At 58.1% G+C, this 57,671-nt stretch carries 51 protein-coding genes and 2 pseudogenes (1 of these 53 running past the window's edge); 39 read left to right on the top strand and 14 right to left on the bottom strand.

Going from position 1 to position 57,671, the window contains the following annotated elements; all coding sequences use genetic code 11:
• From ELR57_RS25755 to ELR57_RS25775, 5 genes are all read left to right on the top strand, one after another.
• The coding region (locus ELR57_RS25755; RefSeq protein WP_148125563.1) for an IS3 family transposase at positions 1 to 343 on the top strand (343 nt) is incomplete at its 5' end.
• A gap of 430 nt (positions 344 to 773) precedes the next feature.
• On the top strand, positions 774 to 1,655 hold the full coding sequence (locus tag ELR57_RS25760; protein WP_126962449.1) for a carbohydrate ABC transporter permease: 882 nt from the start codon (positions 774 to 776) through the stop codon (positions 1,653 to 1,655).
• Between the two features lie 28 nt (positions 1,656 to 1,683).
• Positions 1,684 to 2,529 carry a carbohydrate ABC transporter permease gene (locus ELR57_RS25765; protein ID WP_238162696.1) on the top strand — a complete coding sequence of 282 codons (846 nt, stop codon included), beginning with the start codon at positions 1,684 to 1,686 and terminating at the stop codon, positions 2,527 to 2,529.
• Positions 2,530 to 2,534: 5 nt separating this feature from the next.
• Positions 2,535 to 4,784, top strand: coding sequence for an FAD-dependent oxidoreductase (locus tag ELR57_RS25770; RefSeq protein WP_126962451.1), 2,250 nt, complete (start codon positions 2,535 to 2,537; stop codon positions 4,782 to 4,784).
• Between the two features lie 87 nt (positions 4,785 to 4,871).
• Positions 4,872 to 5,354: a hypothetical protein gene (locus ELR57_RS25775; RefSeq protein WP_126962453.1), complete on the top strand. Its 483-nt coding sequence runs from the start codon at positions 4,872 to 4,874 to the stop codon at positions 5,352 to 5,354.
• Between the two features lie 154 nt (positions 5,355 to 5,508).
• On the opposite strand, the gene ELR57_RS25780 is transcribed toward ELR57_RS25775, so the two are convergent.
• Positions 5,509 to 6,699 (bottom strand): TetR/AcrR family transcriptional regulator, encoded by a 1,191-nt coding sequence (locus ELR57_RS25780; RefSeq protein ID WP_126962455.1) that lies wholly within the window; start codon positions 6,697 to 6,699, stop codon positions 5,509 to 5,511.
• 173 nt (positions 6,700 to 6,872) lie between these two features.
• Here ELR57_RS25780 and ELR57_RS25785 point away from each other — a divergent pair, with 173 nt between their 5' ends.
• The 8 genes from ELR57_RS25785 (at position 6,873) to ELR57_RS25820 (ending at position 14,116) form a co-directional block, all read left to right on the top strand.
• A complete protein-coding gene (locus ELR57_RS25785; RefSeq protein ID WP_126962457.1) occupies positions 6,873 to 7,952 on the top strand; it encodes an NAD(P)-dependent alcohol dehydrogenase in 1,080 nt (359 codons plus the stop codon).
• Between the two features lie 153 nt (positions 7,953 to 8,105).
• A complete protein-coding gene (locus ELR57_RS25790) occupies positions 8,106 to 9,194 on the top strand; it encodes a stalk domain-containing protein (protein ID WP_126962459.1) in 1,089 nt (362 codons plus the stop codon).
• 101 nt (positions 9,195 to 9,295) lie between these two features.
• Entirely contained in the window at positions 9,296 to 9,802 is a 507-nt protein-coding gene (locus ELR57_RS25795) for a hypothetical protein (RefSeq protein WP_126962460.1), read from the top strand.
• A gap of 22 nt (positions 9,803 to 9,824) precedes the next feature.
• Positions 9,825 to 10,061 carry a DUF6953 family protein gene (locus ELR57_RS25800; protein ID WP_126962462.1) on the top strand — a complete coding sequence of 79 codons (237 nt, stop codon included), beginning with the start codon at positions 9,825 to 9,827 and terminating at the stop codon, positions 10,059 to 10,061.
• Between the two features lie 72 nt (positions 10,062 to 10,133).
• Entirely contained in the window at positions 10,134 to 10,592 is a 459-nt protein-coding gene (locus ELR57_RS25805) for a DinB family protein (RefSeq protein WP_126962464.1), read from the top strand.
• 207 nt (positions 10,593 to 10,799) lie between these two features.
• Positions 10,800 to 12,128, top strand: a complete 1,329-nt coding sequence (locus ELR57_RS25810) for an LLM class flavin-dependent oxidoreductase (RefSeq protein WP_126962466.1) — start codon at positions 10,800 to 10,802, stop codon at positions 12,126 to 12,128.
• A gap of 138 nt (positions 12,129 to 12,266) precedes the next feature.
• Positions 12,267 to 13,298 carry an ATP-binding cassette domain-containing protein gene (locus ELR57_RS25815; protein ID WP_126962468.1) on the top strand — a complete coding sequence of 344 codons (1,032 nt, stop codon included), beginning with the start codon at positions 12,267 to 12,269 and terminating at the stop codon, positions 13,296 to 13,298.
• Positions 13,295 to 14,116 (top strand): ABC transporter permease, encoded by an 822-nt coding sequence (locus tag ELR57_RS25820; protein WP_126962470.1) that lies wholly within the window; start codon positions 13,295 to 13,297, stop codon positions 14,114 to 14,116. Before ELR57_RS25815 ends, ELR57_RS25820 begins: the two co-directional genes overlap by 4 nt.
• Here ELR57_RS25820 and ELR57_RS25825 read toward each other — a convergent pair.
• From ELR57_RS25825 to ELR57_RS25840, 4 genes are all read right to left on the bottom strand, one after another.
• Positions 14,113 to 14,829, bottom strand: a complete 717-nt coding sequence (locus ELR57_RS25825; protein WP_126962472.1) for an ATP-binding cassette domain-containing protein — start codon at positions 14,827 to 14,829, stop codon at positions 14,113 to 14,115. The two genes, ELR57_RS25820 and ELR57_RS25825, sit on opposite strands and share 4 nt — an antisense overlap.
• A gap of 24 nt (positions 14,830 to 14,853) precedes the next feature.
• Positions 14,854 to 16,134 carry a hypothetical protein gene (locus ELR57_RS25830; protein WP_126962474.1) on the bottom strand — a complete coding sequence of 427 codons (1,281 nt, stop codon included), beginning with the start codon at positions 16,132 to 16,134 and terminating at the stop codon, positions 14,854 to 14,856.
• Between the two features lie 16 nt (positions 16,135 to 16,150).
• Positions 16,151 to 16,909 (bottom strand): hypothetical protein, encoded by a 759-nt coding sequence (locus ELR57_RS25835; protein WP_126962476.1) that lies wholly within the window; start codon positions 16,907 to 16,909, stop codon positions 16,151 to 16,153.
• A 66-nt stretch (positions 16,910 to 16,975) separates the two neighbouring features.
• Positions 16,976 to 17,347 carry a GntR family transcriptional regulator gene (locus tag ELR57_RS25840; RefSeq protein WP_126962478.1) on the bottom strand — a complete coding sequence of 124 codons (372 nt, stop codon included), beginning with the start codon at positions 17,345 to 17,347 and terminating at the stop codon, positions 16,976 to 16,978.
• Between the two features lie 348 nt (positions 17,348 to 17,695).
• Here ELR57_RS25840 and ELR57_RS25845 point away from each other — a divergent pair, with 348 nt between their 5' ends.
• The 7 genes from ELR57_RS25845 to ELR57_RS25875 all read left to right on the top strand — a co-directional run bounded on the left by ELR57_RS25845 (position 17,696) and on the right by ELR57_RS25875 (position 23,987).
• Positions 17,696 to 18,802, top strand: a complete 1,107-nt coding sequence (locus ELR57_RS25845) for an iron-containing alcohol dehydrogenase family protein (RefSeq protein WP_126962480.1) — start codon at positions 17,696 to 17,698, stop codon at positions 18,800 to 18,802.
• A 21-nt stretch (positions 18,803 to 18,823) separates the two neighbouring features.
• Complete coding sequence (locus tag ELR57_RS25850; protein WP_126962482.1) at positions 18,824 to 19,927, top strand: ABC transporter substrate-binding protein; 1,104 nt, start codon at positions 18,824 to 18,826, stop codon at positions 19,925 to 19,927.
• Between the two features lie 45 nt (positions 19,928 to 19,972).
• Positions 19,973 to 20,758 carry an ABC transporter permease subunit gene (locus ELR57_RS25855; RefSeq protein WP_126962484.1) on the top strand — a complete coding sequence of 262 codons (786 nt, stop codon included), beginning with the start codon at positions 19,973 to 19,975 and terminating at the stop codon, positions 20,756 to 20,758.
• A 13-nt stretch (positions 20,759 to 20,771) separates the two neighbouring features.
• Positions 20,772 to 21,542: an ATP-binding cassette domain-containing protein gene (locus ELR57_RS25860; protein WP_126962486.1), complete on the top strand. Its 771-nt coding sequence runs from the start codon at positions 20,772 to 20,774 to the stop codon at positions 21,540 to 21,542.
• A gap of 33 nt (positions 21,543 to 21,575) precedes the next feature.
• Positions 21,576 to 22,052, top strand: coding sequence for a GNAT family N-acetyltransferase (locus ELR57_RS25865; protein WP_126962488.1), 477 nt, complete (start codon positions 21,576 to 21,578; stop codon positions 22,050 to 22,052).
• 29 nt (positions 22,053 to 22,081) lie between these two features.
• Positions 22,082 to 23,197 (top strand): histidinol-phosphate transaminase, encoded by a 1,116-nt coding sequence (gene hisC / locus ELR57_RS25870; protein WP_126962490.1) that lies wholly within the window; start codon positions 22,082 to 22,084, stop codon positions 23,195 to 23,197.
• Between the two features lie 364 nt (positions 23,198 to 23,561).
• Positions 23,562 to 23,987, top strand: coding sequence for a hypothetical protein (locus ELR57_RS25875; protein WP_126962492.1), 426 nt, complete (start codon positions 23,562 to 23,564; stop codon positions 23,985 to 23,987).
• 424 nt (positions 23,988 to 24,411) lie between these two features.
• Here ELR57_RS25875 and ELR57_RS25880 read toward each other — a convergent pair whose 3' ends face one another.
• Positions 24,412 to 25,290 (bottom strand): LysR family transcriptional regulator, encoded by an 879-nt coding sequence (locus ELR57_RS25880; RefSeq protein ID WP_126962597.1) that lies wholly within the window; start codon positions 25,288 to 25,290, stop codon positions 24,412 to 24,414.
• 117 nt (positions 25,291 to 25,407) lie between these two features.
• Between ELR57_RS25880 and zwf the strand changes: the two genes are divergently transcribed.
• The 5 genes from zwf (at position 25,408) to gndA (ending at position 32,541) form a co-directional block, all read left to right on the top strand.
• The gene (gene zwf / locus ELR57_RS25885; protein ID WP_126962494.1) at positions 25,408 to 26,925 is read left to right on the top strand and encodes a glucose-6-phosphate dehydrogenase; all 1,518 of its coding nucleotides are present in this window, start codon (positions 25,408 to 25,410) and stop codon (positions 26,923 to 26,925) included.
• Positions 26,918 to 28,912 (top strand): transketolase, encoded by a 1,995-nt coding sequence (gene tkt, locus ELR57_RS25890; RefSeq protein WP_126962496.1) that lies wholly within the window; start codon positions 26,918 to 26,920, stop codon positions 28,910 to 28,912. The genes zwf and tkt overlap by 8 nt, the downstream gene beginning before the upstream one ends.
• Positions 28,913 to 28,952: 40 nt before the next feature.
• Positions 28,953 to 29,618: a fructose-6-phosphate aldolase gene (fsa, locus tag ELR57_RS25895; RefSeq protein WP_126962498.1), complete on the top strand. Its 666-nt coding sequence runs from the start codon at positions 28,953 to 28,955 to the stop codon at positions 29,616 to 29,618.
• A 101-nt stretch (positions 29,619 to 29,719) separates the two neighbouring features.
• A complete protein-coding gene (locus ELR57_RS25900) occupies positions 29,720 to 31,057 on the top strand; it encodes a glucose-6-phosphate isomerase (protein ID WP_192896622.1) in 1,338 nt (445 codons plus the stop codon).
• A 68-nt stretch (positions 31,058 to 31,125) separates the two neighbouring features.
• A complete protein-coding gene (gene gndA, locus ELR57_RS25905; protein ID WP_126962502.1) occupies positions 31,126 to 32,541 on the top strand; it encodes an NADP-dependent phosphogluconate dehydrogenase in 1,416 nt (471 codons plus the stop codon).
• 73 nt (positions 32,542 to 32,614) lie between these two features.
• On the opposite strand, the gene ELR57_RS25910 is transcribed toward gndA, so the two are convergent.
• Positions 32,615 to 33,367, bottom strand: coding sequence for an SDR family NAD(P)-dependent oxidoreductase (locus ELR57_RS25910; RefSeq protein ID WP_126962504.1), 753 nt, complete (start codon positions 33,365 to 33,367; stop codon positions 32,615 to 32,617).
• 241 nt (positions 33,368 to 33,608) lie between these two features.
• Between ELR57_RS25910 and ELR57_RS25915 the strand changes: the two genes are divergently transcribed.
• A complete protein-coding gene (locus tag ELR57_RS25915) occupies positions 33,609 to 34,355 on the top strand; it encodes a CAP domain-containing protein (RefSeq protein WP_238162697.1) in 747 nt (248 codons plus the stop codon).
• Between the two features lie 56 nt (positions 34,356 to 34,411).
• On the opposite strand, the gene ELR57_RS25920 is transcribed toward ELR57_RS25915, so the two are convergent.
• Entirely contained in the window at positions 34,412 to 35,065 is a 654-nt protein-coding gene (locus tag ELR57_RS25920) for a CAP domain-containing protein (protein WP_238162698.1), read from the bottom strand.
• A 357-nt stretch (positions 35,066 to 35,422) separates the two neighbouring features.
• On the opposite strand from ELR57_RS25920, the gene ELR57_RS25925 reads away from it, so the two are divergent.
• From ELR57_RS25925 to ELR57_RS25935, 3 genes are all read left to right on the top strand, one after another.
• On the top strand, positions 35,423 to 37,213 hold the full coding sequence (locus tag ELR57_RS25925; RefSeq protein WP_126962508.1) for a sensor histidine kinase: 1,791 nt from the start codon (positions 35,423 to 35,425) through the stop codon (positions 37,211 to 37,213).
• A 47-nt stretch (positions 37,214 to 37,260) separates the two neighbouring features.
• Positions 37,261 to 38,751, top strand: coding sequence for a DHA2 family efflux MFS transporter permease subunit (locus ELR57_RS25930; RefSeq protein ID WP_126962510.1), 1,491 nt, complete (start codon positions 37,261 to 37,263; stop codon positions 38,749 to 38,751).
• Between the two features lie 321 nt (positions 38,752 to 39,072).
• On the top strand, positions 39,073 to 39,624 hold the full coding sequence (locus ELR57_RS25935; RefSeq protein WP_126962512.1) for a hypothetical protein: 552 nt from the start codon (positions 39,073 to 39,075) through the stop codon (positions 39,622 to 39,624).
• Between the two features lie 10 nt (positions 39,625 to 39,634).
• On the opposite strand, the gene ELR57_RS25940 is transcribed toward ELR57_RS25935, so the two are convergent.
• Entirely contained in the window at positions 39,635 to 40,168 is a 534-nt protein-coding gene (locus ELR57_RS25940) for a nucleoside 2-deoxyribosyltransferase (RefSeq protein ID WP_126962514.1), read from the bottom strand.
• A gap of 428 nt (positions 40,169 to 40,596) precedes the next feature.
• Between ELR57_RS25940 and ELR57_RS25945 the strand changes: the two genes are divergently transcribed.
• Positions 40,597 to 40,797: a cold-shock protein gene (locus ELR57_RS25945; RefSeq protein WP_126962516.1), complete on the top strand. Its 201-nt coding sequence runs from the start codon at positions 40,597 to 40,599 to the stop codon at positions 40,795 to 40,797.
• 81 nt (positions 40,798 to 40,878) lie between these two features.
• On the top strand, positions 40,879 to 41,103 hold the full coding sequence (locus ELR57_RS25950; RefSeq protein ID WP_126962518.1) for a cold-shock protein: 225 nt from the start codon (positions 40,879 to 40,881) through the stop codon (positions 41,101 to 41,103).
• 90 nt (positions 41,104 to 41,193) lie between these two features.
• Here ELR57_RS25950 and ELR57_RS25955 read toward each other — a convergent pair whose 3' ends face one another.
• Positions 41,194 to 42,270 (bottom strand): lactonase family protein, encoded by a 1,077-nt coding sequence (locus ELR57_RS25955; protein WP_126962520.1) that lies wholly within the window; start codon positions 42,268 to 42,270, stop codon positions 41,194 to 41,196.
• A gap of 216 nt (positions 42,271 to 42,486) precedes the next feature.
• Here ELR57_RS25955 and ELR57_RS25960 point away from each other — a divergent pair, with 216 nt between their 5' ends.
• From ELR57_RS25960 to cydC, 6 genes and pseudogenes are all read left to right on the top strand, one after another.
• On the top strand, positions 42,487 to 43,104 hold the full coding sequence (locus ELR57_RS25960) for a helix-turn-helix domain-containing protein (protein ID WP_126962522.1): 618 nt from the start codon (positions 42,487 to 42,489) through the stop codon (positions 43,102 to 43,104).
• 175 nt (positions 43,105 to 43,279) lie between these two features.
• Positions 43,280 to 43,768, top strand: coding sequence for a hypothetical protein (locus tag ELR57_RS25965; protein ID WP_126962524.1), 489 nt, complete (start codon positions 43,280 to 43,282; stop codon positions 43,766 to 43,768).
• Positions 43,769 to 44,063: 295 nt separating this feature from the next.
• A complete protein-coding gene (locus tag ELR57_RS25970; RefSeq protein WP_126962526.1) occupies positions 44,064 to 45,467 on the top strand; it encodes a cytochrome ubiquinol oxidase subunit I in 1,404 nt (467 codons plus the stop codon).
• Between the two features lie 19 nt (positions 45,468 to 45,486).
• Positions 45,487 to 46,497: a cytochrome d ubiquinol oxidase subunit II gene (gene cydB / locus ELR57_RS25975; RefSeq protein WP_126962528.1), complete on the top strand. Its 1,011-nt coding sequence runs from the start codon at positions 45,487 to 45,489 to the stop codon at positions 46,495 to 46,497.
• 1 nt (position 46,498) lies between these two features.
• Positions 46,499 to 48,112 (top strand): annotated as a pseudogene (gene cydD, locus ELR57_RS28745) (thiol reductant ABC exporter subunit CydD); the annotation flags it as partial.
• A gap of 300 nt (positions 48,113 to 48,412) precedes the next feature.
• Positions 48,413 to 50,203: pseudogene (cydC, locus tag ELR57_RS28750) on the top strand (thiol reductant ABC exporter subunit CydC); the annotation flags it as partial.
• Positions 50,204 to 50,571: 368 nt separating this feature from the next.
• Here cydC and ELR57_RS25985 read toward each other — a convergent pair.
• Entirely contained in the window at positions 50,572 to 51,174 is a 603-nt protein-coding gene (locus ELR57_RS25985) for a hypothetical protein (protein WP_126962531.1), read from the bottom strand.
• Between the two features lie 202 nt (positions 51,175 to 51,376).
• Between ELR57_RS25985 and ELR57_RS25990 the strand changes: the two genes are divergently transcribed.
• Entirely contained in the window at positions 51,377 to 52,768 is a 1,392-nt protein-coding gene (locus tag ELR57_RS25990) for an MDR family MFS transporter (RefSeq protein ID WP_126962533.1), read from the top strand.
• Between the two features lie 92 nt (positions 52,769 to 52,860).
• Here the strand turns inward: ELR57_RS25990 and uraA are convergent, their stop codons facing one another.
• Positions 52,861 to 54,153: a uracil permease gene (uraA, locus tag ELR57_RS25995; protein WP_126962535.1), complete on the bottom strand. Its 1,293-nt coding sequence runs from the start codon at positions 54,151 to 54,153 to the stop codon at positions 52,861 to 52,863.
• A gap of 199 nt (positions 54,154 to 54,352) precedes the next feature.
• The gene (locus ELR57_RS26000) at positions 54,353 to 55,705 is read right to left on the bottom strand and encodes a glycoside hydrolase family 30 protein (protein WP_126962537.1); all 1,353 of its coding nucleotides are present in this window, start codon (positions 55,703 to 55,705) and stop codon (positions 54,353 to 54,355) included.
• Between the two features lie 122 nt (positions 55,706 to 55,827).
• On the opposite strand from ELR57_RS26000, the gene ELR57_RS26005 reads away from it, so the two are divergent.
• Positions 55,828 to 56,637, top strand: a complete 810-nt coding sequence (locus tag ELR57_RS26005; protein ID WP_126962539.1) for a helix-turn-helix domain-containing protein — start codon at positions 55,828 to 55,830, stop codon at positions 56,635 to 56,637.
• A gap of 109 nt (positions 56,638 to 56,746) precedes the next feature.
• Here the strand turns inward: ELR57_RS26005 and pdxR are convergent, their stop codons facing one another.
• On the bottom strand, positions 56,747 to 57,671 hold the 3' portion of the coding sequence (gene pdxR / locus ELR57_RS26010; RefSeq protein WP_126962541.1) for a MocR-like pyridoxine biosynthesis transcription factor PdxR. Its footprint extends 488 nt past the window's final position; 925 of the gene's 1,413 nt are visible here — the last part of the coding sequence; its start codon lies beyond the right edge, outside the window — the gene reads right to left on this strand; its stop codon occupies positions 56,747 to 56,749.

Here is a 57,671-nt window from a genome sequence, read left to right on the forward strand (position 1 = left end):
CTGTGAGCGTCAAAAGCCAGCTGCAGGCCTTATCCACCCTTCGGATCGCGGCTCTCAGTATGCCTCAGCAGAGTACCGGGAACGGTTAACGAAAAACAACATGATAGGCAGCATGAGCCGAAAAGGGAATTGCTATGACAATGCCTGTATTGAGGCATTTCATAGTGTGATAAAGAAAGAGCTCATTTACCAAACCAAATTTAGAACTCGTAAACAAGCCTATGATGCCATTTACGAGTACATCGAGTTAGAGTACAACCGCATTCGCATCCACTCGACCATTAGCTACTTAACTCCACATGCTTGCGAGAAAAAGTACTACGAGCAACTCCAGGGAGCGTAAAGTTGTGTCCACTTTCTTGACAGAGGTACATAAAGCGCCGGGATGCGAGGGAGATAGTCGAGAAAATCGACTAACGGCCGTACAGTGCATTCGCCGCTTATGCCTCCAACCAACTGGGCTCCTGAGCGAAAGGGAGAGGCGGCGTAAGGGGGCGGGACCTGAGCGAAAGGGAGAGGCGGCGTAAGGGGAGCGGCAAGATAGTAGCGGAGAGGCAGGCGGGGGCAGGCCAACGGTGAGGTGCGGAAGAGCAGGGGCGCAAACAGACCTGGTCGCAATAGAACGATTTGATGCATTCTCCTCGAATGCCGCCGTCCGGGCGGCTTTTTTTACATGGATTTGTAGCATGAAGTCGATGGATTTGTTCCTTATTGGAACACGGTCCAGTTGATAGACTTGACGTATCCCATGAAGAAGCGAGGATGAAGCGTTTATGAGAAACAACTGGATGAGGAGACAGCGCCTGCTGGGATACGTGTTCATCGGACCGAGCATGCTTGGCATTCTAGTCTTCTTCTTGATCCCGGCGGCATACTCGTTCGGCCTGATGTTCACGAATTACAAGTTCATGAGTCCGAACGTGGATTTCGTCGGTTTCGATAACATCAAGCGGCTGCTGCACGACGAGCTGTTCTACAAGTCCCTGAAGAATACGGTGCTTTTCCTGCTTGCCGTACCGGTATCGGTCGCTCTCGGCTTCCTGGTCGCGGTCATCCTGAACGAGAAAATCTATCTGAAAAAGCTGCTTAGAGGGCTCTACTTCATGCCTTATATCACCAGCGGCGTCGCGGTCGCGTTCGTCTGGATGCTCTTGTTCCAGCCGAAGCAGGGACCGATCAACGGTTTGCTGAGAAGCATCGGCATCGACAACCCTCCGGGCTGGCTGTCGACGACGACTTCCTCGATGTACGCCATCGATATCATCTGGGTATGGTTCATGCTCGGCTACAACATGATCATCTACCTGGCGGCGCTCCAAGAGGTGTCTCCGGAGCTGATGGAAGCGGCGAAGATCGACGGGGCTCGCAGGGGACAAGTCCTTCGCAAGATCATCTGGCCGCTGGTCAGCCCGACCACCTTCCTGCTGCTCGTGACCGGCCTGATCATGACGATCAAGACGTTCGGCATCATTCAGGCGATCACCCAGGGCGGACCTGGCAACAGCACGACGATCCTGTCCTTGTACGTCTACCAGAACGCTTTCCGTTATTACGATATGGGGTACGCATCGACGATCTCGTGGGCGCTGTTCGCGATCATTCTGATCATTACGGCGGTGCAATGGATCGGACAGAAAAAGTGGGTTCACTATTAAAACGCCGCGACGAAAGGAGGAACCCCGCATGGAGCTTAAACGACGAATGAACATGGATGTGCCGAAGAGGATGCTGGTCACGCTGGTCATGCTGGCGCTCGCGGTCATCATGGTCATCCCCTTTATCTGGATGCTGACGACGTCCCTCAAGACGCCGACGGAAGTGTTCCAATACCCGATCAAGTGGCTTCCCGCCCATCCGACCTGGGATCACCACGTCAAGGTGTGGACGGGGACGAAGAGCTTCGGAACGTATTACCTCAACTCGCTCAAAATCTCGATTATCGGAACGGTAGGGGCGACCTTCATCTCCGCCTTCGCCGCTTACGGGTTCTCGCGAATCGAATTCAAGGGGCGCAACGCCCTGTTCATGATCTACCTGTCCATGATGATGATTCCGCCTCAAGTGCTGTTCGTGCCCAAGTTCATCATGTTCGAATGGGCCGGCATCTACAACACGCACCTGGCGCTTATTCTTCCGGGCTTGTTCACGATCTTCGGCGTGTTCATGATGCGCCAATTTTTCATGACGGTTCCGCATGAGATCTCCGAGTCGGCGTTTATCGACGGAGCGGGACACTTCCGGATTTTCCTCCGGTTGATTCTCCCGCTCGCGAAGCCCGCTCTCGCGACTCTGGCCATCATCGACTTCTCCTGGCAGTGGAACGACTACGAGAACGCCCTCGTCTTCCTGATCGACGAGAAGCTGTACACGGTGCCGCTCGGCCTGCAGAACTTCATTCTCGAGAACATGGTCGACTATAACGGCATGATGGCGGCCGCTTCCGCGGGCATCGTTCCGATGATTCTCGTCTTCGTGCTCGGCCAGCGCTTCATCATTCAAGGCTTAACCAATTCCGCGGTCAAAGGGTGATTCCAATGCGTACCGAAACGATACCATCCGACATCACGGTCGTCGGAGGAGGCTTGTCCGGCGTCTGCGCGGCCGTAGCGGCGGCGCGGCTCGGACGGAAGGTGGCGCTCGTGACCAATCGGCCCGTGCTCGGGGGCAACTCGAGCAGCGAGGTCCGGGTATGGGTGTGCGGGGCCACCGCTCACGGCACGAACCGATACGCCCGGGAGACGGGCATTATGGGCGAGATGTTCGTCGAGAACCAGTTCCGCAATCCGGAGGGCAATCCTTATCTCTGGGATCTGGTCGTGATGGAGACGGTGCGCGCGGAGCCGAACATTCGGCTGTTCCTCAACACCGACGTGCACGAGGTGGAAGCGGAGGGCGGCGAGGAGGATCGCCGCATTCTCTCGGTCACGGGCTGGATGATGGGCTCGGAGCGGCGAATCCGGTATGAGAGCCCGATCTTCCTCGATTGCACGGGCGACGGGCTGATCGGCTTCCTCGCGGGAGCGAAGTATCGGCTGGGGCGGGAAGCGGCCGGCGAGTACGGCGAGGAATGGGCGCCGGAAGTGCCGGACGACATCACGCTCGGCAGCACCTTGCTCTTCTACACGCAGGATGCCGGCAGGCCGGTCAAGTTCGTTCCTCCGAGCTTCGCGAAGGACATTGCGCAGACCCCGATTCCGATCAAGCGGGTCATCCGCAGCGGCGACTCCGGCTGCCATTATTGGTGGATCGAGTGGGGCGGCGAGCTGGACACCGTTCATGACAACGAGCGCATCCGCGACGAGCTGTGGTCCGTCATCTACGGAATCTGGGATTACATCAAGAACTCGGGCCAGTTCGAAGCGGAGACGATGACGCTGGAGTGGGTCGGTTCGATCCCCGGCAAAAGAGAGTACAGACGCTTCGTCGGGGATTACGTGCTGAACCAGAACGACATTATCGGGCAGAACCCGTTCCGCGACCGCATCGGCTTCGGCGGCTGGTCGATCGACCTCCATCCGCCTCAAGGGATGTACGCGGCCGAGAGCGGTTCTAAGCACATGCATGCGGACGGCATCTATCATATTCCGTACCGGTCGCTCTATTCGGCGAACGTCTCGAACCTGCTGTTCGCCGGCCGGAACGTGAGCGCTACGCACGTGGCGTTCGGAACGACGCGGGTCATGGCGACCTGCGCTGTCATGGGCGAAGCGGCGGGCACGGCGGCGGCGATCTGCTCGGAGCTGAGCATGACGCCGCGGCAGGTCTACGAGCGAAAGCTCGACCTCTTGCAGCAGACGATGCTGAAGCAGGACGCTTCGATCGTCGGCATTCGCAACGAGGATGAGAAGGATCTGGCGCGGCAAGCGAGGCTGCGGGCTTCCTCGACCAGAACGCGAATCGCGGTCGAGAACGGAAGCCCTTCGTATCCGCTCGAACAGGATGCGGCCGTTCTTTTCCCGGTCGATCCGGAGCTGAACGGGTTGGAGCTGCTAGTGGACGCGGCTTCGGCAACCGTGTTGACCGTCGAGCTGTGGGAGACGGGGAAGCCGGAGAACTACGTGCCGCATTCGAAGGTGACCGGCGCAACCGCGGCGATCCCGGCGGGGACGAATCAATGGGTCGCCTTCGATCTTGGCTGGAAGCCCGAGAAGCCGCAGAATGCGTTCGTCATCGTAAGGGCGAACGATCAGGTGAGGCTCTATCAGTCGGAGGAGCCGTTCACCGGAGTGTTGGCGTTCGAGAACAAAGCCGTTCTTAACGCGGTTAAGGATCTGGAGGATAAAGACGACAGCCAGCCGGTCGTCGCTTGGAGCATGAAGAAGCTGGTGCGCAAGCCGTTCTGCTTCCGGGTCTCTTCTCCGACAAAGGCCTACGAACCGGCCAAAGCCGTCGGCGGTTATAAGCGGCCGTATGGCGGTCCGCAATTGTGGGTCTCCGAGCCGATCGCGCAAGCAGGCGAGCCGTGGCTGGAGCTGAGCTGGGAGAGGGAGATTCCGCTACGCGAGCTGCGGGTGACATGGAACGACGACGTCAACGAGGACCTGATCAACCTGCATCATCACCGTACGCCGTTCGAGATCATTCCGGAGCTGGCGAAGACGTATCGCGTGGAAGCCCGTTTGGCAGGGGAGTGGCAATCGATTGCTTCCGCGAAGGCCAATCGCCGCCGCACCGTTCGGCACGTTCTGGACACGTCCATGAGAGCAGATGCCGTGCGCATTGTCGTCGAGGAGACGAACGGCGCAGCTTGCGCGGAGGTGGTTGAGGTTCGGGTTTATTCTTAAGAATCAGGTATTTTGTCCTATGCGGATTCGCTGAATGGTGATACGATTGGGGGAAATAAACGTTTTCTCAGAGGGCGAGGACATCGGGTGAACCGCGACCATTGCATGAGATGCGGCCGGTATAAGGCGCTGTCCCCTTGGGGCGGGCGCCTGATTTCTATCTGCAGGAGCTGCCGCAGCGTCCTAGCCCGAGATTGGCAAGCCGCGAACCAGCTGATGCAAGGGGCCAGTCGGGAGCAGCGGACGGATCTGAAGATGAAAATGGACCAGTTTCTGCTTCTCGCCAAGCCGGTCTTTCCTGATTTCTACCAAGGCTGCGAGAGCGGGGGCGACCTGCTGCTGCGAGCGGACCTATGGGAGATCGAAGCGGCTTTCCTCAACGATGAACTGAGCTTTATGCTGCTGCTGTTCTTCGAAGCGTTCACCCGCGCAGAGGGCCATCTTAATGAAGGGGTAAGAGTTCTGTTGCAGCAAGACCCTGCCTATCGCGAACGATTTCTCGCTCGGCTGGCTCGCATCGCGCCGTTCGTTAGAACTCCGAACGGGGATCAGCTTAACGCTTGCCTATAGATGCGACTAACCAGCTTAAACCGGCGTTTCTCATGGCTGCCCATGAAACGCCGGTTTTTTTGAAGATTGGATGCCTTAAGCCTTACTGCGTTCCACCATTATGTCGGCGAGCGTTCAGGACTTTATAGGAGAAGCGGCTGGTCCGTCGTTTGTCTCAGATGACGGTGAGCCGATACTCCTTCTGATTAATAAGATGTATGACCTTGTCCGCCGTAAGCCGGAACGGAGTAACATCGATGAGGGCTCCGGCCCGACTGCTGATCAGTTCCAACATAACCCCGGACACGTATTGCACGTAGAGCTCGCGATCGAACGAGATGGCGACTTGCGATTGTCGATAGAAGTCCATCAGCAAGCGACTCAGTCGGACGAAAAACAGTTGGCGGATGCCGGGGTGGCGAAGAGCCCGCAGGAACGCTTGATTGGCATCGATGGCGGCGAACAGGCGGTCGCAGGCTTCCATGCAGCCGCGTTCCCCTTGATGGGGAGAGACGGACAGCTGCGGGAGGATTTGGTCTCCGAAGTCGTCGACCATTCGCTCGATCAACTGCTGTTTGTCCTTATAATGCGCATAGAAGGTAGCGCGGCGAATGTTCGCCCGGTCGGCGATACTCTTGACCGTGATCGCTTCTTCCGGAACGTCATCCTTCACCAGGCTTAGGTAAGCGGCATGGATGGAGTCTCGGGTTCGGACAATCCGCCGATCCTCGGGGAGGCACTCCGCCCGTTCGCTCCAAACGCTCTTCGTCCACTCCGGATCGAGAAAGTACCACCCTGCTCTTTTCTCCTTATGCAGCCGCTGAAGCTGCTCGTCGATCTCTTCGACGGAGTATTCGTACCCGCTTCTCACCCAGTAGCCGATCAAGGAAATGGCGGCAAGGGCAAGATATTCGGCCGTATCCTCCATATTGATATCTCCGCTAGGGGTAATGGGAGTGAAGTTCAGCTCCGTTTTGTACATCTGCACGAAGAAATCATAGAAGCCGAGGAGCATCTTCGTGCTCGCGTTCCCACTCCATAGATAATCGAAGAAAGGGGAATGCTCGGCAACGAATCGAAACACGGGCTTCATCGAAGGAAATACCGCGAAGTCGACCGTTCTATTCTTGCCGAAGGAGTCCCGTATCGATTGCACGTAGCCTTCTTGGATATCCTCGACGAGATCCTGAAGCAATTCCTCTTTGTTATGGTAGTTGTTATAGAAGGCGGTACGGCTCAATTGAGCCTGCTTGGTAATATCCGTAATGGTTGTATGATCGTAACCGCCTGTCGAGATAACCGACAATAGCGATTCTTTGAGTTTCCGCTGCGCGGAACGGTCTCGGTAAGGGGACTCGACATCCAACGGAATTCACCTCGCAATGTCACGTCGTTGACACAATCGGGCCTAATGTACGCTATCGTACACTGTTTTGCCATATGGTTACTGCTTCGATATTCCTAGTCTCTATACTATAAATCGGAGTCAGTCAAACTTGCAAAATTGACAACCATCAAACCTTGAAGGAGACGGATAATATGAAGATTCAAGCAGCTATCACTCGCGACTCGACGTCGCCGTTCGAACTCGAAGAGATCGAGATCAAGGAGCCGAAAGCAAACGAGGTTCTTGTCCGAATCGTGGCGTCCGGCGTCTGCCATACCGACGCGACGGCGCGCGACCTGTCGATGGTTCCGTTCCCGGCCGTGCTCGGCCACGAAGGATCGGGCATCGTCGAGAAGGTCGGCTCGAACGTGACGACGGTCGCGCCTGGAGACCATGTCGTTCTGTCCTTCGCATCCTGCGGACATTGCGAGAATTGCCTGAGCGGCATGCCGGCATACTGCCTCGACTTTATGAAGCTTAACTTCGCTGGCGTCATGGCGGACGGCGAATCCCCGCTGCATCAGCATGGCGAGCGCCTGAGCAACTTCTTCGGCCAATCGTCGTTCGCGACTTACGCCATCGCAAGCGAGAGAAGCGTCGTTAAGGTGGACAAGGATGTCGACCTCGCGTTGCTCGGACCTCTGGGCTGCGGCATTCAGACGGGCAGTGGCACTGTGTTCAACACGCTGCAGCCGAAGTTCGGCGAGACGATCGCGATTTTCGGAGCCGGCGGTGTCGGCCTTAGCGCCGTCATGGCCGCGAACATCATCGGCTGCTCCAAGATTATCGTTCTCGACATCGTGGATAGCCGTCTTGAGCTGGCCAAAGAGCTGGGCGCGACTCACGTGATCAACACCAAGGAGATGGACGCGGTCGAAGAGATCCGCAAGCTGACCGGCTACGGCGTCAACTACACGTTGGACACGACAGGCATCCCATTCATCCTCTCCCAAGCGGTAGAAGCCCTGAAGCCGCTCGGCACGGCTGCATTCGTCGTAAGCGCGCCGGACCTGTCCAAGTCCCAGACGTTCTCCCTGGGCAAGCGCGTCGTCTCCGGCATCGAAGGTGACGCGGTTCCGCAATTGTTCATCCCGCAATTGATCGAGTACTACAAGCAAGGACGCTTCCCGTTCGACAAGCTGGTTAAGTTCTATGAGTTCAGCCGGATCAACGAAGCGTTCGCCGACTCCAAGTCGGGCGTAACGGTCAAGCCGATCATCAAGATGGGCTGATTGCTCCACTTCACTATTATATCTCATTAACGACAGAGAGCTGGTCGGCTGCCTCATGGCGGTTCGATCAGCTCTTTTGTATCCCTTGCAACCGCCCCGCCCCGTCTCTCGTCTAATCTGAAAACACGCCATAATCCAGGGAGATGCAGGAAGATGCAAGCTAACATCAGAGAAAATCTTACGAACAAGAAGCGCGCGGCCAAACGGGTGATTCCATTCGCCTTAGGCCTGACTCTCTCGGCATCCTTATGGCTCGGCGCTTTGGGACACGCATCCGCGGATACGTCCTATAAGACGATTAACCAATCGTTCAAGATCGGCGGGGCCGCCACTTCCATCTCCGTTCTCAATTCTTACGACACGACCTATGTCGGCCTGCGTTTGCTGAACGACAAGCTGGGACTCAAGACGGATTGGAACAAGCAAGCCAAGACGGTTACGATCGCCGGCAACGGAAGGGAGCTCGTTCTCGGACTGGAGTCGGGCGAACTGGAGCTGAACGGACAGCATATCTACGGGCTGCCTCCGATCGTAAGCAACAATTCGACGTATCTGCCGCTTCGGTTCCTCCTGGAACGAATGGGCTACGAGATCGTCTATGACTCCCGATCGAAAGCGATCGAGATCTCGAAGATCGCGGAGAATTCCGTCGTTATCAATAACGGCAAGATCGCGTACGGCGATCCGAAGAAGAAGCTCGATCTGGAAGTGAACTATCCGGTCCTGTCGGGTCTGACGAATAAGGAAGCCCAGCAGAAGATCAACGATTACCTGAAGCAAGAGGCCGAGACCCGCGCGGCGGACGGCAAGAAGGGCCTGCTCGAGATGGCTAGCGATACCGGCGAATGGCAAGTCCAACTCACCGGGAATTACACGGTAAGCTACAATGAGCAAGGACGGCTCAGCCTCTACGTGGATTACTACGAATATACGGGCGGCGCCCATGGCGGTACGGCGAGAGTGCCGTATACCTTCGATCTGAGCACCGGGAACCTGTTGACCCTCCGGGAGGTCACCAAGCAGAATCCGAATGCCGTATCGATCATCAATAAGGCGATCAATGCCCAACTGATGGCAAGGAAGCTGGATCAGAGCCTTCTGACGCCGTTCGACGGGATCAAGGCCGATCGCCCCTTCTATCTGAACCACAACGGCCTCGTCGTCTTCTTCGAGCAATATGAATACCTGCCTTATGCGTACGGCATGCAGGAATTCGTCATTCCACTGAAGTCCTTCGAATAATTCGCGGCAGTTCCGGGAGCGGGCGGATAACCTTCGGGTTGTCCGCTCGCTTTGTGTTATAATGACGGCAACGGAGAATAATGGATCAATGGAGGACAGGCATGCTAAGTTTCGAAGAGAAGCTCGCCATCGCGGATTCGTTCCCGGAGCTTGAGCGCAGGAACGTGTCGATGGGGCGCGTGAATTACCATTTTGAAGGCAGCTTATATGAGAAAAAAACGGTGGTCTACCGTCTGCATCCGAATGGCGGAGGATACGTCTACGCGGGACGGCTTCGGGAATACGACGGCGTCGCGGACGAGAAGGGAATGCTCGGCATCCGGGACTTCACCGCGGAGCAGTTCCGCGAGGTGATCGCGAAGGCGATCGCATCCCTGGCGGACGCTAGCGGGTTAGCCGAGCCGGCAGCCAAGGCGGACCAGCCGGCCAAGCCTTCCAAGGAAGAGCGCTGGATCAACGAGCAAAAGCAGACGCTGGAGCTGAAGCTGGAGGACGAGGATATCGGCGGCATGTGGTACGTCTATTCGGGCCTTAACCTCGACGCCGTATTCGAAACTTATCGGGAAGCGGCCGAGTACCTGAAGGAAGAAGGCTTCGCCCGCGCCTGAGGCTTCAAGGAGGGATACGCTAATGGAAGCAACCGCGCAGCAAGTGGCGGAGTGGATGGTGAACGAGATTCGCGAGCGCGGAATGCTCCGCCAGGAGGAGGCCATCGTCTATGTGAAGGCTAACTTCGGCGAGCAATTCGTATTCGTTAACGAGGCGGGCAACCTGTCCCTCGAGAAGGAAGTGAAGAAGGCGTTCCGCAAGCTCCATCGCGGCCGGATCGCCTGGGACCGGGACGGGTTCTTCTGGGGCTGGACCTAGGTTGATGGTATAATGGACGGGGTCTGCGGCGGAATAGCCGGCTAATCTGCTAAACATAAAGGAGATACATACATGAAGAACACAGACGCGTTTATCGGAGAGTGGCTCAGCCACCGCAAAGTCCTGCTTCAGATGCTGGAGGAAGTGAAGACCGAACAGCTCGGCTACAAGCCATGGGAGCAAGCGATGTCGCTCTCGCAGCAGGCGCTGCATATTGTCGGAGCCATGGACATGTTCGCGGCGACCGTGAAGAACGGAACCTTCACCCCGGGTCAACCGCCGAAGGAGTTCTCGACGGCGGAAGAGCTTCGGGCGATTATCGCCGAATCGACCAAGGCGACCGAAGCGGTTCTTCGTTCGATCGCGGTGGAGCAATTGGAGAAGGCCGTCGACTTCCATGGCCGCTCCATGCCTGGCAGCGTGCTGCTTCAGAATGCCAAGGATCATGAGATCCATCACAAAGGCCAGCTATTCGTTTACCTGCGCCTGCTTGGAATCGAGAAGCTGCCGTTCTTCGTGAGCCGCGGCTAATCGCAGCATTAGGCAGAACTCTTCATCCAAACTCCCTCATCGTTTAAAGACGATGAGGGAGTTTTGTTGTTATTCGGACTTTTGAATCGTTCCATAGAACTTCTCTATAACACAAAGGAAGGAGCTTCTTTTACTATTACAGTTAAATCCTAGTTAAATACACGGTATTAGGGCCGAAGTTGAAAAAAGAGATGAGGAGCGGTTGGCATGGCTGAGAAACGGAAGCTGAGATTGGGAGCGACCATTCACGGGGTAGGCTCCAGCGTATCGGCATGGCGGCATCCCGGCATTCAATCGGATGCAAGCATCAACATCGGCTATTATCAAAGGCAGGCCCTCAAGGCGGAGGAAGGGAAGTTCGACTTTATCTTTATCGCCGACGGCCTATTCATTAATGAGAAGGCGATTCCTCACTTCCTGAATCGGTTCGAACCGGTCACGCTTCTCTCTTCTCTGGCGGCGGTCACCTCCAAGATCGGGCTGGTCGGCACGCTGTCCACCTCCTACAGCGAACCTTTCACTGTAGCGAGACAATTCGCTTCCTTGGATCATATCAGCGGAGGCCGCGCGGGCTGGAACGTCGTCACGTCTCCGGGCGAAGGGGCGGCGTCCAACTTCAACAAAGGGGCGCACCCGGATCACTCGACCCGTTACGAGATCGCGGAAGAGCACCTCGAGGTTGTGAGGGGCTTGTGGGATTCGTGGGAGGACGATGCTTTCGTTCGCGACAAAGAGAGCGGGGTATTCTTCGATCCGGAGAAGCTTCATCGGCTTGACCACAAGGGCAAGCATTTCTCCGTGCAGGGTCCGCTGAACATCGCGCGCTCTAAGCAGGGGCATCCTATCGTGTTCCAGGCCGGTTCTTCGGATTCCGGGAAGAACCTGGCGGCGAAGACGGCGGACGCCGTCTTCACCGGGCATGAGACGCTGGAGGAGGCGAAGCAGTTCTATGACGACGTGAAGCGGCGCGCGGCGGAATACGGCCGTTCGCCGGACAGCATTCTGATCTTCCCGGGAATCGGCCCGATCGTCGGCCGGACCGCGGAAGAGGCGGAACGCAAGTATGAAGAGACGGCGTCCCTTGGCTCCATCGAAGATGCCCTGCAATATCTGGGCCGGTTCTTCGACCACCACGACTTCTCCCAGTATCCGCTGGATGAGCCGTTCCCGGAGCTCGGCGATCTCGGCTCGAACGGCTTCCGCAGCACGACGGACCGGATCAAGGCTCGGGCGAAGGAGCGGAACCTGACGCTTCGCCAAGCGGCGCTCCAGTCCGCGACGCCACGCGGCGACTTCATCGGGACGCCCGAGCAGGTCGCCGACCGTATCCAGGAGTGGTTCGAAGCGGGAGCGGCCGACGGGTTCATTATCGGCTCGAACGTCCCGAACGGGCTGAACGACTTCGTGGAGCATGTCATCCCGATTCTGCAAGAACGCGGACTTTACCGCACCGAGTACGAGCAAGACACGCTGCGCGGCCATCTGGGCCTTAGCTTCCCGATCAACCGCTATTCCAAGAAGCCCGTTTCTTTATGAGAAGAGGCAAGACAGGACGAGATTCGCATCCGGCGAACTCGCCTGTCTTTTTTTGTTAAGGTTCATATTCAGTTAATAATCCCCCATTAAGATTCATCCATAACCGGTTAGCGAGAGAGAAACGGGAGGGAAACGTTCATGATAAACGAGTTTAACCGCCATGGGGCGAAGTCCCAAGGAGAATGGGCGGTCGAAGCCAACGGCCTGGTGAAGATCTTCGGAGACAATCGGGCGGTAGACGGCGTGGACCTGAAGGTTCGCGCAGGAACGATCTATGGGGTGCTGGGGCCGAACGGAGCGGGCAAAACGACGACGATCCGCATGCTCGCCACCTTGCTGAAGCCGGACGGGGGATCGGCCAAGATCTTCGGCCACGACGTGACGAAGGAGTCGCAGATCGTCCGTCAGTTGATCGGCGTGACCGGTCAGTACGCTTCGGTCGACGAGTCGCTGAGCGCGACGGAGAACCTGATCATCTTCTCCCGCTTGCTCGGCTTGGGACGCGCGGAAGCGAAGCGCAAGGCCGCCGAGCTGCTGGAGGAATTCGGCCTGACGGAAGCGGCGAAGCGGCCGCTGAAGAACTTCTCCGGCGGGATGAGGCGCCGGCTAGACCTCGCGGCCAGCCTGATCGCGCAGCCGCCGCTGATCTTCCTTGACGAGCCGACGACGGGGCTCGATCCGCGCACGCGGAATCAGATGTGGGACACGATTCGCCGCTTGGTGAAGACCGGTTCGACCGTGCTTCTGACGACGCAATACCTCGACGAAGCCGACCAGCTTGCCGACCGGATCGCGGTTATCGACCGCGGCCGCGTCGTGGCGGAAGGCACCGCGGATGAGCTCAAGGCATCCGTCGGCACTTCCTCGCTGCATCTAAGGCCCGAGAATTCGCAGGACATCGAGAAGGCTCGCCAGATCGTGGAGCGAGTGCTTCAGGTGCCGACCAGCGTCAATGCGGAAGCGAGCAAGCTCACGGCTCCGATGGATGACGCCGATCGCGTGACCGACCTGCTCATCGCGCTTCGCGAAGCGGGGATCCATCTGACCGAGATGAGCGTGCAGAAGCCGACCCTTGACGAAGTATTCCTGACGATTACGGGCCATGGCTTACCGGCGGAAGATGAGGCGGAGACAAAAGGATCGGATAAGAAGAAGGAGGCAGTAGGATGAGCACGGGAACCACGACTGTGACTGCAACGACCGGGCGCAAGCTGAAGAACCGCACGAGCCTGGGCCAAACCATACGGAATTCCTTGACGATGGCGTACCGGGGGCTGCTGAAGATCCGGCGCACTCCGGAGCAGCTATTCGACGTTACTCTGCAACCGATCATTTTCACCTTGATGTTCACTTATATTTTCGGCGGGGCGATCTCGGGGGACGTTGCATCTTACCTTCCGGTCATCATTCCGGGAATTCTGGTACAGACCGTCATCACCACTTCGGTCGTAACGGGCGTCCAACTAAGAGAGGACATGGACAAGGGCGTGTTCGATCGCTTCAAGTCGCTGCCGATCGCGCGGATCGCCCCGTTGGCGGGGGCGCTGCTGGCCGATACGATCCGCTACGCGATCGCCACGACTCTGACCTTCGCAATGGGCTATATCATGGGATACCGTCCGGACGGCGGCTTCGGTTACGTTGTCTTGGCAGGACTGCTCGTCATCGCCTGCTCTTGGGCTTTGAGCTGGATCTTCGCCTTCTTCGGGGTCATCGCCCGGACGGCATCCAGCGTGCAAGGGATCTCGATGCTCATCCTCTTCCCGCTGACGTTCCTCTCCAACGCGTTCGTGCCGGTCGATACGCTGCCGGATTGGCTGAAGTGGTTCGCGAAGATCAATCCGATCTCCCATCTGATCACGGCGGTCCGCGATCTGACGAATTCGGGAACGGCCGGCAGCGATCTCGTGATCTCGCTTATCGGAGCCGCGGTCATCGTGGCGGTCTTCGCGCCGCTCACCGTTAAGGCTTATATGCGCAGAACCTAATTAGGCCAGGACATGCGGATCTTGGGGCGGGCTTGGCGGACCTCCGCCATGAGTTCCTTCAAGCTCTTCCCCTGCTCCCGGATGTCGTCCAGGTAGACGTCCGCGCCAATGACTCCCTTATCGAGAATAACCGCGCGGTCGATGACGTTCTCGATCTCGTCGATCAGATGGGTCGTGAGCAGAACGGTCTCATGGCCGTTCAGGCTGGAGATCAGCCGCTTCAAGGATTCTTGCCGGACGAATATATCTTTGCCGACGAAAGGTTCGTCGAGGATCAGGTAATCGGCCTTCTTCGCCAGGCCGGCGCAGATCTCGAGCTGCAGCTTCTGCCCCCGCGAGAACGTCCGAATTTTTCGGGTGGCGGGCAGCTCATAATCGTCAATCAGTTGGTCGTAATAAGCACGATCGAACCGAGGGAAGAATTCCTCCAGCCAGCGTCCGTATTGCATCGGGCTCAGGTTCGGAAGGAAGCTTCCCTCTTCCGTTAAGAACGCCATGCGATCGTACTGCTCCGTCGCGGGTTTTCCGTCGATCCACACCTCTCCGCCCTGGATTTCTCCGATCCCCATGATCGTCTTGAGCAGGGTGGTCTTGCCGCTGCCGTTCTCGCCCAGAATGCCGACGATCTCTCCCGTGGGAATCGTCAGCTCGTTGACGTAAAGCTTGGATGGGCTCGCGGGGTAACGCTTATCCACATATTTGAGTTCGATCATGAGCGGGTCTCCTTTCGGGCTTGATTAGGGAATGGAGATCTTACGGAAGTTCCGATAGCGAACGGAGTCGTCCGGGAATCCGCCGTTGTCCGTACGATTGAGCAACTCGAGCAAGTCGTCGTTTATGTCGGTCACGAGCTCCCCTTGGTAGAGTAAGGCCGAGTCGTCGTATGCATAAACGTATCCATGCCAAGGGAACGTCAGACGGTTCGGGAGATCCTTCTCATCTGTTTGCTCTCTTGTCGTTCTGAATACATAGAGCTTTCCATTCCGTTCTCTCATATAGGTGAGGCTATTATAATCCTCTTCCTCGCTGTCCTCGAGATTTAGGCGGGCGACGTTCTCCAGCTCGACACCGTTCGAAAGGTTCACGCTCAGGAGCAGCTGGGGACCGCCCGGAAAACGAAGATACAATCGATTCTCCCCGTCTACCGACTCCGCTTTATAGGCGGGTTTATAGGAATCCCCATCGGACGCCATCTGGTTCAAGCGGAAATCCGGCAGTCGCGCTTCCCCGAGCAGGCTGCCGCTGGCGCTGTCGAAGCTTCGGATGCGGAGCGTCTCGTTCTCCGCGCTTAGAAGAACCAGCTTGTCGCCTACGGCTTCGAGTCCGAGCACGTCGATTCCGTTCGCTTCGGAAGGTTCCTCCGGCTCCAAACTGTACTCGACGACGGGGACCGCTTTGTAATTGGCAAGTTTATTCTGCATTTCAAGGACCCAATCGTAGAAGGTCAATTCATAGATGGTGCCTGTTCCTTTCGTTCCGGCAATAACGGGCGGCGTAAAGAAGACCTTGTCTCCGATCTTGGCGATGCCATAAGGCAGCTCGTTTGTAAAGACGGGTTTATTCTTCGTCGGGTATTCGAGTTGCGGATTCACCGAGGTCTTGCCCGAGATCAGCCAAAGTCCAGTCAACTCGTTAGCGGTATAAGAGGAGATAGCAATCTGATTGCTGTCTATTTGAGCCATATAGATCCAGCCCGGAATTCTGTTGCCACCCGTCCAGAATTCCATAAATGGCTGAACCCGCTTTGGCTGTTCGTTCAGATGAGTATTGGACGTCAGCCGTCCATCCCGAATAGCGAACGCCGTCCTCTGGTAGCCGTCGCTTAATTCCCCGCCGATCGAGACGCCGTTCAAGGCTTCGCGGCTGCCGCTGATATCCTTCAAGTAGAAGGTGCCGTTGTCTTTTCTCGCGAAGGCGTCCGCAGCAGTCCCCAGAATGATGATGAGGGCTGCGGCAAGGGCGAACAGGGCGGCATGTTTTCTAATGAATCTCGGCATTCTTGGCAATCGTAAACGCATCTCGGTCCCTCCTTTTCTATGCAATGGATCCCCGACGAAGAAGATAAATGCCGTGCCAGACGAAAGCGGCCGCGAAAGCGAGCAGCAGCAGGCTGCTTCCATAAAGGCTGTGCGGATCGGCGTCATACAAGGTTTCGTTCATCCGATAAAGGAGCACTTTGACGATCAAGAAGGCCGCTGCGGCAATTCCGAAGAAGCCGTAATACTTGCGGCTGCGTTCGCATAAGGCCCCGTAGTAGAGACCGGCGGCAATGGCAAGCAGCAGGCTGAGGGTCGACAAGAGACGGCTAAGGCTCAAGGGCAAGAGAATGCGAATGAATTCCGAACGGATAAGGGCGAGATACCAGCCGTTGTGCATCCCGAATCCGCTTGTGTAGCGGCTGTCGACGAGCGCATAGCCAAGGCGGAAGACGAGAAGCTGAACGGCGATCAACAGCAGCATGCCGGTAGCGAAGACGAGCAGCTTGCTCCAGTAGAGCGCATCTCGGCGAACGGGCAGCGTGAGGTAACTATAGACGCTTTTGCTCCCCCAATAGCCGGCATAGACCGACTTCAGGAAATAGAGACAGAGAAGAACGAAAGCAATGAAAAAGACGATCGTGCAGCCGGAAGAGACGAATAGATCCTCGTATCTCGGTTGATTCGTCCATGGGCTAAAGCGAGAGGCCGAGTTCAACAGCAGGAGCGAGAGAGAGAAAGAGCCCACAAGCAGACCGGCCAGGAATCGGATCCAGGAGACGAACTCCAGATTAAGAAGACGATAGAAACCCTTCAAGAAGGTCCACCTCGCTAGGGGGAAATTGAAAATGATATTCGAACGAACTCGGAACGTACAAACGAGTCAATCCCAATACTCGCGTATCAGCTGCATGACATTTTCCAGGGACAAGCGGCTCTCTCTCGCTTCGGCGACGAACGAGCGAACCAGCTCGCGGGTCAATTCCTCTTCGATCCGGCGGTAGATGGCCTCGTCGACATAGAGGACGCTTCCGGAGGTGCTGCTCGTCTGGACGAAGCCCTCGTCTTCCATGGCTTTGAACGCCTTCTGCGCGGTATTGGGATTGATATTCAACTGGGCGGCAAGCTCCCTGCGGGACGGCATGCGGTCTCCCGATTGGACCGCGCGCAGCAGGATTTGCCGCTTAACGTAATGAACGACCTGCAGGTAGACGGGGTCACGATTGTTCAGCTTGAGTCCTTGGATATCCAACACGCGTCTCTTCACCCGCTTTGTTTTGGTGCTGATTGTATTATGGTCATAGTACAGTAAACTGTCAATAGTTGGATGATCGAACGATAGGATATGCTGAACGACGGATAGATTTTTTCGATTAGCGGTCCCGTTGACAGTGTCGGGCGCAGCCCTCTATACTCGGTTTAATCCAACTAAAACACTTAACTTAATTGGTAATTGACTGCGTACCCGCTTGCGGGGGCCCACCGGATCGCCGGAGGCCAAGGAACAGACACCTATGCCCGAGCTGGCACCGTCTGGTTCTTGGCCTCTTCTCGTTATGCGGAACGGTTAGGAGATGGTTGAGGAAAAAGGGGGAACGACGACATGATCGTGGCAAAAACGCCTGCAGCTTATTCGAACGAACCGGGAAATCTCGGGAAGGCCGGACCGAGAATCGCCGCTCTAGGCTCGAAGGTTTACGCCATTGCCGGACGAACGGCGTGGAGCAAGGCCGGCCCGGCGCTGACGGATAGCTTAAAGCAAGAGGGAATCGTCTTCTCGGTTCGGTTGTTGGAAGGTCCATGCACGTTGGCGAATATCGAGCGGCTCTCGGAAGAGGCCGAACGGTTCGAAGTCGACGTCATTCTCGGTATCGGAGGAGGTACCGTGCTCGATCTGACCAAAGCGGTCGGAGACCGGCTGGGCCTTCCCGTCGTAACGGTGCCGACGATCGCGGCGACCTGCGCGGCATGGTCCGCGCTCACGGTGCTCTATGACGACGAAGGCCGTTCGGCGGGCTACTTGCCGCTGGGGAGCTCTCCCGCTCTGGTGCTGGCGGATACGGGCATCCTGTCCGACGCGCCCCGGAGATACCTGGCTTCCGGGATCGGAGACACCCTCGTGAAGTGGTACGAGATCGGAATTAATGTGAAGCCCGGAGAGCTTGGCGGGCTGGATGCGCGGATCGGGCTGAGCACGTCCCGCCTGGCGCTGGACATTCTGAAGGAGCACGCGGTTCCGGTCTACAACGCCCTCGAGCGCCATGAGAGTCACCCCGCCTTCGCCGATGTGACCGATTCGATCTTCCTGCTTGCGGGGTTGGTCGGCAGCGTCACCAGCGAGGTTCGGCGAGCCGGCTTCGCCCACGCGATCCACGATGCGCTTACCTGGCTTCCGGAGACCCATGGCTCGCTGCACGGAGAGAAAGTCGCCTTCGGCTTGCTTGCTCAGCTTGTCCTGGAAGGCAAGAGAGCGGAGGCCGAGGAGCTGGCGAGGCTGCACCGCTCGCTGGACCTTCCGATCACGCTTCAGGAGCTGGGCATCGTCGGCGATTCAAGCGCGGCCATTGCCGCCGTTGCCTCCCGCATTCGATTCCCGCAGGACGTCCTGGATCGGCTGGCCTTCGAGGCCGACGCGGACCGGCTGGCCGCGGCGATCGCAGAGGCCGACCGCATTGGCAGAACAATCATTCATTCGCAGATTCCCGTTTAAACCAGAGAGGTGGACCTAACCATGAGAAAAATTCATTTGCGTCAGACGGCGCTGTCCTTATTCTTGCTCGTATCGCTCGTATCCCTGGCCGCTTGCGGCAACTCGAACAAGACCAACGAGACGTCGGCGGGAGCCGCTTCCCCCTCCGCTTCGGCTGCAGCCTCCAGCCAGTCCTCCTCCGAAGCCCCTTCCCCGTCGGAGTCCGCGGCAGCCGCCGATCCGGCCGCCGATCTGAGCAAAGTGACGCTGCGCGTCGGCCAGACCGGCTGGGGAACGTACGAGCAAGGCTTGAAGGCCGCCGGATTGAACGATACTCCCTATAAGATCGAGTACAGCGTCTTCCAAGGAGGCAATCTCCAGCTTGAGGCGATCGCGGCGGATCACCTCGATCTGGCGCTGACAAGCGAGATTCCGCCGATCTTCGCATCCCTCGCCGCCGGGGGAGGCAACTTCAAGATCATCGCGCTCTCCAATTCGAACACCCTGAACCAAGAAGTGGTCATTCCGAAGGATTCCAAGATCAAGACGGTCGCCGACCTGAAGGGCAAGAAGGTCGCCTATGTCAAAGCGACGACTGCGCAATACTTCCTGGTCAAGATTCTGGAGCAAGCGGGCCTGACCTGGAACGATATCGAGCCCGTCGAGCTGTCGACGGCGGACGGTCTGAGCGCGCTCTTGAGCGGCAAAGTCGAAGCGCTCGCCAGCTACGGGAACGCGATTACTTCCGCTCATGACAAGGGAGCGACGACTCTGGCCAGCGCGAAGGATATCCTGTCGGGCAACTTCCCGATCGAAGCGACTCCGGCAGCCATTGCCGATCCGGGCAAGCACGCCGCTATCGTCGATTATCTGAGCCGGCTGAACAAGTACAGCGAATGGACCCGCAATCATCAGGAGGAATGGTCCAAGATCGTCGCGGCCGCCACCAAGCAGGACGTGGGGCAAGCGCTGCAGACGCTCAAGGATGGCGAGGCCCAGCGGCCGACGAAGATCGTTCCGATCTCGCCGGCGGCGATCGCTTCGAATCAGGATGTCGCCGATACGCTGCACGGCTTGGGCTTGCTGGAGAACAAGATAGACGTCAGCGCCTTGTACTCGGATGCCTTCAGCGCCGAGATCAAGTAGAGAAGGGTTGCGTTGGCATAGGAGGAAGGAGGCGATCGGCGAAGGATGAAACGTCAATCCGCAGGACAGCTTTGGAGGAGAAGAGCGCTCCCATGGGCGCTCCCCGTCCTTATTCTCGCATTGTGGCACGTACTGACGACGACCGGCGTCATTGCCGCCCACACGCTGCCGAAGCCGACCGAGGTATGGAAGGTGCTGGTCGATACGCTTCGCAGCGGCGAGCTGGAACGGAATCTCGGAATAAGCGCCCTTCGGGCGCTGCTCGGCTTCTTGATCGGAGGGGGAATCGGCTTCGCGCTCGGCTTGCTAAACGGGCTGTCGAAGGCCGCAGAGGACGTGTCCGACACGACGGTCCAGATGGTCCGCAACATCCCCTTATTCGCATTGCTCCCCTTGTTCATCATCTGGTTCGGGATCGGGGAGGAGCTCAAGCTGGCGCTCGTGGCGCTCGGCGTCTTTTTCCCCGTGTACCTGAACACCTTCCACGGAATCCGCTCGGTCGATCCCGGGCTGATCGAGATGGGCAGAGTGTACGGCCTAAGCCGATTCGCTCTGTACCGGGACGTCATCCTGCCGGGAGCCCTTCCGTCCATCCTGGTCGGAATCCGCTATGCGCTCGGGATTACCTGGCTCGTTCTTATCGTGGCGGAGACGGTGGCGACGGATTCGGGGATCGGCTACATGGCGATGACCGCCAGGGAGTTCTTCGAGCTCGACGTTATCGTGCTCAGCATTCTGATCTACGCCTTGCTCGGCAAGCTCTCGGATAGCATCGCGAAGCTGTTAGAGAAACGCCTCTTGAGGTGGAATCCGAATTATTCACGCAAGTAAGGAGGGACGAAGGATGACCAAGCCAAGGAGGGGTACGGCCGTCGACCTGAAGCAGATCGGCATTCGGTTCGGCGACAAGCAGGTGCTGAGCCAGGTGGATCTGTCCATCGAGGAAGGCGAATTCGTGGCGATCGTCGGACGAAGCGGTTGCGGCAAAAGCACGCTGCTGCGTCTGATAGCGGGGCTCGAGGAGCCTACGGAAGGTTCGGTATGGCGGGGAGAATCGTCTAATGGCCGGCCCTCGGAAGACACTCGGGTGCTGTTCCAGGAGTCCCGTCTTCTGCCATGGAAGTCGATCCTGGACAATGTCAGGATCGGAGCGAGAGGAGACCGCAAGCTGGCGGAGGAAGCCCTGCGCCATGTCGGTCTTGCGGATCGCGGACGGGAATGGCCGGCGGTGCTGTCCGGAGGCCAGAAGCAGCGCGTGGCTCTGGCCCGGGCGCTGGCAAGCGGTCCCCGTCTTCTGCTGCTCGACGAGCCTCTTGGAGCGTTGGACGCTTTGACCCGCATCGAGATGCAGCAATTGATCGAGCAGCTGTGGTTGGAGGAAGGCTTCACGGTGCTGCTCGTGACGCACGACGTCAGCGAAGCGGTGGCTTTGGCCGATCGCGTTCTGCTTATCGAGGAGGGAAGCGTGGCGATGGACACGCGAATCGCGCTCGATCGGCCGCGCGAGCGGGACAGCGGCTTCGCTCACTATGAGCAGATCATTCTGAACCGCGTTCTGGGCAGGAATGACGCCGCGTATCCGGTGAAGGAGCGCAAGCTTAGCTATTCTATCTAAACGTAAATAGAAGAGCAAAGGAGAGGGCGAGCGATGGCAAGAATCGTTGCGGCAGCCGAGGATGTCCGCTATGCGGATTCGGTGGAGCTGATCAAGGAGCTGAGCGCGGAATTGGCCGCGCTCTATCAAGTGGAGGATGGCGGCGCCGGCTTTCATCCGGAGGATGTGGAGCAACCGAGGGCGGCTTTCGTCGTGGCCCGGTTGAACGGGTATCCCGTGGGCTGCGGCGCGCTTCGTCCCTTGGACGTCTCGACCGCCGAGGTCAAGCGCATGTATACCCGCTCCGACTATCGCCGGCAAGGCGTGGCCCAGGCCATCCTGGCGGAGATCGAGCGCTTGGCGCTGGAGTTCGGCTACGCGAGCCTCAAGCTGCAGACCGGTCCGCTTCAGCCGGAAGCGGTGAAGCTCTACGAGAGGGTCGGCTATTATCCGATCGCGCGTTTCGATGGGGATTGGGAGCTTGTCCATGCTTTTCAGAAGGATTTGACCGCCGCCGAGATCAAAGGGTGAAGCGGCGTCGTAGATAAGGAGGTCTATTCATGTGCGCTCTACCGATTCGGGAATCGCTTAAGCGGATTCAGGTTTATGCTCCGGCCAAGTCGACCGAGGAGACGAAGCGGGAGACGAACGACAGGCCGGTCGTGCGGCTGGCCGCCAACGAGAATACGTTGGGCTTCTCTCCGCTAGTCGAACAGGCGATCCGGGAGGCGGTCTCCACGATCCATCTGTATCCGGACAGCTTCGCCACTCGGCTGCGTGCCAAGCTGTCCGCAGCCAGGGGCTTTTCCCCCGATCGGCTGCTGTTCGGGAACGGCTCGTTCGAGTTGCTGTCCCTATCCGCCCAAGCTTACCTCAGCCCGGGCGATGAAGCCGTCATCCCGGTGCCCTCATTCGGCTGGTACAAGGTGGCGACGTTAGCCGCGGGAGGAGTGCCCGTCGAGGTGCCTCTTCGCAACCATAAGATCGGGCTGAACGATCTGAAGGCGGCGGTGACGGAGCGAACCAAGCTCGTGTGGTTGTGTAATCCCAACAACCCGACGGGCACCTATTACGGGGAGGAAGAGCTGGAGACCTTCCTCGCGGATCTGTCCCCCGAGATCGCCGTCGTGGTGGACGAAGCCTACTTCGAATACGTCGATCAACCGGACTATCCCGATACCGTCAAGCTGCTCGACCGATACCCGAATCTCATCGCTCTTCGCACCTTCTCCAAGGTTTACGGGCTCGCGGGCATCCGGGTCGGCTATGCCGTTGCCGCGGAAGAGACCATCCGCACGCTCAACCGGCTCCGGCTGCCGCCGAATGTCAGCGCGCTCGCCCAAGCGGCCGCAACGGCAAGCCTTGACGATACGGCGTTCGTCCAAGCGGTGCTCGACAACAACCGCGCCGGCAAACAGTATTATTACGATTCCTTCCGCGAGCTCGGCCTGTCCTATCTTCCTACGGAGACCAACTTCCTGATGGTCGACTTGGGCTTCGACAGCTCGTCCGTCTTCGCGGAGCTGCTCCGCCAAGGCGTCCTCGTTCGCCCCGGCAGCGACTTCGGCATGCCGAGCTGGCTGCGCATCTCCATCGGCAAGCCGGAAGAGAATCGCCTCGTCATCGAGAAACTAAGCGAGGCTCTGGCCGTGGCTTCATCGTCGTCGAACAAATAAGAATAGGCTTGGAGATAGAGGGGGGCGAGCCCTCTTCTCCAAGCCTTTTCCTCAATTAGGGATGGTATCGACGGAGAAACCGCCGCTGCGAATCTATGTGATTTTTCGAGTATAATCGACGTCAATTGCTGGAAATCAGCGATTGTATTCGAAAAATCATATAGAAACAGCTCATTTTCGAAATAAATCATAATTTGTATGCGATATTTCATATACAATGAACCAAATTGCCGATTCCTAGAAATTTGTATTCGAAAATTCGAATACATTCATCAACCTGGCCCAGGCCTTCTCTTCCGAAAGGAATTATCGATTTTTGGAAGAATTAAATTAATTATACAAAAACTTGAGGGAGGCACTCTCAATGCTTAAGAAAGCGAATCTGCTATTGCTTATTTGTTCTATCTTGCTAATAGCGGTCGTACAACCGGTTACGGCGGCGGAATCAAAAACGGTTAAAATCAAGGTGACGTTAACAAGCGCCGAACTAGTAGAGAACGACCATGTCGGCAATGAATGGTATACGGCAGCTTACGTTAACGGTAAAGAAGTTCAACTGGATAAAGCTCTCACGCTCAGTCTTAAATCCACGGATAGTCTGACTTTGAAGGCATATGCGGAAGAGCAGGATAAAATACCGGATAAAGGAACTTCGAGTACTTCCGTCAAGGCCTCTTCGATTACAAAAACAGTAACAAAGTCCATTAAGGTAACGGTGGTCGAGAACCGAGGCAGATATTCCGGCAACGCCGCCGAGTGGAAATTCAGTTTCAAAATCCAAAAGGCCTAACGGCAATCCACCTCTTTGCTATATCGGTTCGCCTGCGCGAATGCCTATGCCGCCTCTCCCATTCGCTCAGGATTTTATCCGATATTACTACTTCTTCCTGAGCGAATGGGAGAGGCGCGATAATCCGGCAGCGGAGATTGCGAATAAACGCAAGAAGAGCGACCCGCAAGGGACGCTTGTGCAAAGAAGAACCCGCGGCATGGGACCGCGGGTTCTTATCTATCTATCATAAGGGGTTGTGAGAGTATCTTACCGCTTCATCCTTAAATCTGCCTGATGCGAACCTTAAGAGATCCTGAATTTTCGCCCAATCCCGGAATCCCGAATCCGGAAATCTCGGAATCACGAATCCCGAAACCCGGAATTCCGGAATCTCCGGAATCTCCGGAATCTCCGCACTCTCTCTTGCCTCCTGCTATCCCTTTTATCCGATCATCTCGATAAACCGGGTTGCCGCGACGGAGAGAGGCATGTTGCGCATGATCATCGTGCCTAGGTGGGAGGGAGGAATCTCCACGTCCAGTTGGATCTCGAAGAGCGAGCCGTCCTCGAGCTCCTGGGAGACGAACTCCCGCGTCACGTAGGAGATGCCGAGCCCGCGGCGCGCGAACTCGATCAGCAGGTCGACGCTGCCGACCTCGATCTCGGGCTTCAGCTTGTAGCCGTAGCTGTTGAACAGCTCGGTAATCGTCATCCGGGCGCGGCTGTTGCGCGAGAAGAGGATGACGGGGTATTCGAGCAGCTCGCTGAGCGTCAGCTTGCGGTTGCGGAGCTCTTCGTAACGGGCGCCGGCAACGAAGCAGTCCTGCAGCTGGATGCTCTCGCGAACCTCTAACTGGGGATCGACGATCGGCATCCGCACGACCCCGAGATCGATGCGCCCTTCCTTGAGGAAGGTGATAACTTCCGGCGTCGTTCCGTGATTCAGGTGCAGCCGGATCCCGGGGTATTTCTCGTGATATTCCTCCAGATACGGCAGCAGGTAATGCTTGAACAGCGAATCGCTGCCGCCGATCCGCAGCTCTCCGCTTTCGAGGTTCTTGAGAGCGGCCATCTTCTCTTCGGCGAGCGAGATGAAGATCTGGGATTGTTCGATATAGGAGTAGAGCAGGGAGCCTTCCCGAGTCAGCGATACCCCTTTGGAGGTTCGATAGAACAGCGTGATTCCGAAGCTGTCCTCGAGCTGCTTGATGGCATGGCTGACGCTGGGCTGGGTGATATAGAGCGCTTTGGCTGCCTGGGACAAACTCCCTGTTTTTGCCGCCCAATAGAAAACTTTGTATAGCTCATAGTTATTAGCCATAGACATGGTCTATATCTCCTGTGAAATATATTAATTACACTTATATCGCTTATTCGTATTATAGTGAAAATACAGACGAGAAGCCATAAGTGGCACATGGAAGGAGACGGAGTAACCATGGAGGCAGCTACGATTGTCTTGTTCGGGGCGACAGGGGATTTGGCCAAGAGAAAAATCTACCCCGCCCTCTATAATTTGTTCGCCGACGGCAAGCTTCCGAAGTCGTTCTCGGTTATCGGGCTTGGCAGAAGGGAATGGTCCGACGCCAAGCTTCAAGAGAACGTCGCGCAATCGATCCAGACGTTCTCCAGACGCAAAGCGGAAGACGAGGAGAAGCTGGGGCAGTTCCTCGGCGCGTTCCGTTACAGCGTTCTGGACGTGGGCCAAGAGGATGACTACAAGAAGCTGCTGACTCTGGTCGAGAAGCGCGAAGAGGAGCTCGGCATTCCGCAGAACCGGTTGTTCTATCTGTCGGTCGGCCCCGAGTTCTTCGAGACGATCGCGTTCAACATCAAGTCCAGCGGCTTGGGATCGACGAAGGGCTGGAAGCGGCTGGTCATCGAGAAGCCGTTCGGCCACGACCTGGCGTCGGCCCGGGATCTCAATAAGAAGCTGAGCGCGGCGTTCGCGGAGGAAGAGGTTTTCCGAATCGACCACTACCTCGGCAAGCCGGTCGTTCAGAAGATGGAGATGCTGCAGCACGCGAATCCGGTTCTGCAAGCGTTCTGGACGAACCGTTATATCGCCAACGTGCAGATTACGGCGATCGAGACGGTCGGCGTGGAAGAGAGAGCGGGGTATTACGACAAGTCCGGCGCTATCCGCGACATGTTCCAGAATCACCTGCTGCAGCTGCTGATGATGCTGGCGATCCATCTTCCGAGCGACAGCAGCCCCGGCGACGTGCGCGCCCGGAAGAAGGACGTCGTGGAAGCTCTCGTGCCCGTGCAAGCCGGGAACATCGCCTCCCAGGTCATCCGCGGCCAGTACAAGGCGGGTTCCGTCAACGGCAAGCCGGTCGAGGCTTACAAGTCGGAGCCGGGCATCCCGGCCGATTCGAACAACGACACGTTCGTCGCGGCCAAGCTGGCAATCGACAACTACTTCTGGCGCGGCGTCCCGGTCTATATCCGGACAGGCAAGCGCCTGAAGGAGAAGGCTACCCGCATCGTGATCGAATTCAAGGAGCCGCTGAAGCAAGCGACCCCGTCGAAGGATTCCACGATCGCCCCGAACCTGCTCGTGTTCGAGATGGCTCCGAACGAGAGCATCACGCTGCAGCTCAACACGAGAGACCCGGACGGCGACGGCGGCTTCAAGCCGCTCCACGTCGATCTTCATACCCACCGCGACAACACGGCGGAAGCGTATGAGAACCTGATCCACGATGCCTTCCGAGGGGATTCCACCTTCTTCGCCCACTGGGATGAAGTCGAGCTCTCCTGGCAGTGGGTGGAGCCGATCCTGAAGGCCTTCGAGAACAACGAGGTTCCGCTGCATCTCTATGAAGCGGGCTCCTACGGCCCGAAGGAATCCGGCGAGCTTCTGGCACAAGACGGCTTCCACTGGTGGTTCGACGAACAAGACGCCAAAGCGCAAGACGCTAAACGAGAAGGAGAAGAACAATATGCCTAACACGTTAACCCTTGATCAACTCGCGATCGATACGATCCGCACCCTGTCCATCGACGCCATCAACGCGGCGAACTCCGGCCATCCGGGCCTGCCGATGGGGGCCGCTCCGATGGCCTACACCCTCTGGGCGCAAGCGCTGAACCACAATCCGAGCCATTCGAAGTGGTTTAACCGCGATCGCTTCGTCCTGTCCGCCGGACACGGTTCCGCTCTGCTCTACAGCTTGCTGCATTTGTTCGGCTACAAGGTATCGCTGGACGACGTGAAGCAGTTCCGCAAGCTGAACAGCAAGACGCCGGGACATCCCGAGTTCGGTCACACGGACGGCGTTGACGCGACGACGGGTCCTCTGGGTCAAGGGATCGCGAATGCGGTCGGGATGGCGATGGCGGAAGCCCATCTGGCCGCGAAGTTCAACCAAGAAGGCTATCCGGTCGTGGACCATCACACGTATGCGCTCGTCGGCGACGGCTGCCTGATGGAAGGGATCTCTTACGAAGCGATGTCGATGGCCGGCCACATGAAGCTGGGCAAGCTGATCGTCCTGTACGATTCGAACGACATCTCCCTCGACGGGGATCTGAACCTGAGCTTCGGCGAAAATGTTCAGAAGCGCGCGGAGTCCGCTCAATGGCAGTATCTTCGGGTCGAGGACGGCAACGATACCGCGGCGATCGCGAAGGCAATCGAGGCGGCTAAGCAGAATACGCAGCAGCCGACCCTGATCGAGGTTCGCACGATCATCGGATACGGAAGCAAGGTCGCCGGAACGAACAAGGCCCACGGCGCTCCGCTCGGCAAGGATGAAGCCAAATCGACGAAGGAAGCATACGGCTGGAACTACGAGGAAGAGTTCACCGTCCCGGCGGAAGTGAGAGCCCACTTCGAAGGATTGAAGAAGAAGGGCGAAGAGAAGGAAGCGGCTTGGAATCAGCTGTTCGCTGCCTATAAGAAGCAGTACCCTGAGCTCGGCCAAGAGCTGGATCAAGCGATCCAAGGCAAGGTCCTGATCGAAGCGGGAGACATCCTGACGTTCGATACGGCGAAGAGCGTCTCCACCCGCGTCGCCAGCGGCAACGCGATCAACCACTTCGTGAAGCGCGTGCCGACGATCTTCGGAGGAAGCGCGGACCTGTCGCACTCCACGATGACCGATATCGGCGGGGAAGCGATCTTCGCGATCGAATCGTACGCGGGACGCAACGTCTACTTCGGCGTCCGCGAACACGCGATGGGCGCGGCCGGCAACGGCATGGCGCTGCACGGCGGGGTTCAGCCGTTCGTCAGCACGTTCTTCGTCTTCAGCGATTACCTGCGCCCGTCCATCCGTCTGGCCGCGCTGCAGAAGCTGCCTGTCATCTACGTCTTTACGCATGACTCCATCGCGGTTGGCGAAGACGGACCGACGCACGAGCCGGTCGAGCACCTCGCGGCGCTGCGCACCATCCCGGGCCTCACGGTCATCCGTCCTACCGACGCCAACGAGACGGCAGCCGCTTGGGCTTATGCGCTCCAGCAGAAGGACGGTCCGGTCGCGCTCGTTCTGAGCCGCCAGAACCTTCCGATCTACGAAGCGACGAAGGCGAATGTGGAAGGCGTCGCGAAGGGAGCCTATATCCTGTCGGAGACGAACGCGAATCCGGACGTCATTCTGGCCGCAACCGGCTCGGAAGTGTCCTTGGCCATGAGCGCGAAGGCAGAACTGGAGAAGGACAACGTGTCCGTCCGCGTCGTCGCCATGCCGAGCCGCGAGCTGTTCGACCGCCAAGACGCCGCGTACAAGGAATCGGTTCTTCCGGCTTCCGTAACGAAGCGTCTCACGATCGAAGCGGGGATCTCGCTCGGTTGGGAACGCTATGCAGGTCCATCCGGCAAGGTGCTGGCCATCGATACGTTCGGCGCATCGGGTCCGGGAGGAGAAGTCATGGAATACTTCGGATTCTCGACTTCCAATGTCGTTCGCCTGGTTAAGGATTTGCTGAATTAATCATTAAATAGAATAAAAAACAAAACGGAGGTTGTTACCCATGAAATTCTTCATCGACACCGCTAACCTGGCGGACATCAAGAAGGCTTACAAAGTCGGCGTTCTGTCCGGCGTTACCACGAATCCTTCCCTGGTTGCCAAGGAAGGCGTAAAGTTCGAAGACCGCATCGCGGAAATTCTTCGCGAGGTTCCGGATGTGGAGTCCGTCTCCGCCGAAGTGACGCCTAACGCGATTACGGCCGAAGAGATGATCGCGGAAGCGAACGAGCTGATCAAGATCAACAATTACGACAAGAACATCACGATCAAGCTGCCGATGACGCTGGCCGGCCTGGAAGCTTGCCGCTACCTGACCAAGAAAGGCGTCAAGACGAACGTCACGTTGATCTTCACGGTCAACCAAGCGCTGCTCGCGGCTCGCGCAGGCGCAACTTATGTGTCTCCGTTCCTCGGCCGCCTGGACGACATCTCCGAAGACGGCGTGCTGCTCGTGTCCAAGATCGCCGAGCTGTTCCGCGTGCACAACCTGGACGCTCAGATCATCGCGGCTTCGGTTCGCCACCCGGACCACGTAACCCGCGTAGCGATGGCCGGCGCGCATATCGCCACGATTCCGTTCTCTGTCATCGAGCAGCTCTCCAAGCACCCGCTGACGGATCAAGGCATCGAGAAGTTCGCCGCCGACTGGAAAAAGACCGAGAAGTAAGACTGACTAAGGCGCAATTAGGCGCATTGGGACGCAGGACGCACGCAAGAGCAATGCGCCAATGCGCCTGAAATACGCTATAAGCGAAGGAGACGTTGCAGTTGGCTATCCGATTCGACTATACCGATGCATTGCCGTTCCTGCAGCAGCACGAAGTCGATTACTTCGGCGAGTTCGTGAAGACCGCTCACGACAGGCTTCATCATAAGAAAGGTCCCGGCTCGGATTATCTGGGCTGGGTGGACCTTCCTTTCCAATACGACAAGGAAGAATTCGCCCGCATCAAATCGGCCGCAAGCCGCATCCGCGGCAATTCCGAGGCGCTTGTCGTCATCGGAATCGGCGGCTCCTATCTGGGAGCGCGCGCGGCGATCGAATCGCTGTCCCACACGTTCCATAATCAGATGCCGGGCAACACCCAGGTTTATTTTGCCGGACAGAACATCAGCTCGACCTACGTTACCCATCTTCTAGAGCTGCTTGAAGGCAAGGATATCTCCCTGAACGTCATCTCCAAGTCGGGGACGACGACCGAACCGGCGATCGCCTTCCGTATTCTGCGCGATTACATGGAGAAGAAGTACGGCAAGGAAGAGGCTCGCAAGCGGATTTTCGCTACGACCGACTCTTCCAAGGGCGCCTTGAAGACGCTGGCTTCCGAAGAAGGCTACGAGACGTTCGTCATTCCGGACGACGTTGGCGGACGCTATTCCGTGCTGACGGCCGTCGGCCTGCTTCCGATCGCGGTCGCGGGGCTCGACATCGACAAGATGATGGCGGGGGCGGCCGCAGCCGCCGAGAAGTACAACAACCCGGATCTCGCCACCAACGAGAGCTACCAATACGCGGCTGTCCGCAACGCTCTGTACCGCAAGGGCTATTCGATCGAGCTGCTCGCGAACTTCGAACCTTCCTTGCACTACGTCTCGGAATGGTGGAAGCAGCTGTTCGGCGAGAGCGAAGGCAAGGACCAGAAGGCTCTGTATCCGGCTTCCGTCGACTTCTCCACCGATCTGCACTCGATGGGGCAATACGTCCAAGAAGGACGCCGCAGCCTGATCGAGACGGTGCTGGCGGTGAAGAAGCCGAAGATCGAGCTGACGGTGGAGAGCGACAAGTCCAATCTGGACGGGCTCAACTTCCTGGCGGGCATGACGATGGACGAAGTGAACAAGCAAGCCGCTATCGGCACTCGCTTGGCGCACGTGGACGGCGGCGTTCCGAACCTGATCGTCGAGCTGGACGAGCTGAACGAATACACCTTCGGCGAGATGGTTTACTTCTTCGAGAAGGCTTGCGGCATCAGCGGCCATCTGCTCGGAGTGAATCCGTTCGACCAGCCGGGAGTCGAAGCCTATAAGGTCAACATGTTCGCGCTGCTGGGCAAGCCGGGTTACGAGGCCCAGAAGGAAGAGCTGTCGAAGCGCTTGTCCAAGTAAGAGAGAGAGCCATGTTATAGAGATAGAAAATAGAGATATTCTTATGGGATAGAAGTGGAGGAGTAACCATGAGCAAGCAGCAGATTGGCGTTGTCGGCCTGGCCGTAATGGGCAAGAATCTGGCCTTGAACATCGAGAGCAAAGGCTTCTCGGTCTCACTGTTCAATCGTTCTCCGGAGAAGACGAAAGAGCTTCTGGCGGAAGCTCCGGGACGCAACTTCGTCGGTACTTACAGCGTGGAAGAATTCGTGCAATCCCTCGAGACCCCTCGCAAGATCCTGATCATGGTCAAAGCCGGGGCTCCGACGGACGACACGATCAACCAGCTCGTTCCTTACCTGAGCAAGGGCGACATCCTGATCGACGGCGGCAACGCCTACTTCCCGGATACGCAGCGCCGGAACGAAGCGCTTGAAGCGCAAGGCTTCCGCTACATCGGAGCCGGCGTGTCCGGCGGCGAGGAAGGCGCCCTGAAGGGGCCGGCTATCATGCCGGGCGGCCAGAAGGACGCTTACGAGCTGGTAGAGCCGATCCTGACCGCGATCTCGGCCAAGGTCAACGGCGACCCATGTTCGACCTACATCGGAGAAGGCGGAGCCGGCCACTACGTGAAGATGGTGCATAACGGCATCGAGTACGGCGATATGCAGCTCATCGGCGAAGCGTATCACCTTCTCAAGGATGTTCTAGGCCTTTCCACGAGCGAGCTGCACGATATTTTCACCGAATGGAACAAGGGCGAGCTGGACAGCTACTTGATCGAGATCACGGCCGACATCTTCGGCAAGACCGATCCGGACACCGGCAAGCCGATGGTCGACGTCATTCTCGACTCCGCCGGCCAGAAGGGAACCGGCAAGTGGACCAGCCAAAGCGCTCTCGATCTGGGCGTGCCGCTGTCCATTATCACGGAATCCGTCTTCGCCCGCTTCCTTTCGGCGATGAAGGACGAGCGCGTGGCGGCCAGCAAGAAGCTGCATGGCCCGGCTGCCGCTGCCTTCGACGGCGACCGCGCGGCATTCATCGAGTCGGTTCGCAAGGCGTTGTTCGCGAGCAAGATCGCTTCGTATGCTCAAGGCTTCGCCCAGATGAGAGCGGCGTCCGAAGAGTATAACTGGAACCTGCAATACGGCAGCATCGCGATGATCTTCCGCGGCGGCTGCATCATCCGCGCCGGATTCCTGCAGAACATCAAGGATGCTTACGACAAGAATCCGGAGCTAAAGAACCTGTTCCTGGACGACTACTTCGGCGGCGTGATCGAGAGCTATCAGGAAGCGTGGAGAAGCGTCGTCGCGACGGCCGTAACGCGCGGCATTCCGGTGCCGGCGTTCGCTTCCGCCCTGGCTTACTACGACAGCTACCGTTCGGAGCGGCTTCCGGCCAACCTGCTGCAAGCTCAGCGCGACTACTTCGGAGCGCACACGTTCCAACGAGTTGACAAGGAAGGCGTCTTCCACTTCCAGTGGATGCGCAATGACTGATTGATCTATTTTCCTCAATAGAAAAACCGTCCCGCAGAGGGACGGTTTTTTTGACGTGGTTGGAAAAGCCGGATTACTTAGCCGTTACCCCGCCGTCTACCGGAAGCTCGACGCCCGTGATATACGACGAATCGTCGGATGCCAGGAACAATACGGCAGTAGCGACTTCGGAAGCTCCGCCTACCCGCGGAAGCGCCGTCTGCGAGAGGAACCATTGCAGCATCTGTTCGTTCTGGATATGCTCGGCGCTCATCGGAGTCTCAATGAAGCCTGGGTGAACAGAGTTGACGCGGATGTTGAAGCGGCCATAATCGACAGCTGCCGCCTTGGTCAGCATGCGAACGGCGCCCTTGGAAGCCGTATAAGCGCCCGCGCCGCTGCCGCCGGTCAGGCCGGCGATCGAAGAGATATTGACAATGGAGCCGCCCTTGTTCTCGATCATCGACGGAATGACGTGCTTCATGCCGAGGAAGTTACCCGTTACGTTGATGTTCATAACGCGATTCCACTGGTCGATCGTCGTGTCGAGCAGGCCGACGGCAAGGGAGATGCCGGCGTTGTTGACGAGGACGTCGATTTTGCCATAGGCCTTCAGCGTCTTCTCAACGATAGATGCCCAGTCTTCTTCGGAAGCGACGTTGTGAGCGAAGCCAAGGGCTTGTCCGCCTGCCGCTTCAATCTCCTTCACGACAGCCAGCACGGCGGCTTCGTTGATGTCCGTTGCGATGACGCGAGCGCCTTCGCGGGCGAACAGAAGCGCCTCTTCGCGGCCCATGCCGCTGCCTGCGCCCGTTACGATTGCTACTTTATTATCTAATCTATTCATGCCAAATCTCCTCTTTTCAGCAGAGTTGTTGGAGATAGTCGAATATCGTGATAGTGTGACTATCACCACGAAACAAAGTATATCACGGACGTGTGCCGTTCTCAAATCCTCTATTTTCATGCGCTAGAGCGAGTGGTCATTTTCTCATGGGCTTCCAGTAAGACTCATCGGTCCGCTTCGCATATTTCCTTAGTCGGGAGGCATTCTACAGGCAAACGAACAAGATGGAAGGTGGCGCGAAATGAAAAGAGCAATGATCGCGGCGACAGCGGCCGTCCTGCTCGTAACGGGGGCGGGATGCGGCCATAAGCAGCAGAATGCGGCACCATCGGCTCAACCGCAGCAACGAATGCAGACGTCTTCCATATACAGCGCCGCGCCCTCCGACCCCGTCTATCGAGCCAGGCAGGCGACGGACGATACGACGGGCTTGCTGAATCGGCTGCTCGATCAACTTACGCCCCGGAACGGAGCGACGCAGCCTTCGGTTCCCCAAGGTCAGACCGGCTATCCGCAGACCGGATATCCTCAAGCCAGCATGAATCCCGTTCAGAGCGCGGCCCCGGCGCGAACCGCCGCTCCGGTTCAATCGGCTAACCCGCCGTCCTCGGCCAGCGCCTCCGCCTTCGAACAGCAGGTACTCGACCTGGTGAACAAGGAACGCCAGAGCGGAGGGCTGAACGCGTTGACGATGGATAGCAAGCTGGTGGAGGTTGCCAGAGCCAAAGCGAAGGACATGCATGACAACAACTATTTCGATCACCAGTCCCCGACCTATGGCTCTCCCTTCGATATGATGAAGTCGTTCGGCGTCAGCTACCAGTCGGCAGGCGAGAACATCGCCAAGGGACAGACAAGTCCCGAGCAAGTCATGAGCCAGTGGATGAACAGCCCCGGGCACAAAGCGAACATCATGAACGGCAGCTACACCAAGATCGGAGTCGGGTACATGCCGACGGGAGAATGGGTTCAGGAATTTACGGGCTGATCGGCGAATCGAAACTCCGCTTTCGTCTCCTTAAGGGAGAGGAAGCGGAGTTTTTTTTAGCCGATAAACTCTTCTACCCAGACGCTGTTATAATAACCGATTCCGATCTGAGTGAAGTGCGGGCTTAGAATATTGGCACGGTGATCCGGGCTTGCCATCCACTGGCTCATCGCCTCCGCCGCGCTGGCTTGGCCTTGAGCGATATTCTCCCCGGCGGAACGGTAAGGAATGCCGAACATTCTCATCATGTCGTACGGCATCCCATAATTCGGGGAGTTGTGGGAGAAGTAATTGCGGAAGACCATATCCTGCGCTTTGGTCATCGCCATCTCTCCCAAGCGAGCGTTCGCGCGAAGAGGCGCCAGTCCCGCATTCGCCCTTTCCCGGTTGACCAGGTCCAGCACCCGGCCTACGTTGTCGGAGGCGTTATCGAATGCGCGGGAACCGGGGGCCGGAGAAGAGGCTTCGGTGCGGTAAGGAACATGATCCCGAATAAAGCGGGCAAGCCAGCTGGAGTTAGAGCTCGCGATAGGGTTCAGCGCCTGCAGAACGCGATAGGAAGAACCGTCTGCCCCGTCGGCGGTGGATACGGAAGAGGCCTGCTTCGGGATGGCCGAAGGGATGCCGTGCTTGGCGACCGGAGCCAGCCTTGCCTGGTTGGCGGTCAGCTGGTTGATCGTCAGATTCGGGTTGCTCGCGCAGCCGGACACCAGAAGAAAAAGCGCCGCGAAACCGATATGAGGTTTGATGGGGAATCCCTCCTCCGTTCATCCTGGCAGCGTTGCTGCCCAAGATAAGGTTCTGCAGTTAGCGATTGATTTATGTGAGAGCAGAAGCGTGAAAAGGCCCTTCACGCGGTCATAGAGAAGTTTGCGCGGCTCGCGGAGCAGTCCGGTTGGAACGGATCTCGCGGCCTTTTTGGCATTGAACGGCCAGGTTCGGCACGATCCGGCAAATTCCTGCGGAATCCTATTGGTGCCGACAAACCGGAGTGATAAGATAGAGTTACCTATCTGCGAGCGGAAACCGACAAGCGTCAGTAAGAGAGGAAAAAAGGGAGGCGCTTCTTGGACAATAACGTGTGGATGTCGATCTTGCTTTTTGTCGTGGCCGGATATGGATCGTACATCGTTGCTCTGACTTACCGTAAGCGTCGAATGCCCATCGCCCGGACGATGTTCTGGACGATGCTCTGCGCGAGCTTCTATTCGGTAGGGTATGGTTTCGAGCTGCTCAGCCGCAATCTGGGACAGATGAAGCTGGCTTTGCAGATCGAATATTTGGGTATTCCTTTCGTTTCGACCCTATGGCTGTTTCTTGCTATCCAATTCACCGGGAGGGCAGCCCGGAACCGTAAGCCGCTTGCTCTGTTTCTTGCCATCGTGCCGTGTATTATCTTCGTCCTCCATCTGACGAACGATTGGAACCATCTGATCTACAAAGATTACATACCGAACGCAAGCTCCTTTGGGCCCCCTTACGTGACTCTCAAGGGTCCTTGGTATTGGGTGCACGTCATCTATAATTACGCGATTCTGGTCGTCGGCTTCCTGCTCTTCATTCCGATGTATTATCGTTCGTCGCGGATCGTGCGTAAACAGATCGTCATCCTGATGCTGGGGGCGGCTGCCCCTATGCTGAGCAATCTGGTGTATCTGTTCGGAGTCGTCGTGGATCTCACTCCCTTCGGTTTTATTCTATCGGGATTGGCTTATATCTGGGGGATTCTGCGCTTCAACCTGCTGCGCTTGACCCCGCTCGCCATGAACAAGGTATTCCATACGATTCGCGACGGCGTGGTCATTATGGGCGAAGACAATCAAGTCATCAGCTTCAACCGGGCGGCGGAATCCGTGTTCCCCGGACTGGGGAAGAGGAGGGCTCCGATTCCCCTTGACGAGGCCTTCCGAGGCCATGAACCTTTCCTGGAGAGAATTATCGCCGCGCAGCTTCGGGATGACCGGTTCCCTTTCCAAGTCGACCGGGAGCTTCGTACCTTGCATTTTAATTGCGGGTTAACGGTTCTCTACGATACGACCGATCAGCCCATCGGCAAAATGCTCATTCTCAACGACGTAACAGAGCTTAAGGAGAATGAATCCAGACTTCGCGAGAATGCCCGCCAGCTCTCCGAGCTGAATTCCTTCAAGGACAAGCTGTTTACGATCGTCGCTCATGACATTCGGGATCCCGTCGCGGTCCTGGTCAGCATGACCGATCTTCTTCGCAATCGCATGCAGCTCTCGGAGAAGGAGTTCTCCGAATGGATGGAGGAGATGCACGGCCAGATGCGAAGCACGCTGTCCTTAATCGACAGCTTGCTCGACTGGTATCGCAGCCAGAAGGGACAAGTCACCTATGAGCCGAACGACTGGAATCTTCGGCAGGCCGTGAACCAGTCGTTCGCCGTCGCGGGAGGGAAAGCGGCGCTTAGGCAGATAGCCTTAACGGAGAGAATCGATCCCTCGGTTACGGTCTATGCCGATCGGGAGATGCTCGATCTGATCCTTCGCAACCTGATCTCCAACGCGATCAAATATGCATCGTCCGGCGGAAACGTCGAGGTGGCGGCAGCCGTGGAACGGACGGAAGTCATCGTGTCGGTGACGGACGACGGTCCCGGCATCGACCGCGAGACGGCGGAGAGGCTGCGGCAGGAAATGCCGACCTTCCGGAAGGAGAGCGAGGAAGAGGAAGCGCGCTTCGGCTTGACGCTCACCCGCGAGTTCGTTCGTATCAATGGAGGCCGTTTGTGGTTCGACAGCGAGTCCGGCAGGGGGACCCGCTTCTATTTTACCGTTCCCTGTTCGGCTCAAAGATTCGATTCCCATTCCCCAATTGCCAATATCAGTCAATAGATATACAATCTCTCTGAATCCGCCAATCCGATTCAGGGAGGTTTTTTATGTCTAGGGAATCCAGCGGTTCCGCCGTCATGCCCGCCGCTTCCATTCGGGAGTTAATCGGGCCGCTAATCGCCATCATCGTCTCCGTCTTCATGGTCATCTTGGATACCACGGCCGTGAATGTCGCGCTGCCCGTACTGGCTGACGATTTTGGCCGATCGCTATCCGTCGTCCAATGGACGATAACCGGGTATACGCTGGCCCAAGCCGCCGCTATTCCGCTTGCGGGCTGGTTGTCCGATCGGTTCGGGACCAGAAGAGTCATGACCATCTCCCTGATTCTTTTTATCTTGGGGTCTATCCTCTGCGCCTTGGCGTCCAATGCCGAACAACTGATTGCTTTTCGGGTGCTTCAAGGCTTGGGAGGCGGAATGGTCGTTCCCCTCTCCTTCGCCATCACTTATCAGATCAGTCCTCCCCAGAAGGTCGGAAGCATCATGGGGCTGATGGGAATCCCCGTGCTGATGGCACCTGCTATCGGCCCGATCGTCTCCGGCTACCTCGTCGATTACGTCCATTGGCAATGGATCTTCCTGATCAATGTGCCGATCGGCATTGCCGGGGTGCTGCTCTGCGTATGGAAGCTGCCTAAATTCCCGAGGAAGGCTTCCGCTTCGCTCGATCTCTGGGGCGTCGTGCTTGGTCCGTTAGCATTCGCCGGCTTGTCTTACGGCATCAGCGAAGGGGGGAATAGCTGGACCTCGCCAGAGACGATCCTGGGCTTGTCGATCGGGGGAGCCGCTCTGATTGCCTTTGTCATTGCGGAGCTTACGGTCAAGAAGGAGCCTCTCCTCGAGCTTCGGGTGTTCAAGTCGGCCCTCTTCTCTCGAGGGATCGTCGTGCAATGGGTGATGCAGTTCGTCATGTTCGGCCTAATCTTCATGATCCCCTACTTTATGCAGAAGCTTATGGGCATGAGCGCTTTCCACGCCGGACTGTGGGCACTGCCTCAGGCTCTGGCTTCCGCTCTTCTCGTTCCGATAGGAGGACGCCTCTATGACAAGATCGGAGCGCGTCCGCTCGCGGTTGCCGGAATGACCGTCGTCGCCGTCGGGGCTTTCCTGGTCTCTCGAATCGACTCGACGGATAACGTCTGGTACTTCTTTCTCCCCCGGGCCATGGTAGGCATGGGAATGGGAATGAGCTTCCTGGCCCTCAATACGTACCTGATCCAATCCGCGCCCCGGAAGCTGGTCGGACGGGTGACTTCGCTGACAAGCGCGGCCCAACAGGTCGTCACGTCGTTCGCGGTCGCCGGACTGACGACCATTATCGCGAATCGGACGGCCCATTATATCGCCCAAGGGGTGAATCCGATGCCGGATGCGATGAACCGCGCGTTCCATAACGCGTATCTACTCTTGTCCGGGCTGGCTCTGGTCGGCGTCGTTCTGGCGCTGACGCTGCGGAAGCTGCGGATCGCCAAGGACGACGCGGAAGACCCGGCGGCCCGGCAAGCGAGCGGCGAAAGCGCGATGATGGGGGGATGACGGGACTCCCGAGTCGATAAACCCGATTCAGCTTTGACCGGGCTTATACCGATCGGAACGATTGCGAAATATGGATAATCATGGTAAAATTATCCTAACGATCACACACGGAAGCACCGTGCCTGCAGAGAGTTTCTTTCTGCATGCAGCGGTGCTTTTTGCATTCTAGGGCGTATAAGGAGGGAGCCTGTTATCGATAAGAAGAGACTTCCCGGCCGAATCACGGAGGAATGGCTCGCGGAAGCGTTCGCTCCGCTTGCGTGTTATCTCGGGAAGCATCACCCCGAGGAAGCCGACCGAATCGCGGAATATCTCATGTTCATGAACAATGAAGAGGGACTTTACCTGTACAAGAATCGACTCTCTAGAGCGGAGATCGCTTTCGATGAGGAGGGAGAGCTGCTTTATTGCCAAGAATCCGCGTTGACGTATCGCTATTCCTGGTCGCCCGATGATGAGGAAGAAGTGTGCGCGTCGTCGGAAGAGCCTCTCGTTCGCGAGCAAGCGGACGAATGGCTTCGACGCAGTCTTAGTTCATCTATGCAGAAGAGCTACGGGGATGCGATACGACGGTTCCTGCAGACGCTCTGGGGACCGCTGACGGATTATCGGTTCGAAAGCCTGAAACCGGACAGCCCTGTCCGGACGCTATCCGCGAATCCTTCGCTCTATCTTTATTGGGATAAACCTCCGTTACGCCTTGCGTTCGAATTCCTGTCCCCGGGCGCCAATGAGTCGAATAAGCGGGGGGAATTGCGAAGGCGAAGGGAACTGGTCTCCGCGAATGGCTGGACCGTAATCCCCCTCACGCGAGAGGCTTTGGAGCGCCACCTTCCCATCCTGAGGGAGCAGCTGCGCCTCAAGCTGAAGTAGGCGGACTTGCTTAGGAAACCGAAGGATTGAGGTCTTCGCGAAGGCGCTTCAGCGCGTCTTCCAGGGTGCCCTCTACGATCGTAACGGGCACGGAGAGCATCAGGTTTATCGGCAGATCGAAGTTCTCGACGGTCATCCCGTCCTTATGCAATCCGGTAGCCGGGTCGATGTCCGGGTGAAGCCTCTCCTCCATGGTTCGGCGGTCGGTTACGAAGCCGTACAGCTTCTTGCCGAGACCGTAGGCCAAGCCGCACTCGAAGACGGTGCCGGAGTCGGGCTCGGACCCGCGGAAGGGGTTCAGGTTGGCGATGACGATGTCGGCCCGGTTCACCAGCCTGACGTTGCCTTCGAAGATCGCCGTTGCGGTCTCGTGCTTGGTGGGCTGGGGCTTGATGTCCTTGTCCAGGGGGAAGATGCCTTCGAAGCCGTATTCGTCGCACAGCCGCTTCATGCGAATGCCGGTCTCGACCGCGTCGGGCCGGAACACCTCGAAGCCCGCCATATAAATTTTAAGCCGCGGGGTTGCCGCCTTGTTGTCGTTCATCGTTCGGTACTCCTTCGCTGTGTGATTCGGTTCTATTATAAGGCGGACGGCTGCGGTTTTCACCTGAGAAGAGAAGAAGAAGCCAATAATATGGAATGGGGAAGTATAAAAGATCACGCAGATGGGTATGTTACTAAGGTTGCCGTAACGGGGGGCTTCTCTTCAGGGATGTCTTGTGGGAATCCCCAGAAATTTTACAGTTGCAATACCTCGAATGCTTCTGTTATACTTCATGAAGAATGCAGAACCGTGAGAAGTTCGGTATTCGGCAAGATCTTTGATATGCTCGATATAGTAGATGACACGGAATTCACATAACGTAAAGGGTTATCATTACGGGATGTAACCTTTTACCCTATGTGAATTTTTTATTTCTTAGATGAGAATAAAAAAGATCATGTAAATTTAATTTTTGGAGGAATTCCAACATGCAAACAGGAACAGTTAAGTGGTTCAACGCTGAGAAGGGCTATGGCTTCATCGAAGTTGAAGGCGGAAACGATGTATTCGTTCACTTCAGCGCTATCGTAGGCGACGGCTTCAAGACTCTTGACGAAGGCCAACGCGTTGAATTCAACGTTGTTTCCGGCGCTCGCGGTCCGCAAGCTGAGAACGTTGTTAAGCTGTAATTTGCGATTTCAAGAAAGCTTCTGACTTGGTCAGGAGCTTTTTTCTTTTTCTGGGCACCCTAGGATCGAGGAGGGATAGCTATGTATTCGAGGAAAAAAACGTTCGAGGAGCTCCCGCAAGAGGAGACCGCGATCTGGCAGTGCACGAACGGAGATTGCAAAGGGTGGATGCGCGATAATTTCGCTTTCGAGAGCGAGCCGTTATGCGTTCTTTGCCATTCTCCGATGACAAGCGGCACGAGAATGCTGCCTCAACTGGCGAATGTAAACCATTCGAAGTCCCTTAAGATGGGGGTTCGGATCTGACGATCCGGAATCCTGGATGTACAGAAAAACCATGGCTCGGCGGAAGCTTTCCCCCGAAACCATGGTTTCTGTCGTTTAAAGGATAGGAATTCAGAAACGAGCCGCCCAGACGCAGACGGGCTTCGATACGGCAACGGAATGCCCGGTGAAGCTTAGCTTTCCTGTCTCCGGGTCCATCGTAAACACCGCCAGATTGTTCGTGTCCCGATTGGCGGCGATCAGGTACCGGGTGCCCGGCACGATGGAGAAGTGGCGGGGGTGCTTGCCCTCCACGCCGGCATATTCAATCAAGCTAAGCTTGCCGGATTCCCCATCGATCGAGTAAACGGCGATGCTGTCATGACCGCGGTTCGAGCCGTACAGGAATCTGCCGTTCTCGGAGATGGCGATCTCCGCGGTGGTGTTCTCCCCTTCGAAGCCTTCCGGCAGCGTGGAGACGTTCTGGAACGAATGAAGAGCTCCCGCTTCGGCATCGTAGGCGAAGGCCGTCACCGAGGAATCCACTTCGTTGATGACGTAGGCGAACTTCCCGTTCGGATGGAACGCCAGGTGGCGGGGACCCGCTCCGGGGTGGAGCTCCGTCTCGCCGTGAAGAACCAGACGGTCATCCTGGAGCGTATAAGCGAAGATGCGATCGAGGCCGAGGTCGCAAACGAACAGATAACGGCCGTCCGGGCTGTAGAACGAGGAATGCGGGTGCGGCCGGTCCTGCCGTTCGGGATGAGCCCCGTGCCCGACGTGCTGCTGCTCGTTCAGGAGGGAGCCGATGCGCCCTTCATCGGTTAAGCCGGTCAAGCTCACCGTGCCCTTGTGGTAGCTGGTGAGGGTCAAATACCGTTCATCCGGGCTCAACTGAATGTGGCAGGTCGGCCCCGTCGAGGCGAGGGCGCGACTTGTCTCCCCAAGCGTGCCCGCGGCCGGGTCGATGGCGAACAGGACGGCTTCGCTTACCTTGCCGCCTTCGGCCGTCGATGCCTCCGCGAGGGCGTACAGGCGGCGCTTGTCCGCGTTCAGGCGCAGGAACGTCGGGTTCTTATAGCCGGATGCCTGGTCGAGCGGCGACAGCGTGCCGTCGGCTTCGTTGAAGAGATAGGAATAGATGCCGCTTCCGTCTTCCTCCGCATAGGAGCCGACGAATACGAGAATTCGTTCGTTTAATGTCGTCAAGGTCGATGTCCCCTGTCTTCGGTAAGGATATGTTGATCGAATATTCCCATTGTATCCTTCCGGAGGAACGCTGTAAAATCATCCTCGGGAGCTAATCGGCAGCAAGAGACGGTACGAATTCTACTTTCCAAGATTTGGACTGACGATGCGACTTGTTCCGGTAGTGGGTTCATATAGTATGATGAGAGAATATTAGATAGGGAAAGAGTCGAAGGCATGATCGAACAACTAGAACAAACCAAAACGCGGATTCAATTGCTCGCGGAGAGCAACCGCTCGAAGATCGGCCAAGGGATTCGCAAGCCGAGATTCCGCAAGCCGAAGAACTGGACCGTTCAGAACCGGATTCTGATGGCCATTCTTATCGCCGAAGACGTGAAGCTGTCGGAGCTTGCCGAGCTCGTCGGAGTCGCCCCGCGCACGGTAGCGGCCTGGATCTACGAGGGCGTGTACCCGACGGAGGAGCATCGCGCCTTCATCGCTCACCGGTTCGGTCTGCCTCAGACCGTCTTGTTCTATCCGGATACGGAATGGGGACGTCTGGAGGGAGACGATTCCGGCAAGTTCTACAAGAGAGCGTTGCTTGGAGCGAAGAAAAACCGGATCCTGGCCGGATTGTTCGCCGTTCATGGGATCTCGCCGGCGGCCTTCAGCCGCAAGCAGGGAGTGTCCCCGGGAACGACGAGAAAGTACATGCATGCCGGGGCGATGCCGGAACCTACATACCGGACGATGTTCAGCGAGTACTTCGGCCTTCCGGAAGAGATTCTGTTCTATGAAGCCGGAGACCGCAAGGATGAAGCCGCGAGAACGAAACCGGACAACGAAGCCTAACGAAGCCGGACAACGAAGCCTAAGAACCGGCATCCGAAACGGAGCAGGAGGAATCCTGCTTCGTTTTTTTTGGCAAGGTAGGGCAAACTATGAAGCGACTCGAGAACGCGGCGGCGTTCGGCGGCATCAACTAGTGGCAGAGACGAACGACCAGCGAGGCAGGTGAGCGGTTCCCATGAAGCTCGGAGAGAATGAGGCGGCGCGCGAGCTGATGGCTCGCCTGATCGAGATGCTTCGGCTTGAAGCGGAGGAAGAAGCGGCTCTGCTCGGAGCTTGCGGCGAGAAGGGAACGCCTTGCGATCCCGTCTCCGAGGAGCCTCCCGAACGGGCTTCATCGCCCATGCCGGCGCTTGCCGACGGGCTGCCCTCGGAGTGGATCCGAATGATCAGCCGCGCTTTGTCCCGGTCCTGCCCCGGCGGCCAGGTGTCGATCCTGCTCGGCGGCCGGCAAGCAAACGGGCTGCACGCTCTCGTTATCGCGGAGCTGGAGAAGGAGTGGAAGGAGAGCGTTGCTCACGCTTCTGGAGAGAACGCTTCGGAAGCTGATCGCGCTTCGAGAATGCCGGAAGAGGAAGCGGGGGCGCCTGCGGGAGCGGGCTCCATCGAAGTAGATAGCGTAGCCGGGTTGGGAACGACGTTCACCATTCATCTTCCGGAGGAGTAATCGCAGTCCTTCCGTGACCGGAGGTGGAAGAGGGTAATCAGACTACGCACATTGGCGGAATTGAGTGACCGTAGGCGGAAGAAGGCATTCAGACTACGCACATTGGCGGGAATGCACAACGGCAGGCGGAAGAGAGTAATCGGCAAGAAGACGCACAACGGCGATCGGCGCCGTAGGGCGTCTTTTTTTGCATTCGCCATAATTTCCTTTTTTGCCACTTCGCGTGTGACGCGAATCACATTGGCCGCGACGGCTCTCCCTATATAATGATCGCGATAAGAGGGGAGGCCAAAACGTGGGAGCAGTGGATTTGGCAAGATGGCAGTTCGGCATTACAACGGTGTATCACTTCTTGTTCGTACCGTTATCGATAGGGCTTGCTTACCTGATCGCGTTCATGCAGACGCTGTACGTCGTCAAGAAGGACGATAAGTACAAGGCGATGGCCAAGTTCTGGGGCAAGCTGTTTCTGCTTAACTTCGCGGTCGGCGTCGTGACGGGAATCATGCAGGAGTTCCAGTTCGGGATGAACTGGGCGGATTATTCCCGCTATGTCGGGGCCGTGTTCGGCGGGCCGCTGGCGGTGGAGGCGCTCGTCTCCTTCTTCCTGGAGTCGACCTTCCTGGGCATCTGGATATTCGGCTGGGATAAGCTGCCGAAGAAAGCGCACTTGGCGGCGATCTGGCTCGTCGCGATCGGAGCGACGCTGTCCGCCCTCTGGATTCTGAGCGCGAACTCGTTCATGCAGGAGCCGGTCGGCTTCGAGATCGTGAACGGGCGCGCGGAGATGACCGACTTCTTCGCGCTGCTGGGCAATCCTCAGCTGTGGTCGGAGTTCCCGCACGTCATCTTCGGAGCGCTGTCCACCGGCGCCCTGTTCGTGACCGGAGTGAGCGCCTATAAGCTTCTTCGCAAGAAGCAGACCGAGCAGTTCAAGGCGTCCTTCTCGATCGGGATTATTGTCGCGCTGGTCTCCAGTCTCATGACCGCGATGGCCGGGCACAGCCAGGCCCAGCACCTGATGGAATCCCAACCGATGAAGATGGCCGCGGCCGAAGCGCTATGGGACACGACCGGGGAGCACGCGCCATGGACCGTAATTGCCGGGATCGACTCGGACGGGAAGAAAAACACCTTCTCTTGGGAGATTCCCTACGCGCTCAGCATTCTCTCGTACAACAAGCTGGAAGGCAGCGTGCCGGGAATCAACGAGTTGCAAGCGGAATACGAAGCGAAGTACGGAGAGGGCAATTACATCCCTCCGGTCAAAACGACCTTCTGGAGCTTCCGCATCATGGTGGGCACGGGAGTCTTGATGATTCTGCTAAGCATTTTCGGTACCTACGCCGTTGCCCGCAATCGGCTCGAGAAGTTCCGCCGCTACCTCAAGTGGATGATTCCGGCGATCTCTCTGCCCTTCATCGCGAACAGCTCGGGCTGGATCATGACGGAGGTCGGACGGCAGCCGTGGATCGTGTTCGGCCTGCAGAGAACCGAAGACGGCGTGTCGCCGCTCGTCTCGAAGGGGATGGTGCTGACCTCGCTCATCGGGTTCACCGTCATCTACGGTTTGCTGTTAATCGCGCTCGTCTACCTCATGGTGCACTTCATCCGCAAGGATCCATTGGATTTGGACGGGGACGGAGAAGAGCACGGGCATGGGGCGCCGAAGGCGGAGCCGACGCTCGGAACTCTATAATGGGAGGCGAAACAATCGAATGCTAGAGACGCTATGGTTTATCTTGGTATGCGTTCTGTTCGTCGGCTTCTTCTTCCTGGAAGGCTTCGACTTCGGGGTCGGGATGCTGACGCCGATTCTGGGCAAGACGGACAGGGAGCGGCGCGTTCTGATCAACACGATCGGACCGGTCTGGGACGGCAACGAGGTGTGGCTGATCACGGCTGGCGGCGCGATCTTCGCGGCGTTCCCCGGCTGGTACGCGACGCTGTTCAGCGGCTTTTACATGGCGCTTTTCCTCATGTTGATCGCGCTGATCGGACGGGGAGTCGCTTTCGAATTCCGCAGCAAGCTGGAGAGCGCACGCTGGCGGAAAATGTGGGACATCGTGATTTTCGTCGGAAGCCTTCTGCCTCCGCTGCTGTGGGGCGTCGCGCTGGCGAACCTTATGCGCGGCGTTCCGATCGACGAGAGCACGAATTACGTCGGGACCTTCTGGGACCTGATCTCGGTGTACTCGGTCGCGGCGGGAGCAAGCATCGTGCTGCTATTCCTGCTGCATGGAGCGCTGTTCCTATCCCTTAAGACGGAAGGAGAGATCAAGGAGCGAGCCCGCAAGTTCGCGAACCGGATCGGAGCTTGGACGAGCGCCGTCCTGCTGCTGTTCGTCGTGCTCAGCTACTTCGAGACCGACATGTTCACCCGCAATGGCATCATGCCGGGGATGGTTCCGACGCTGGCGGGCTGCGCGCTTATCTCGGTGCCGTTCTTCCTCAAGGCGGGCCGCGACGGCTGGGCGTTCCTCATGACGGGGGCGACGATCGCCTTGTCGACGATTACCGTGTTCATGGCGCTTTTCCCGCGGGTGATGATCTCCTCCTTGAATCCGGATTGGTCGCTCACGATCCACAACGCGTCTTCCAACGAATACACGCTGAAGGTCATGACGTTCGTCGCGCTCGGCACGGTTCCGCTCGTGATCGCATACCAGGCGTGGACGTATTGGGTGTTCCGCAAGCGGATCAGCGTTCGGGATCACCTGGATTATTAAGATGGTCAAGGGACTGTTCTATCGGGTAAAAGGAGTGCGTCGTCTGTTCGCGGTCAGCGTGCTGCTGGGCATGGCTAGCGGAATTGCGCTCATTCTGGAGTGCGTCTCGATCGCCGATATCGCAAACAGGGCTTTTCTCAAGGGGGAGGCGCTCGCCGAGCTGCTTCCCGCCTTCGCTCTGCTGGCGGTCTGGATCGTGCTTAGGGCCGTTCTGCAGTCGGCGGGAGAGTATGTTTCCTCGCGCATGGCTCTCGGCATCAAGACCGATCTGCGCGGCCGCCTGCTCCGCAAACTGGCGGAGCTCGGCCCTGCGGGAAGCAAGGAAGAGAGCAGCGGAGAGCTGGTCGGAACGGTCTACGAGGGAGTCGAGCAATTGGAGTCCTACCTCTCCCGATACCTTCCCCAGATGGCGCTCTCGATGTTCATTCCGGCGGCCGTCTTCTGCGTCGTGGCCGGATTGGACGGCTTGTCCGCCGTCGTGCTGGCGGTGACGATGCCGCTGCTCGTGCTGTTCATGATCCTGGTGGGCGTTAAGGCGAAGGCCAAAGCCGAGAAGCAGTTCCGGGTGCTCGGACGGCTCGGGGGCCACTTCCTCGATATCGTTCGCGGCTTGCCGACGCTTCGGTTGTTCAACCGAAGCAAGGCGCAGATCGAGATTCTCTCGCGCATCAGCGAGGATTATCGCAAGCAAACGATGGGGACGCTCCGGCTGGCGTTCCTGTCGGCGTTCGTCATGGAGCTGTTCGCTACGCTCAGCACGGCTATCGTCGCCGTTTTCCTCGGGCTTCGGCTGATCGATGGAGGAATCGGCTTCGAGCATGCGTTCCTTGTCCTTCTGCTCACTCCGGAATTCTATCAGCCGGTGAGAGCGCTGGGAACGCAGTTCCATTCGAGCGCGAACGGCGTGTCGGCGGCGAAGCGCATTCTGGCGCTGCTGGACAAAGAGCCCCTGGGCTGGACGGAGCGGGAAGAAGGCAAGGAGCTGGCGGCGAGTCCGGCGGGATACCGGATCGAGTTCCGGAACGTTAGCGTTCGTTATCCGGGGGCGGAACGCGATGCCCTGTCGGAGGTCAGCTTCGCCGTTGAGCCGGGAGAACGGCTGATCATCGCGGGGCCGACGGGCTCGGGCAAAAGCACGGTGCTGGACCTGATCCAGGGTTATATCCGGCCAACGAGCGGCGTCATTCTCATCGACGGAACGGATCTGGCGGAGCTGTCGATCGGCTGGTGGCGCAGCCAGCTGTCCGCCGTAGGGCAGAACCCGAGGCTGTTCGCGGGAACGGTGCGCGACAACATCGCGCTCGGCAGCCCGGACGCCGACGAAGACGAGCTCGCCTCGGCGATTCGCGCGGCGGGAGCAGGGTTCGTCGGCTCGCTCCCACAGGGGATCGATACGCCGCTGGGCGAATCGGTCCGCTTGTCCGGCGGGCAGGCGCAGCGCGTCGCCCTGGCTCGGGCGTTCTTGGGGCGCCAGCCGATGCTGCTCCTCGACGAGCCGACGAACGGGCTTGACCTGGAGTCGGAGGCGCGCCTTCTACGGAAGCTCGACGAACGGCTCGAAGGCCGGATGGCCATCGCCGTTGCCCACCGCTTGCAGATGGCGGAGCAGGCGGACCGCGTGCTCGTCATCTCCGGCGGGCGGGCGGTCGAATTCGGGCGGCCGGAGGAGCTGGAACGCGCCGGCGGCTTGTACGCCGACATGCGCCGGGCCGTGAGAGCGGGAAGCGGGGAAACCTCCGAGAAGGAAGCCGCCGCTGCGAGGAAGGCTTGGGGAGCAGAGCCGACGCCGGAGGTTTGCGAGGCGAAGGGAGCTCCGGCTCCAGCCGCTTTCGGCGCGGAGTCGGCCGTTCTCGCTTCAGCTCCCGCTCCCGCCTCGGTCTCCGCAGCTTCGTTCGATACCTTGAAGCATGTGCTGCAGTTCGTTAAGCCTTACAAGTGGCGAGTCGCTTTCGCCGCGCTCCTTGGGTTCCTGACGATCGCCGCCAATATCGGACTCATGGGCACATCCGGCTACTTGATCGCCAAGGCGGCGCTTCGTCCCGAGACGGTGCTGCTGCTGTGGGTCCCGATTGTCGGGGTTCGCTTCTTCGGCATCTCGCGGGGCGTGATGCGCTATGTCGAACGCCTGGTCTCCCACGATCTGACCTTCCGCATTCTCCATCGCATCCGGGTATGGCTGTACGAGCGCCTTGAACCGAAGGGAGAAGGGCTGCTGGAGCGAAGAAGAAGCGGAGACGTGCTCGGAGCGATGGTGTCCGACATCGAACAGCTGCAGAACTTATATCTGAAGGTGCTGGCTCCGCCGCTCATTGCCGTCCTGACGGGAGCTCTCGGCTTCGTCGTCATGGCGGCGCACGACCTGCGCCTCGCTCTGCTTCTGCTCGGCATGATGCTCCTCGCCGGGATCGGCATCCCTTGGCTGGGTTCCCTTCGCGGCAAGAAGCACGGAGCTGCGCTGGTGAAGGCGAGAGCCAGTCTCTATGCCGACTCCGCGGAGCTGCTTCAAGGGTTAAGAGAGCTGGCCGTATTCGGGCGCACGGGGGAACGGCTTGCCAAGCTGGAAGAGATGCAAGGCCGGCTGGCTAAGCTTCAGAGAGAACATCTGAGGATCAGCTCCTACACGGGAGGAAGCATGCTGGCAGCCGCGCATCTCGCGATGGCGCTAGTGCTCTTCGTCTCGACGTATCTAGCCGGAGAGGGCCGGATCGATCCGGTGGCGATCCCGGCGCTGGCGATGATGGCGCTCGCTTGCTTCGAGGCGATCACTCCGCTTCCGGCAGCCTTCCAGCAGCTTGGCGAGACGCTTGCCTCGGCGGAGCGGTTGTTCCAGCTGGCGGATCAAGAAGCAGGTCGCTCTTCGGCTGGGAAGCCTGTTTCTGATCGAATGCCGGAGCAGCGTATCCAGACGGACGCCGCTGCTCCTGTCGTCGGCCAAGCGTGGGAGGCTCGGATCGAGGGCCTGCGCTTCCGCTATAGCGAAGGCGAACCCGAAGCGCTCCGCGGCCTGACGCTGTCGCTGCGCCAAGGCAAGCGAATCGCCGTCGTCGGCGAGAGCGGCTCCGGCAAGAGCACGCTTCTCCGGCTGCTGCTCGGAGAACGCCCTTACGAGACGGGGTCCATTCGGCTGAACGGCAAGGAGCTTAGGGGAATGTCCGAGGAAGAAATCCATGCTTCGTTCGCGGTCGTCTCGCAGAACGTTCAGCTGTTCAACGCCGCCGCGGCCGCCAACATCAAGCTGGGACGTCCCGAAGCGACGGAAGGCGAGGTGCGCGAGGCTGCCCGATTGGCCCTGCTCGAAGAGACGCTGGATCGCTTGCCGGACGGCTTCGACACCGTCATCGGCGAATGGGGCTCGCGCCTGTCCGGAGGAGAACGGCAGCGGCTTGCCCTGGCTCGGGCGCTGATCCTCCGGACGCCGGCCATTCTGTTCGACGAGCCGGCGACGGGGCTCGATCCGCTGACCGAGCGCGCGTTCCTCCGCAACCTGGACGGCGTCCTCGCGGACAAAGCGATGCTCTGGGTCACCCATCGCCTGACCGGCCTCGACCGCATGGACGAGATCGTCGTGCTGCGCGAGGGCTCGATCGTCGAGAGGGGCAGCCATCACGAGCTGCTTCGCCGGAAGGGCTACTACTATCGCCTCTGGCAGCTGGAATGCGAGCAGAATTGGCTGGAAGCCCTGCAGCATCACGGCGCGGGGGCTTGAGCGATAACAATAAAGAGGAGTTGTTCCGGACGGTCTTTTCGACCGAGGGAACAACTCCTCTTTTCGATCTCCTATGAAAATAGGAGCGTCCTATCCTTAACTCAAGTCCTCATTGCGAATACGCGTCCTATCCTCAACTCAAGTCCTCATTGCGAATATATGCGATTTTTCGAGTATAATTGGCGCAAAATAACGAAAAATCAAAGATTGTATTCGAAAAATCATATACAAATGGTCCGCCTCCCCCAAAACCCCACAGTTATATATGAAATTTCATATACAATGACCATAATTAACTAATTTAAGCGAAATGTATTCGAAAATTCGAATACAATCGCTAACCCGATCTCGGCAAGACAGGGCTGCCCTTACACCCTTTCCCCTTTTCCCCGCAGCATGCCCCTCTTGCCCCGCTGCACCCCGCTGCCCCGTCTCTTAAGAGCCGTAGAGAACTGAATAGAAGTACGGCTGATCGAATTCCGAAGGACATCGCGGAACACGAAGGCCGCTACGTTGTTGTAGTTGAGGTAGAAGTCCGACAGGTCGTCGTTGGGGAATTGAACGATGCGAAGCTTGAATACGGGATAAACGTAAATCTTAGCGAAGATCGCCTTCGTCGAAACGAAGCAGAAGAGCTTGTTGGAGCGGAAGGCGGTACGATAAAGCTTCGCGATCTGCAAGGGCGTCAGGCTTCCGGCGATGGGGCTTACGGATTGTCCGTCCGATGTCCTCACGCGAACGCGGATGCGGAGATTGTCGAGGGTCTTGTTCAGGACGAGGAGCGTAGCCAAAGCTTTTGCTTTCCGCAGTCCCTTGACGGTCAGAGTGACGGAGAATTCGCTTCCGGAGACTTGCCTCAGGGGACCAACCGAGACGAGCGGGTCGACGCCGACGGAATGCTTGATCTCGTTAAAGTAAGTAATTTCCGGCGGAGCCAGGGATACCCGAACTTCCTTGCGCGCGGAAGGCATAGAAGGCGACACCTCTCTTTTCTAACCAATCTATGTAGAAGCAGACGAGCGGGATTGTACTTTCGGCCCAAGGCGTATCGAGTTGGCGCGGGTCCGTTCAAGGACGCGGTTGACAATAACAGGAGTCCTTCCGATAATAGGAGAGCATTCATTCGCCTTTTTGGCGAATATCCCTAATAGTGAAACGAGGCTTCCCAACCTTATGGCTAAACAGACAAACGTCAAGTGGGTTGTCGCCGGGCTTCTTATCGCACTCTTCATCGGGGCGCTGGATGTTACCGTCGTCAGCACCGCGACCAAGGAGATTATCGCCGATCTGCAGGGAACGAGCCTGTTCAGCTGGGTCTTCACGATCTACACGCTGACGACCTGCGTCACGACTCCCATCTTCGGGAAGCTGACGGACTTGTTCGGGCGGAAAATCGTCTTCATGATCGGTATCGTGTTGTTTATCGTCGGTTCGGTCTTATGCGGAGTCGCTCATTCGATGACCGCTCTGATCTTCTCTCGCGCTATACAAGGGATCGGGGCCGGCGCGCTCAATCCCGTCTGCTTCACGATCGTCGCCGATCTGTTCACGGGAGAGAAGCGCGGCAAGATGATGGGCGTCTTCGCGTCCGTCTGGTCGATCGCCGGCTTGTTCGGGCCGCTTGTCGGCGGCTACTTCGTCGACCATGTCTCCTGGCGCTGGATCTTCTTCATCAACCTTCCGCTCGGCGTCATCTCGCTCTTCTGCGTCATGACCTTCCTGCACGAGAAGTTCGACCGTCAGAAGAAAGCGATCGATTACGCGGGAGCGGCGACGTTCACGATTGCGATCACCGCGCTGATGTATGCGATCCTGAACGGCGGCGAGCGTTATGCCTGGGATTCGGTCGAGATCCTGTCGCTCTTCGCCGTAAGCTTGGTGTTCCTCGCCTTGTTCCTCTGGATCGAATCCAAGGTGAAGGAGCCGATGATTCCGCTGTTCCTGTTCAAGAATCGCGTGATGAACGTCTCGAATCTGAGCGGCTTCCTCAGCTTCTCGGTCTCCACGGGCGTGTCGATCTACGCGCCGCTCTGGATTCAATCCGTGCAGGGACACACGGCGACGGAATCGGGCTTGCTCGTCATGTCGATGACGCTCGGGTGGCCGCTGGCCGCCAATCTGGTCGGCCGCTACATGTACCGCTTGGGCATCAAGGCAAGCGTCGTCTTCGGCGCTAGCGTCGTTCTGGGCGGAGCGGTCTGGCTCGCGTCCATGGCCGCGGATTCGCCTTCCTGGTTCTGGATCGGCATTATGGCGATCATCGGCTTCGGCATGGGCTTCTGCACCACTCCCGCCACCGTCATGATCCAGTCGTCCGTCGGCTGGGAGACGAGAGGAGTCGCGACGTCGACCAACTCGCTGCTTCGCTCGCTCGGCCAGACGATCGGCGTGGCGGTGTTCGGGACGATCTTCAATCAATACGTTCTGTCCGACGGGTCCGCGAACGGGCTCGTGAACGGCATGCAATCGGTCTTCCTGCTTATGCTCGCGATCGCCGCGGCGCATCTGGCGACGGTCCTCTTCCTGCCGCCGCACAAGAAGGTCATGGCCAGCCAAGTGTCATAAGCCGGCTTAGGCAGCCTGGAACGAAACAAAAGAAGAAGCGCTCCAAGTGCTCGCGTCGGCGAACTTCTTGGAGCGCTTCTTTTCTACGCGGATTAGTGCCCTTCCGCTTCTTTATCGTTCGACAGCCCCGTGATCTCGAACAGCTTGAACAGCAGGCTCATCACGATGGCGACAACGGTCGCGAGTCCCATGCCGGACAAGGTGAAATCGCCGGATTCGATCTTGACTCCGCTAAGCCCCGTCACGAGAACGACCGTCGTGAGGAACAGGTTGGACGGCTTGCTGTAGTCGACCTTCGACTCGACGAGCATCCGGAAGCCGGAAGCCGCGATGACGCCGAACAGGAGCAAGGAGACGCCGCCCATGACCGGAACCGGGATGTTCGAGACAAGCGCCGAGAACTTCCCGAAGAAGGAGAGGACGATGGCGATAATCGCCGCCCCGCCGATGACGAACGTGGAGTAGACCTTGGTAATGGCGAGCACGCCGATGTTCTCCCCGTAAGTCGTGTTCGGCGTCGCGCCCAGGAAACCGGACAGGATGGTGGACAAGCCGTTGCCAAGCATGGAGCGGTGCAGGCCGGGATCCTTCGACAGATCCTTGCCGACGATATTGCCGGTGACGACCAAGTGGCCGACGTGCTCGACGACGACGACGAGGGCGGCGGGAAGGATGGTCCAGATCGCAGCCGCTTCGAAGCTCGGGAAGGTGAAGGTAGGAGCGTCCAGCCAGCCTGCGTCGGCAACCGTACCGAACTTAACCTCTCCCATGAGATAAGCGAGCGCGTAGCCGGACACGATGCCGATCAGGATCGGGATGACGCCGAAGAACCCGCGGAACAGCACCGAGCCGAGCACGGTTACGAGCAGCGTGAAGATCGACAGAATGATCGTATTCGTATCCGGAGCCCAGCCCGCCGATTTGTCGCCGATCCAGCCGGACATCTTGGCCGCCGTCGGAATGAGCTCCAGGCCGATGACGGCGACGATGGCGCCCATCGCGGCCGGAGGGAAGACGACGTGAATCCAGTTCGTCCCTGCGGCTTGGACGATAAGAGCTACGATCGTGAAGACGACGCCGGCTGCGACGAACCCGCCAAGAGCAGCGGCATATCCGGCATCCGGCGCCGCATGCGAGCCGATGACCGCGCCGACGGGAGTGAGGAAGGCGAAGCTGGAACCGAGGTAAGCGGGAATCTTGCCTCGGCTGATAAGCAGGTAGAGCAGCGTGCCGATTCCGTTCATCAGGAGACAGATCGACGGATCGACTCCGAGCAGGTTCGGGACGAGCACGGTCGAGCCGAACATCGCGAACAGATGCTGCAGGCTAAGCACGAAGCTTTGGCCGAGCGGGGGTCTTTCATGGACTTGAATGACGCGTTTCACTTTGTGGGAATCCTCCAATAGACGACATGATTTTACAATAAACCCTTGAGGATTATACCCAAGCCGTGGTTAATCTGGCAAGCGCTTTCTATTGGAATTAAACAAGCCTGGACCGCTGGCGTAAGGACGCCGCGTACCAGGCTGGTCGGGGAAAAGGGGGCGCTCCTGAAGTCATTGACTTGCAGGCGCCCCCTGCCGTTTACTTGGCCGGGAAAAGAACCGTTTGAATGGAGTGCGCCGGAATGCTCGCCTCCGCGATCTCCTCGCGGTTGCGCAGGATATAGGGCACTTCTTCGTCCGTCTTGTTCAGCACGACCACGGCGATCGTGCCGTCCGGATTGCGGAAGGCGGTCGTCTGCAGCTTCTCGGTGTACTTGGACGAACCGACGCGCACCGCGCCCGGACGAATGTACTTGCTGAAGTGCCCGATATAATAGTAGGAGCTCTGGAACGTCAGCGTGTCCGTCGTCGTATCGGCGATGATCGGGGCGTCGCAGAAGTTCCCGACGTGATTCGGTCCGCCCTGCTCGTCGAGCACGATGTTCCAGTCCGTCCAGCCGGACATCCAGTTGTTCAGGTTGCCGATGATATCGTGCGCGTAGCGCTCGCCGCTCTTCCAGGAGCCGAGCTGAACGCCGCCCTCGTGGCAGCCTTCGGTGAACACGAGCTTCTTGTCCGGGAAGCGGTCGTGAACGAGGGACAGCGCATCGAAGTGGTCGCCGGAATACCAGTGGAAGCCGATTCCCCAGATGTACTTGGACGCTTCCGCGTCCTCGAAGGCCGCGCGGGCGCGATCGTATACCCGTTCCTTGTTGTGGTCCCACACCATGAGGTGCATGCGGTCCATCAGCCCCGCCCTCTCGAGCTCCGGTCCGAGGTGATCGCGCACGAACGCGGCTTCTTCTTCGGCGGAATAGATGCAGGAATCCCAGATCTGAACGGCTTTCGCTTCGTTCTGCACCGTAAGGCCCCAGATCGGCAGCCCTTCGGCTTCGTACGCCTCGATGAACTTCACGTAATAACGCGCCCAAGCGTCGCGGTATTCCGGCTTGAGCTTGCCGCCGCCGTTCATCTGGCCGTTCGTCTTCATCCAAGCGGGCGGGCTCCAAGGGGAAGCATAGAGCAGGAACGAGTCGCCGGCCGTCTCGGCAGCGCGCTTGATATACGGAATGATGTGCTCCTTATCGTGCGCGATGTTGAAGGTCTTGAGCTCTACGTCTTCGTCCTCGACATGGGTGTAGTTGCCGAGAGAGAAGTCGCAGCTGTTGATATGGGTACGGGCGAGCGAGTAGCCGATGCCCTTCTCGGCGTCGTAGTACGCTTCAATGATCTTGCTGCGGTTCTCTTCGCTGAGCATGGAGGCGGTGATGGCGGAGGCTTCCGTGATGGCGCCGCCGAATCCGATGATCTCTTGGTAGCTGATGTCGTCGTAGACGTTGATCAGCTGGTTCTCCACTTCGTTCGCATCCGGACGGAATGCCGTCGGTGCCAATTCGGTCAGGCGGTCGCCCGCTTGGGACGTCTGAATGATTCGGATCTTTCTTGCCGTCATGGTGGCAGCCCTTCTTTCTTCGTTATTGACCTTATTATAGAAGCGAGATAGGCTTGTCTTGTAGCGACAATATCGTCGAAAATATCAACGATCTGGTCATTGTAAGAAAGGGGAGGCCGTTCTTGAAGAAGATTGAGGTGCAGCTGTGCGATTATTCCAGGCACTTGGAGTTCCGACAGAGCTACCCGGCCGGACTCGATACTTATATCGTTCGCCTGCAGGCGGAAGGAGTCAGCCGAGCGCTGGTCGGAGGGGAGCTGCGGGAGATCGTCCCCGGGGATCTGCTCTTGTTCAAGCCCGGGGAGCCGTATGAGCTGCGGATCGGCGAGACGGAGACGCCGGCCGGCGCCAAGGGTAGCGGGGACTACTTCATCATGTGCCTCGGCGAAGGCATGGACGAGTGGTGGGAGCAGCGTCGTCGTCCGACGAAGTCGCGCATCGCGGAGGACGGCCGGATCAACGCCATCTGGCAGCAGCTGATTCTGGAGCATCGGCGGCTTGGCGGCGGCGACCCCGAGCTGATCACGCTGCTGGCGAGAACGCTGCTGGCGATGCTGGACCGTGCGATCGCGGAGGTGCCGGAAGCCAGATCCGCCGTCGCTCTGCACGCGTTAAGGATGAGAAGCTTCATCGAGAACCACTCCACCGAAGAGCTCAAGCTCGAGGACGTGGCCAGGGATGCCCAGCTCAGCGTCTCCCGGGCCGTCCATCTGTTCAAGGAGCACTTCGGCATCTCGATCATCGCTTATCTGCAGCAGATTCGCCTGGCGCACGCGATGAACCTGCTCGCTTACAGCCAGCTCTCCCTGGAGCAGATCGCCGCCGAATCGGGACTCGGAAGCTATGCCTATCTGCATCGGTTGTTCCGCGCGCGCTACGGTTTATCTCCGGGCGCTTATCGCAAGAAGCATAGGGCAGCTTCGCACGAATGAACGAAGCCGTACCCCGAAGGGGACGGCTAGTCCTAAAATCGTTCGAATGGCGTCAAAGCCGCCCCCCGGTCGCCGACGATTGGATTGTGCTGCCCTCCGGCAGCTTTTTTCATTTGCGCAAAATCTCCGCCATCCCCTCGATCCCCTCCAGGATGCGGGCTTCGTCCACATTGCCGAATCCCATGATGAGCCGATCTTCCAGCCCTCCCTTGGAGATGGCGTACTTCTCGGCGGGATAGACGTGGATCTGGCGCTCCTCCATTCGAGCGACGGTATCGGAGTCGAAGCGGCATCCGGAGAATTCCGCGACCAGATGCAGCCCCGCGGCATCGCCGGAAAGGCGGACCTGGCTGCCGAACCGACGGGACAGGCCATCGATAAGGACATTTCTTCTCTTGCTGTAAATCCGCTTCATGCGGGCGACGTGACGCTCCAGATGGCCTTCGGAGATGAAGCTCGACAGGGTCATTTGAGAGAAGATGGGGCTCTGCGTATCCGCAAGCCGCTTCCATTCGAGCAGAGGAGCAAGCAGTTCATTCGGGACGACCATGTATCCGAGGCGCAAAGCGGGAAAAAGGTTCTTGCTGAAGGTTCCGACATAAACGACGCGCTCCGAATCCAGCTCCCTTAGCGCGCGGACCGGCATTCCGGCATAGCGGAATTCGCTGTCGTAATCGTCTTCGATCACGTAACTTCCGGTTTGGTGGGCGTAATCCAGAAGCTGCAGGCGCCGCCCGATCGGCAGAATGCTGCCCAACGGGAACTGGTGCGACGGCGTGACCAAGACGGCCTTCGGATTCCGATGGCGAGGCAGGGCGTCGACCCGCAAGCCGTGCTCGTCTACGGGAACGGGGAGGATATCGGCGCCCGACGATGCGAAAATATGGCGTATGAAAGAAGCGGTCGGGTCTTCGATGGCGACGGCATCCCCCGGCTTCAATAACAGGCGGGACAGCAAGGAGATCGCTTGGGTAGCCCCGGCGGTTACGATGACCTGGGAAGGATGGCAGGAGATTCCCTTGGTATGCAGCAGG

This window comes from Cohnella sp. AR92, from assembly GCF_003990975.1.
Classification (GTDB): Bacteria; Bacillota; Bacilli; order Paenibacillales; family Paenibacillaceae; genus Cohnella.

Bases quoted from the DNA above. Each gene is read 5' to 3' on its own strand.
- ELR57_RS25950 (WP_126962518.1), top strand. From the start codon at position 40,879: ATGTATTCGAGGAAAAAAACGTTCGAGGAGCTCCCGCAAGAGGAGACC.
- tkt (WP_126962496.1), top strand. From the start codon at position 26,918: ATGCCTAACACGTTAACCCTTGATCAACTCGCGATCGATACGATCCGC.
- ELR57_RS25985 (WP_126962531.1), bottom strand. From the start codon at position 51,174: ATGCCTTCCGCGCGCAAGGAAGTTCGGGTATCCCTGGCTCCGCCGGAA.
- ELR57_RS25785 (WP_126962457.1), top strand. From the start codon at position 6,873: ATGAAGATTCAAGCAGCTATCACTCGCGACTCGACGTCGCCGTTCGAA.
- zwf (WP_126962494.1), top strand. From the start codon at position 25,408: ATGGAGGCAGCTACGATTGTCTTGTTCGGGGCGACAGGGGATTTGGCC.
- cydB (WP_126962528.1), top strand. From the start codon at position 45,487: ATGCTAGAGACGCTATGGTTTATCTTGGTATGCGTTCTGTTCGTCGGC.
- ELR57_RS25845 (WP_126962480.1), top strand. From the start codon at position 17,696: ATGATCGTGGCAAAAACGCCTGCAGCTTATTCGAACGAACCGGGAAAT.
- ELR57_RS25810 (WP_126962466.1), top strand. From the start codon at position 10,800: ATGGCTGAGAAACGGAAGCTGAGATTGGGAGCGACCATTCACGGGGTA.
- hisC (WP_126962490.1), top strand. From the start codon at position 22,082: ATGTGCGCTCTACCGATTCGGGAATCGCTTAAGCGGATTCAGGTTTAT.
- ELR57_RS25865 (WP_126962488.1), top strand. From the start codon at position 21,576: ATGGCAAGAATCGTTGCGGCAGCCGAGGATGTCCGCTATGCGGATTCG.
- ELR57_RS25830 (WP_126962474.1), bottom strand. From the start codon at position 16,134: ATGCGTTTACGATTGCCAAGAATGCCGAGATTCATTAGAAAACATGCC.
- ELR57_RS25880 (WP_126962597.1), bottom strand. From the start codon at position 25,290: ATGGCTAATAACTATGAGCTATACAAAGTTTTCTATTGGGCGGCAAAA.
- ELR57_RS25850 (WP_126962482.1), top strand. From the start codon at position 18,824: ATGAGAAAAATTCATTTGCGTCAGACGGCGCTGTCCTTATTCTTGCTC.
- ELR57_RS25825 (WP_126962472.1), bottom strand. From the start codon at position 14,829: ATGATCGAACTCAAATATGTGGATAAGCGTTACCCCGCGAGCCCATCC.
- ELR57_RS25965 (WP_126962524.1), top strand. From the start codon at position 43,280: ATGAAGCTCGGAGAGAATGAGGCGGCGCGCGAGCTGATGGCTCGCCTG.
- ELR57_RS25940 (WP_126962514.1), bottom strand. From the start codon at position 40,168: ATGAACGACAACAAGGCGGCAACCCCGCGGCTTAAAATTTATATGGCG.
- ELR57_RS25770 (WP_126962451.1), top strand. From the start codon at position 2,535: ATGCGTACCGAAACGATACCATCCGACATCACGGTCGTCGGAGGAGGC.
- ELR57_RS25915 (WP_238162697.1), top strand. From the start codon at position 33,609: ATGAAAAGAGCAATGATCGCGGCGACAGCGGCCGTCCTGCTCGTAACG.
- ELR57_RS25910 (WP_126962504.1), bottom strand. From the start codon at position 33,367: ATGAATAGATTAGATAATAAAGTAGCAATCGTAACGGGCGCAGGCAGC.
- ELR57_RS25760 (WP_126962449.1), top strand. From the start codon at position 774: ATGAGAAACAACTGGATGAGGAGACAGCGCCTGCTGGGATACGTGTTC.
- ELR57_RS25860 (WP_126962486.1), top strand. From the start codon at position 20,772: ATGACCAAGCCAAGGAGGGGTACGGCCGTCGACCTGAAGCAGATCGGC.
- ELR57_RS25875 (WP_126962492.1), top strand. From the start codon at position 23,562: ATGCTTAAGAAAGCGAATCTGCTATTGCTTATTTGTTCTATCTTGCTA.
- ELR57_RS25795 (WP_126962460.1), top strand. From the start codon at position 9,296: ATGCTAAGTTTCGAAGAGAAGCTCGCCATCGCGGATTCGTTCCCGGAG.
- ELR57_RS25945 (WP_126962516.1), top strand. From the start codon at position 40,597: ATGCAAACAGGAACAGTTAAGTGGTTCAACGCTGAGAAGGGCTATGGC.
- ELR57_RS25765 (WP_238162696.1), top strand. From the start codon at position 1,684: ATGGAGCTTAAACGACGAATGAACATGGATGTGCCGAAGAGGATGCTG.
- fsa (WP_126962498.1), top strand. From the start codon at position 28,953: ATGAAATTCTTCATCGACACCGCTAACCTGGCGGACATCAAGAAGGCT.
- ELR57_RS25805 (WP_126962464.1), top strand. From the start codon at position 10,134: ATGAAGAACACAGACGCGTTTATCGGAGAGTGGCTCAGCCACCGCAAA.
- gndA (WP_126962502.1), top strand. From the start codon at position 31,126: ATGAGCAAGCAGCAGATTGGCGTTGTCGGCCTGGCCGTAATGGGCAAG.
- ELR57_RS25815 (WP_126962468.1), top strand. From the start codon at position 12,267: ATGATAAACGAGTTTAACCGCCATGGGGCGAAGTCCCAAGGAGAATGG.
- ELR57_RS25790 (WP_126962459.1), top strand. From the start codon at position 8,106: ATGCAAGCTAACATCAGAGAAAATCTTACGAACAAGAAGCGCGCGGCC.
- ELR57_RS26000 (WP_126962537.1), bottom strand. From the start codon at position 55,705: ATGACGGCAAGAAAGATCCGAATCATTCAGACGTCCCAAGCGGGCGAC.
- ELR57_RS25800 (WP_126962462.1), top strand. From the start codon at position 9,825: ATGGAAGCAACCGCGCAGCAAGTGGCGGAGTGGATGGTGAACGAGATT.
- ELR57_RS25855 (WP_126962484.1), top strand. From the start codon at position 19,973: ATGAAACGTCAATCCGCAGGACAGCTTTGGAGGAGAAGAGCGCTCCCA.
- ELR57_RS25990 (WP_126962533.1), top strand. From the start codon at position 51,377: ATGGCTAAACAGACAAACGTCAAGTGGGTTGTCGCCGGGCTTCTTATC.
- ELR57_RS25960 (WP_126962522.1), top strand. From the start codon at position 42,487: ATGATCGAACAACTAGAACAAACCAAAACGCGGATTCAATTGCTCGCG.
- ELR57_RS25930 (WP_126962510.1), top strand. From the start codon at position 37,261: ATGTCTAGGGAATCCAGCGGTTCCGCCGTCATGCCCGCCGCTTCCATT.
- ELR57_RS25935 (WP_126962512.1), top strand. From the start codon at position 39,073: ATGAACAATGAAGAGGGACTTTACCTGTACAAGAATCGACTCTCTAGA.
- ELR57_RS25820 (WP_126962470.1), top strand. From the start codon at position 13,295: ATGAGCACGGGAACCACGACTGTGACTGCAACGACCGGGCGCAAGCTG.